This window comes from Microcoleus sp. T3_D1 (assembly GCF_036700405.1).
GTDB lineage: Bacteria > Cyanobacteriota > Cyanobacteriia > Cyanobacteriales > Microcoleaceae > Microcoleus.
In genome coordinates, this window is sequence record NZ_JAUBOV010000016.1 from 1 (window position 1) to 57,671 (window position 57,671).

Genomic DNA, 57,671 nt, shown 5'->3' on the forward strand with positions numbered 1-57,671 from the left:
AATTACCGTAGGGGCGGGTTCACCAACCATTTATGTCAGAAACCAACAATATAATAAACCCGCCCCCACCCAACGACTGAGAATAGGAACTAAACTTGGATTAACCCTATAAGCTGTTGCGGCAGATAAACATTGTGTGTCAAAAATCAATCAAACAATCAGTGGGGCGTTGCTCCCAGCAGCGCCCGAATATGCAATGTTTATTTGCCCAACAGCTTACACCCTGAAGCTGTTACTCCAACCGTGTAGATGCCTGAATGTCCATTTCGTCGAGAGGTTCTTCGATCGCATTCCTGAGCCAAGTTGGGTCAAATTCCTTAACTGTGTCTGCCTTAATGTCAATTTTAATTGACATATTATCTGCTTTGTCAGATAGTGTTTGCAGCACTTCAAACAACTGAAAAAGTTTAGATTTGTTAGTAATCGCGTTCAAAGTGTAGTGGTGGGCTTTTTGTTTCCCGTCTACTATGTCAGCCAAAACACAGCGCTTGATGCTGCTTGTTTCCGACTTATATTCAACGGTTTTTTTGTCTTCCCCTGTCGCTTTGGTTGTGCGGCTGACTTCACCCCAAACATCGTCACTGCTGGTATTGCTATCATTTTCCGAGTCAGAAACCAGAATTTGCTGATTTTCGTCTGCTGGTACGAGCGCCCGCAGCTTCATTACCAAGCTAGGAGACAACAAATAGCCCGACAAATCTAACTCATCGGCCGGAATTCCCTTAGCAAAGCTGATGAGGGCAGGATTTTCTACATTCGGAGGGCGATCGGCATTGATAGTCAAGCGCGGGACATAACCCAAAACGCCATTGGCGATCGCCTCCAGAATAGCTTTCTTAATCGGATCAACACCCAACAACTTCGGAAAATTGGGGAAGCGGAAAAAATAACCCACCAATTCCTCACCCTTGATAAATTCAGTTTCCGAATTTTCCAAACCCGAAAGCCGCACTAACTTAGTAGGCGTTATTGAATCAAAAACATAATTTTTCAGAGCATCCAATACCCGGTCTTGCAGGTTTTGACTCGTATTAAGCTGAGACTGCAAATCAATCATTTCCAAACGCAGAGGAGCATTGCTAGTTGTGTCAGGCACCGGTAGCAGAATATCTTCATAGAGACGGCGAATTGCCGCGCTGATTTCATTCGCAGATTCCTGACGTTTGCTAGTCAATTCCTCAGTATCTCCCGCAGTGAACTTGTATTTTTTCTTCTGTTCTAGCAGAGAAGAAATCGCCAACGCTGTCCGCGCCCCCTTTCGCGCCTTCTCCATCTGCACCACCTTCGGAATCACAAACGCCAAAGCATTTTTGTAATCCCGTTTATCATTACCACGATTTTCCAGCCATGTCAAGGCATCAGCTAATATTAATTCCTGGCTTTTTTCCGCCCAGCTTGGGTCAAGATAGACAACACTAAACTGAGAAACATTATCAGGAATTGCCGCAGAATCTTTCGGCCACAACACGACTTTGCCGCGAGGATTTTGTAAAGCCTTGCTCAAATCTGTGCGGATGCGTTCTAACACTTCTTCCCCACTAATATTGCTTTCCTCATCCGCCACTAACTTATTCAGATTCGCTTTAGTTTCAAAGCGATAGCGTTTACCGACATAGTGCAAATAAAGCAACTGTTCTCGCAAGTCACTTAGCGTCGCCGTGATTGTTGTGCGCTCCAATCCAGGGGCGAGACAAGCCGCGATAACATCTTGCTCCAAAATGCCTCGGTCTTCTCCACCTCTGGCACCAAAAGAATACATTAAAATAGCAGAAGTGAGGCGACTTCCTACTTTTAACAGTGCCAAAGCCGGGGAATCTTGACCAATGCGATTATCTACTATTTTGACCTTAGCTTTACGACCAATTAAGTCAGCATTCAAGACAGAACTGTAAGCTTCCCTTTCTCCGACTTGGGTAAAGAAAGCGCTGCGGGTGGCTTCATTATGGAACGGAATATTAGCGGGAGTAATTAGCCAAGAAGTATCATTTGCCTCTCGCAAACCGTAAACAGTAGAAGCCAGAAATTGTAGTGCGCCCCGCGTGCGCTGGTAACTCGGTAAACTTCCCCAGCGATGATACATTAAATCAAGTAAATCCGGGTGGAAAGGATAGCTAATTTCAATACGTTCTGCTAGTAATTCTACTTGTTGCTGTATTTGCTGTTTTTCCCGATTAGTTTCTGCGTAACTTTCCCGAAATTTGCGGTATAATTCAGCTTGTTGTCGCGCCACTTCTTTGATGATAGCTGGGTCGCCCACATCAGCAAATAAGCGGCGTTGAATGACGCGCATTACTTCATCGCCAGTCACAGGTTCTTTTTTCGCATCAATGCGACTGACTAATTTATCTAAAGTGTTTAATACCCCTTCATTCCCGAAAGCTTCTTGCACGCTAGCTTGTAGAGAATAAACTAAAACTGCGCGGGGCAATTCGCGGACAACTTCAGTAAGCTTCTGAATAAAAGTGAGGATTTGCCGACCAAAATTTGATTCCCCTACCGTTAAAGCCATTGCGCCTTCGACATAGATAATCACCTCATCCATTAGCAGCAAAACTGTTTTGTCAGCAAAGATTTGACGCAGCTTGTCATTACCAGGAGCAATGCGTTGTTTATCTTCTGTTTCCACCAGGGCATAAGCCTCATAACCGCCAATTTTCCAAGCTAAATAGCCCCAAGGTGTGAGAACAGTTGGGCCGTTTTCAATAGGAATGCCGGTGATATCAATATCTAAACCAATTAAGGTAATCACATTAACTTCGCCTGGGTTGGGTAATGTGTCTAATTGTGGAATTCCTTGCAGTTGGCTTCGGTGTTGGACAAGGTGATATAAACACAGTAAAGCGTGGGTTTTACCGCCGCCGAAGGGTGTACGCAATTGTAATACTCTGTCGCCAGCTTCCCCACACAATCCTTTGACAACACTTTCTAATAGTTTTCTCAATTCTGCTGTCAGATAAGTAGCATTAAAAAAATCACGGGCATCGCGGTAAACTTTGGGGCAGTTTGGGGAATTGCGGACAACTGAACTTAAGCTGGCCGCGTAGGTGGCGTTATCTAGTTTTCCCTCTAAAATATCGGCGTGGGGAGTAACAACTTGTGTCCAGGGTTTGATTTGGTAAGCGGTGTTCATAATTTTTGGTTTCTGTATTCATTGCTAGGGCTAAAGGTACGTTATATTGTAGGGTTTGGGTTAAAACTTAACTCCCTTTAGTAAATAAGTTTTCTTCTATAAGTCGCTTCCAAGATGCTAGTAAGGTGTCTATTGTTTGCTGTTCCTTGGTACGGTTCGTAGTGTGGCCTTCGATTCCTCCTGCCTCTGGTGTTAAAGCACGACCCGCTAAGGCTTGAGCTACTAACTGCAATTGGGTGGTGTCTGGCTGTGCTAAACTCAAAAATTCATAGATGCCTTGTGGTCTATTTTCTGATAGCCACAGCAAGCGGTGCAGGATGTCAATTAAGCTAGGGGCGTTGCCTATGGCTTGGGGTTTGACGTTGAAGGTTTGCTGTTTTTCGGTTTTTTGAAGGCCTAAGTCTTCTAATTCGCCGCGTTCTTGATAGTCTTTTAGTTGGATTTGATTTTTGGTTTTTTTGACTAGGGCAAGTTTGCCGTCAGTTAAACCGCTAGCGCCGTCTAATTCGACACCTATACCTCGCGCTAGGGTGTTGGCTTCGTCAAATTCGACAATGGCTTCGCCGTATTCGTAGCGTCCCAGAATGTAATATTGGGTGGGTTTATCGACGGCTGAGACTCCTTTTTGGTCGCATCCTAAGACTGTGCCCAAGATGGTTTCAGCTACTTCTTTTTGTACTTCATCTAGGAAAGAACTGGCATATAATTCGTCTCCGTTGGGGAGTTCTACGCGATCAAATTGGGTGTAGGCGCGGAGTCCGGCACCGATGCAAGCTATTACTAAGTCTGCGCCGGTAACTCCTTCTGACATCAGGGTTTTTACTCTGTCGCGCACGATTTCTGATAGGAATGGGCGGACTTCTGTAGCGTAGTCGCCTGTACCCCCTTCAGTTCCCCTTTGGTAAGGGGGGAAGTTAGATAATTCTTGTTCCCTCACCTTAGCAAGGGGAAGGTTAGGGTGGGGTTTTTCCCGTTTTCTGGCAACTAAAAAGATACTGGAAGCGAGAGAGGCCCTAAGACCGCGCAATCCTCCTTGCTGTTCAGTATCAAGCGGCCATGCTTCAGTAATGGTAAATTTAGCCCGCCTGAGAGAATCAATTAATGTTGACCAACCGGCGGTAGTTTTGTGGGCATAAACTACAACCATCATGCCCCCTGGTTTTAGCACTCTGCTGGCTTCACAAAATGCTTTGTGCATCAAGTCTTCATAAGCTTGGGCTGCTTTTTTCTTGTCTCCCCCATGTCGTGAAGGTTCCATAGTGGCTTCGTTTTTTTTGGGGGTAAGTGGACTAGAAAAATGTTCCGGGAAAAGATGTCCAATACTGCGTTTTAGCCATACATAGAAATAGTCTGATAAATCTGAATAGGGAACAGCATCAAAATAAGGAGGATCAGTAATAACTGCATCTAAGCTAGAATCGGATATATCTAATTTTTGGCAAGGCTGTCTTTTAGCAATTGCTACATTACTAATTTCTGCCAAGTTTCGCACGTTTTGAATAGTCCAGTCTAAACCGTCAGAATAGTTACCAGAACTCCCTCCTATTGGATTAGTTTCGGGAAAGTCCCAACACATCGGTAGCCTGCCGCTACCAATAGGGCTTTCTATAGTTTCGCGCCCTGTATGGTAAACCCCCAAGTTACTACCTCTATTAGCAACTTTTGTAACCCCAAGGCTGAGATAAGTTGCAACGGCTTTCCCAAATTCCTCCTCATACCCCTGAGACACCATATCCTGATGCGCCAACCTCACCCACTTCACAAAAGTCATCAGCGACAGCAATTGACGGGAGGTAAATAACTTTTCAAATGTATCTAAACCATATAGAGGCGCATTAAAAACACCAGACCACACTTTTACAGGTTCATCCGGGGTACTAATTCCTATTTCTTTAACCAAATTTTGTAACCTAGTTTTAATTTCTATTTCATTAGGGATATATTTTTCATAAGCTGTACCACTCAAATAAGTTTTACCTTTTTCTCCTGAAGTATTACAAACAATTGCCATCAATTGATGACTGATTCTACCAGCTTTTCCATGTTCTTGAATATAGGGTTTAGTAGGCACAGTTGTCCCACAATGACGACAAGTTGAAGTACCCCGCGAACTACCTGCCGCCGGGTCAAAACCTAACCCTTTTTCCGTTGCAGACTCGACAACTTCAAACTCAACCCGCTTTGTGTCGTGATTAGGAATCACCTTAAGTGCAACATACTTTTTAGGCTTCTTGCAAAGCCAAGTTTGCCGCACCAAAGGAACATCAGCGCCACAACCAGGGTTAGGACATTTAACCGTTCGCGTCCATAAATATGCAACTGGGGTGAGATTTTGTCCGAGAGTTAATTGCTTGACTTTTGGTGCAAATAACTCTAATTGCTCAGATTCCTGCGGCACAACTTCCCCCACCTTAATATCAGGGTATAAGTCACCAATTTCTCCCCGCACCTTTTCAATCACCCAATTGCCCCATTTTTCCACCTCATCAGCCAATTTTCTGCCGTACTTTTGGGGATAAACTAGCGTACAAAGCTCAATAATATGAGCCACCGGATTGAGTTCAACTGCGTAGGTTTCGCACCCCAAACGCAACGCTTCTAACGGAATAGCCCCGCCGCCAGAAAACATATCTAAAACCTTTGGTGGCGGCACTTGATTTAATGGTGTTTCTGGCGGTAAATTCAGGCGGAGTTTTTGCGCTTCTAGGATTTGCTTTCTCGCTTTATCAATAGTAGGTTGTCCAGCTTCCCATTTACACAAATCAATCATTGCTTGTTTCAATGCTGTGCGCTTCTGTGGTGTTTCTGGTGCCGCTATTAGGGATGCAAAAACCGCCGCTCTTGCTGCGACTAAAGGCCGTCTCGCCCACCATAAATGTAGGGTGGAAATGTGACCTTTGCGAATCGACTTCTCCCGTGCAGCTTCTACCGAGATTTCTTTGATAGGGATAAAGTCTTCAATTAAGCGGCGGTCATTTGTCATGGTTGGTAGTCTTTTTTGTTTGTCGTGTAAGAATGACGAAGCCATCTGTCATTGTCAGGTATAGCAATCGCCCGGATGGTTAGGACGATTTTGAATATAGTCGTGGGGTGGGGGCGGGTTTTTATCATTTGTCGATGAGTGTCACAGATTCGGGCGAACCCGCCCCTACTGCACTAATCGCTTTGGCGGTTGCTATACAAAGCCACCTCATATTATACACTATTTTTCTGCAACGCTTCAGCAGAAATAATATACCGAGTAACTTGCTTAATTTCTTTAGCATCCGTCGCTAAATTATTAGCAGGATTTTGAATAATTAATAACTGCGGATTTTCAACCTCGCAACCCCAAACAACATACAACCAATAAGAATCTTTTAACTGTTGTGCTTTGCGCCACTCATTTACAGTTAATGTTACTTCTTGATACAAATTAGCCCTTCCCTTCACCTCAATTCGACGCACCTCGGCAATTCCCGTTTCTGGATTTGTAGGCCCTAAACTGCGAATATCAAACCCACTACCATCGTGATTTTTACTAATATCTTCCGGTTGCCATCCCCGCTGTTTTTCGTAGTCAATCACGTACTGCATGGCAAATGCTTCGACTTCTGGGTCGTTCCGCATCCCCGGACTAGAGACCTCTACAGGTACAGGATACACCAAAGCGGTTCCCAAATAAGTCACTCTGCCCGATCGTACTATTTTGAGATAATCCAATTCTCCCTGCTTATTTTTATAACGTTCTTGCAAATCCCGCACCTTATTTTGAGCCGCATCTCTCGCCACCCGATAAGTTTCATCTCCCGCCGCCACTTTTGCCGCCAATTTCATCTGAGTAGATTGGGATTCTCTAATAGTATTTTCCATCGCTTGTTCTAAGTAATCTTGGCGAATTTGTAATTCTTTACTACAGCGCAATCGTTCCTCATTCATTAACCCTAGTTGTACCTTGACTTTCAACCAGTTTTCGGCTTGTTGCTGTTGTTTGGGTGTGGGAAATTGGCAATCAGGAATTGGTACAGGATGGGGTGCTAAATCATGCAAACAATCTGGCGAAGCTAGGGATAATTCCCCTGAAGCCTTTTCAACAACCGCACACAATTTAGCTCTAAGAACTCGATTCTCTCCCTTTTTGCCTTGCCCTTCAACCTGAACATTAAAAAAGTGAATGCGATAATATTCTTGAGCATCAGCATCGACAAAAACAGCACAATGATGAGCTATTTCCTCATTTAATTGAAGGTCTAAGCGTTCAGCAATCGCCGCAAATAGGGGATGTCCGGGTGAAAGCAAATCGGCATCTTGATGAGACGCGGCTGCTAATTGTTCTTTATAAAACGTGAGTTTGGGATAACTTTTCTCTGGTGTACCCAACCGCCGCACTGCTTCTAAATGATTTGAGCGAAATTCCTCTTTCACATAACTTACCCGCCACAAACCATCAGCCCGCACTTCTAAATTAATCCGCAAGAAATCACAAATTCGCTTAAAGAATTCTTCCACATAACGCGGCATTAACCGCTGTTCTTCCGAGACATAATCTTGAGTTTTGGTGTGTCGAATTTGAGATAAATCGACGTGAGAAGTAGCCAAGGCGACACCCGTTGCTTTTTCTAATTCTTCTAGGCGTTTGGGGTCAAGCCGTTCTAATTGTTCTAAAACTTCATCTTCGGAAACTTTGCTGTAAGTAGCTTCTCGCAAAAAATCCTCAAATCTCATGTCATTTAGTTGCAGCAATTGACCAATAACATCAAAAACGCGATCGCCCATTGCTTTGCGAATTTCTTCGAGTTTACTTAGCAACTTATCTAAAACGCGACCTTCAACTGTATTGATGGCAACAAAGTTAAAAATATAAACATTTTGGCTTTGGCCAATGCGGTGAATTCGCCCCATGCGCTGCTCTAAACGGTTAGGATTCCAGGGTAAATCGTAATTAATCATCAAGCGACAAAACTGTAAATTTATCCCTTCCCCTGCCGCTTCTGTTGCCAAACAAATCTGCTTATTAAATTGAAAATCTTTCTGGGCGGCTTTTCTGGCCAACACATTCATCCCACCGTGAATTTCACAAGTGCTGTAACCCCACTGTGTGAGATTCTGTTTAAGATACTCTAAAGTATCTCGGTGTTCTGTGAAAATCAGCAGCTTACCGCGTCCGTCTTTTAATTCTTCAAATTCTGCTCTTTTTACGCACTCTTTGAGTTTATTGAGTTTAGCTTCTGTGCCGATGTCAATGGTTTTTTGAGCTAGTTTAACTAATTTACCCAATTCCTGCAATTCTTCCCGCAGTTGGTCTAACTGTTCAGATACTGTTGACTCGATGGCTAATTCCTCTAATTGCTCCTCTTCGCAATCCTCACTTTCCTGTTCAGAGTCAGGAATTTTGCCTAATGTTAGCAATCGCTGGTGCTGTGCTTCTGGAGAAAGTTGACTGAGTTCTTCTAATAACTCAGCAAACCTGCGTTGTCGTCTTTTGAGGGAACTAAAAATTGCATTTAAACTGCTAGCCAATCGGCGCTGCAAAACAGTCCGCGCCAAAGCAACGGCAGCTTGCTTGCGGCCTTTGGTTTTGCCCAAATATTTGTTAATATATTTAGTAACTCGGTCATATAAATCTTTTTCAGCAGGCGACAAGTCAAAGGAGACGGTAATCGGAAAGCGTTCTTTGAAAAGCTTGTGTCCTTCAAAGTCTCTCAATTCTTCTTTGATTCGGCGCAGGAACCAAGGGCAATTGTTCAGCTTTAAAATTTCTGGGTTGAGTTGATTTGAAATAAATTGGTCAGCATCTAGCAATCGCAGAAAGTTGTGAAACTGATCGACATCGCCTTGGTGGGGAGTAGCGGTGAGGAGAAGCAGGCGATCGCTAATTTTTGATAATTCTTCAGCCAGTTTATACCGACCAGTGCGTCGCAAATCTTCCCCCTGAGTGCGAGCTGAACATTTGTGTGCTTCGTCAATAATCACTAAATCCCAATCAACTTGTAAAATACTGGGGAGGATGTCATCGCGTTTGGCAAAATCAATAGAGGCGATACATTGACGAAACCTATCCCACGGATTTCCTGCTAATTGACCTTTTACTAATACTGAGTTAATGACTTCAAAAGTTTCGGAAAATTTGCTGCGGAGTTCATCTTGCCATTGAATTGTTAAAGGGGCTGGTGCTAAGATTAAAATGCGCTCGATAATGCCCCGTAATTTGAGTTCTTTGAGTAAGAGTCCCGCCATAATAGTTTTGCCAGCCCCTGGGTCATCTGCTAATAGGAATCGCAGGCGAACTTGAGGTAATATGCGTTCGTAGACGGCTTCTAGTTGATGGGGAAGGGGACGCACACCGCTGAGACTAACTGCGAAGTGGGGGTCGTAGGCGAAGGCGGTTTTGATGCGGGCTGATTCGATAAATAGGAAGAAGGAATTGCTGTCAACGGGTGTAGTGATGGTGGGTTGTTGGTTCGCTAAAATTTCTGTGACTTCTGCGGCACTCAGCATGGCATCGCCCAATTCGCCGGCACTGGTGCGAACTTGTAACAGCACGGTATCATCGATGGCGGTGACTCTTTCGACGGTGACTGTTCCGGTGAACTGTTCGGGGATGGAAATGCGTTTGCCGATGAGTTGGTCTAGCATAGGTTATAGAATTTGAGATTTGAGACTTGAGATTTTATACCAATTATTAAAAGTTGCAGATATATAGCAATCCTCGCATCAGTTGTACAAATATGTAGGGGTAGTGCTAAGAGTGCCTACCCCCCACGGATTGGGGCAACCACGGGGGGTTTGCCCCTACAACAATTACACAATTCATTTAGAATCGCTATAGCGCGTCTCAATAGACTTTTTGCAAAAGTCCTTTCGATCAAATTTTCGGACGGGCTCTCCGGCCCATCCCACAAGAGAAAAAACTTTTTGTGGGACGGGCTCTCCGGCCCGTCCCAGCTATTTTTGCAAGAGGTCTACTGCCTAAAACCAACCATATCAAAAACCCTCCCCCACCCACGAACAATAGTTAGTTATCAGTTGTTAATTATTCTGTCATTGTTTCGCTGTACTGCATTTCTATTTTTAACGCCGTTTCCACTCTTCGATACTCCGCCTCAACCTCTTCTAAAAGCGCGCAGGCCGGATCGGGTAAAGACTGGTTAGCATTTGTGCCGATGCGGCCCATGATTTCGAGTTCCTCGCACAGCTCAAACAAGCGAAAAGCACCGAGAGTACCGCTGATCGACTTTAAAGAGTGAGCCGATCGCCGCAAAGCCAGCGGATCGGCGTTGCACAGAGCCATAGAGATGCCTCGCAGCAGTTCGGGAGCTGTTTCGAGGTAAATCTCGATCGCCTCGTCTAAAGCTTCCACTTCTCGCAGTCCCTCTATAATCTTGGCACTCAGGGACTCGTGGCTATGTGACAAAGCCCGATCGAGATTTGATGCACCCCACTCGACGACTGCCGGCGAATTGGGAATTGTCTGTTGTGGATTTCCCGCAACAGCCACATTCGATCGCACTTCTAATTCACTCGTTCCTTCGATCTGTTCCGTCGGCGCATCCAAACAAACGATCGGCTGCAGACGATCGAATGCAGAGTTCGATCGAGATTTACACGCGATCAAAGCTCGCACCAACTGCTCAATTGCGATCGGCTTGCTCAAATAGTCGTCCATCCCCGCAGCCATACACTCTTCGCGATCGCCCTGCATCGCATTTGCCGTCATCGCCACAATCCAAGGCCTTGTCGATTTTCGATTTTCGATTTTCGATTTTCGATTGTTAGATTCCTCAGTCGATTTTTGATTTTCGATTTTCGATTTTCGATTGTTAGATTCCTCAGTCGATTTTCGATTTTCGATTTTCGATTTTCGATTATTAGATTGCTCATCAGTTGCGGAAAGTTCTGATTCTCCCGTGTCATTTTCTAAAGTTAAATCTGCTGAAAATTGCTCGCGGATGTGGCGGGTAGTTTCCAGTCCGTCCATTTCCGGCATTTGCACATCCATCAGCACCACATCGTAAGGCTGGCGGCGCAAAGCTTCGAGCACTTCGATACCGTTTCCCGCCACATCCGCGCGATACCCCATCCGCTGTAAAATTTGCAAAGCCACCTTCTGATTCACCAAATGATCGTCAGCCAACAGAATCCGCAGGGGTAAGTCCTCTGCCAGCACGGGTATGGTTTGCAAGAAAGACCCGGTAGTGCGCTGCCCTTTAAATTCAGTTGTCTGTTCTCCAAAAATATTGATTAAAACATTGTAAAGCTGAGATTGTTTGATGGGTTTGTTCAAAAAAGCAGCAAAATCCATCTCCATAGAAGGGGGGTTAATTTCTGGCCTGCCGATCGAAGTTAGCATCACTAACGGCAACTTTTCGCAATCAGGATATCGGCGAATTTGCGCCGCTAAAGCTAACCCGTCCATTTCCGGCATTTGCATATCCAAAACTGCCAAGTCAAACATTTCTTTAGCAGCCAGCCAATCTAAAGCCAAACGAGCCGAAGCTGAAGCCCTAGCCACCATTCCCCAAGACTGAGCTTGGAGAGTCAAAATTCTGCGGTTGGTAGCATTGTCATCGACAATTAAGACTCGCTTGCCAGCTAATTCAGGTTGAGAATTGCTCAAGTTAAGTGGTAAGGAATTCTTGCAGCCAGAAACGATCGTACTAAAATAAAAAGTAGAGCCAACGGATTTCGTATTTTGGGCGATCGGCTGGTTGCTGAGTACAGATTTGGCATAGCCATATTTTTCGGCAATTTCGCAAGATTCTGCCCATCCCAAATCAATAACTGCCGACGATCTAAAATGGGCAGGAGGATTGCCCGCCACACTACCCATACTTTCCACCCACATCCGGCCGCCCATCATTTCGGCCAAACGCTTGCTAATTGCCAAACCCAATCCGGTACCGCCGTACTGCCGGCTCGTTGAAGAATCAACCTGGCTGAAAGATTTAAATAGCCGATCCATGCGATCGCTCGGAATGCCAATACCGGTATCTTTGACAGCAAAATGTATTTCGTATGCTGGGTTAATTACTACCGATTCGCCAGCAATTAATGGCGGTTCTTTAGCCTTAGCCGCCGGTACTGAAATCTTTTTGGCAGTCACCGAAACCACCACTTCTCCAGCGTCGGTAAATTTAACCGCATTACTGAGCAAGTTGATTAAAATTTGCCTCAAGCGGGTGCTGTCCCCGATCGCCGTTACCGGTACTGTACGATCGATCAAGTAACCCACTTCCAGTTTTTTTTCTGCCGCCTTAGCAGCTACCAAGTCTAGAGATTCCTCAATGCAAGTGCGGATGTCAAACGGATGTTCCTCCAAGTCCAATTTGCCCGACTCAATTTTCGAGAAATCTAGAATATCGTTGATCAGCGTCAGCAAGGCATCGCCGCTGCTGCGGATAGTTTCTACAAAATCGCGCTGTTCGCGAGTTAAGGGGGTATCCAGCAGCAAACCGGTCATGCCGATGACTCCATTCATCGGAGTGCGAATTTCGTGGCTCATGGTGGCTAAAAATTCGCTTTTGGCTCTAGTAGCCGCCAGTGCTTGATCGCGAGCTTTTGCCAAATCTACGTCTGTTTGCTGGCGTTCTAGTTCGCTTCCCACCCACTGAGCCATCAGTTTCACCAACTCTCTGTCTACAGCTCGGAACGGTTCTGTCACAGGATTCGGAGAAAAGAAGCACAGAGTGCCGTAAACTTCACCTCCCACCGTGACGGGAATGCCCATGTAAGCTTCAATGGGGAAAGCTCGATCGTGCGTGTTGAAGGAAAAACCCGAAAATCTCAGCGACTCAAAGTAGATCGGTTCTTTTGCCATTGACGTAGCGACGCAGAAAGTTTTTTCCAGATCGTAGATTTGGTCTTTGACGATCGACCCGTCGGGACACTCAACAGCCATTATTTGATAGTTGTCGCCTTGAATGCAGGACAAAATTCCCACGGACAGGCCTAAATGCCGACATCCCATTGCCAGCAGTTCTTGGAGGCGCAAATCAAAGGTAGAGAGGTGGTTGAGCGGGTCTGTACGGGGAGCCGAAGTCACTTGGTACAAAGCTTTGATTGCAGCTTCGCTTTCTCGCAGTTCTTGTTCTGTTTGCTTCCGCACGCTGATGTCGCGGGAAATGCCGATAATTTCTTGGACTTCGCCGGTTTGGGGATCGCTGATCGTGCGGCCGGTGGTTTCAAACCAAATGTATTTGCCGTCTTTGCGGCGGATGCGGTAGCTGACGGTGTAAGTAACTGGGAGTGCCAGGACTTTCCAGTGAGCTTTGGCGATGGTTTCTAAATCGTCGGGGTGAAAATAATCCTTGGGGACGCGGCCGATGAGTTCCGAAGGTTCGTATCCCAGCAAAGCGCGGCTGGCGGGCGAGACGTAAACAAACACGCCTTTGGGGTCGTGTCTGGTGATCATGTCGGTTGAGTTTTCTGCCATCAACCGATAGCGGTCTTCGCTTTCATTACGTTCGACTTGAGAATTGCCTAATGCTTCTAGCATTCGGTTGATGGCGTCGGCCAAGCTTGCGAGTTCATCTGCTCCGGCCATAGGAACTCTCAAGCTTGGGTCGCCGTTGGCTGCGATGTTGCTGACGCTGGTGCTCAAGGCCGCCAATCTCGCTAAGACTAATTTTTCTAGCAACAGCAGGGTGATGGCGCTAAATATTAAACCTACTGCCAGTATTGATAAGGTAAACAGCTCCAAGGTAGCCTGACCTTGACTGTAAATGATGCGATCGGTCTCTACTCGCAGCAGCAGCGCTAGGTTGCCGTGGATGTCCCGAATCAGGGCGTATCCTGCGACTAAGGTGTCGCTGAGTGGCTCGACTAAAATTTCTACTGATTTGAGGTTGGAAATTTTGAGTTTGACATTTTCCAACTCCTGCCTCGATCGAGCCAGCGCCTTGGCGCTGTGCCCAGAGTAGTTCGCGGCTCCAACTTTAAAATCTAAACTCGGCAATCTAAAATCCACTGACAGGTGAGTCAGTTCTGAAAGCAAACCGATTTCGCTGCTGTCTAGGTAGCGTCCCAAGATCAGCGTCCCCCGCGGCGGCCCTTGGGAGTTGCTGTTCAAGATGGGCTTGGAGGCAATCAGCAGTCTGGCTTCTGGCAGGGTGAGGACGCCTGTTTTGGCGGGGCGATCGCCATCGACTGTCGATGAGTCTAGTAGCGCCTCGGTCAAGTGCTGTTTTAAGCTTTCGGGAATCGGGATTTCGGTTTGCGATTTCAGGTCGAAACCTTTGCTGAAGATCGTCTTACCGTTGGAGTCAAGCAGCACCAATAAGTTTAGTCTCAAGTAAATAAATGTCGAATCGACGAAATTTGACTTGACAAAATTTTCGTTCCGTGTTTCGACGAAAGAGTAAGTATCGTCCCACTCGGCGTAATCTTGGGCGCTGGTGTCTAAATTCGACAAGTCATCATCTAATGCGTCCAAAGCCCGTGCGACATCCTGGCGGACGTACTGTGCCTCCAGGTTGTGAAAATCATGCAGCAAAATAGTTGATGCAGTGGCATAGAGAACCACAATCAGGCTGATCAGCGCTGCACCGATGATTAATAGTGTTTTTTTTCGGAGTTGCATGGCGTCGCCCTCCTCACGGTGCTACTAGGCAACTAGCCAGGAGAGGTTTGAGACGTAAGTTGTTTAGCATTGGCTCGCGCAGGGCCTGCGTGTTTGGACTTTTCTGGGCTGGCTTGGCAAAGCCCTTGGTATTTCCAAGGCATCCGGTATGTTGCCCCCCACAGTCAGTGTAGTATTTTCACAGCTTTAGTTCCCTATTATGCACAACCTATGACATACAAGTTATAACCTGACGATCGGCATCTTCAAAATTAACTGCCGATCGAACTCAAAACAGTTCGCGTTTGTTTGATACTGATGCAGCCAGGGAGGCGGGCGGTTGGGAGAACAGGCGTGCTGGGTTGAGAACCATAACTATATATTGTACCAAAAAAGTATTGAGGAGAGAGCGGACTGGTCGATCGAGTTTTGCGCGCAAAAAGGTTCTCATTCCAGCAGCTTTTTTGATTTTTGTCGTTTTATAGCAATCCTTGCAGGAGTGGTGGAATAGGCCTAAAAGCCTATCCAGCCGAGAAGGTTGAACCGCGTTCAAAAATTGTGATAGCAGAGGCAATGAATATCCGGCGACTTTTTATTTATGACATCTGCCAATAAAATATACACCAATCAAAAAAATAGGCTTTTCACTTTTATATTTTGAATGGATCAAAACTGCTAATTAAGATGTATAAATTCACGCTTTTTACCATCTTCAAAAAAACGATAGGAGCGGGCTTACCAATAACCTTAAACAATACCAAAAAATTAAATACACCCGTTCCTACTCCCCGATCAAATCCTTTACTAACAGTAGTGCCTGATATCAGTAGAAACTCATATCAGGCACTATCTGCAATCCGATCGCAACTTGAGTCTTTTTTATCGGATGACGGCTAAAGCACCGGCGCCAGCAGCAGCAGCGGCCGAGGAAAGAGCCGTGAAAAACAGCCACCAAGAGGCAACTTCTGCAGCTTTCCGGGTTTCTTCAGCTTGTTTTTCGGCTTGCAGTTTGATGCTTTCGAGGCGAAGCTGTGCCTCTTGCTGCAAGCGTTCTGCTCTTTGCAAGACGCTGTTGCGACTTCTTTCAATTTGGTCGATCAAGCGGTTGGCATCTGCTTCGGAAATGTCCTCGCGGGAGCTCATTAATGCTACTAAAGTATCGCGGTTGAAATGACCCAGCCGATCGCGCAAAGCATCAAATCCGGCTTGCGGATCGTCAAATAACTTCCGCACGTCCCGCGTAATGCCTTCGTAGTTGAGTTCAGGGCGATCGAGCGAATTGAGGTAATCCCGAATTTTTCCGAGAACCCCGTCAATTACCGACTGAATACCCTCCTGTATTTTCTGAATTTGCAGTGCGAACTCATCGCGCACCGACAAAATTCCATCGACAATGCGATTGGCTTCTGCTTCAGAAATATCCGGCCGCTGAGACAGCAGAGAAACAACTGTAGCTCGATCGATGTGTGACAAGCGCTCGCCCAAACTGTAAGCGCCGACTTTCGGGTCATGCAGCAGCAGTTGCAAGTCGCGCTTGATGGCTTCGGGATTTAATTCATCCTTGCCCGTATTACGCAAATAATCTTCTAAAACACTCTGAAAATCCTGTACTTGGCTTTGCACCCGTTTTGCCAAACGGCGCGGCGCTTTCACAATCGAGCCAAGGGTTTCCTGTACTTGGTCGATAATTTGATTGACTTGTTCCTCGCTCAAATCTTGTCTCTGAGAAAGCAGTTTTACCAAAGTATCGCGATCGACTTGAGACAGACGGCCGCGCAGCGCTAAAGCTCCTTCTTTGGGATTTTCCAGCAGTTTTGTCAAATCCCGCTTAATCCCTTCAGGATTGAGTTCTGATTTGCCAGTATTGCGAAGGTAATCTGCAAGGGCGGTTGTGGTTTGGTCGTACTGATCCTTAGCTTTTTCGGCCAACTTTTGCGGCGCATGCACCGCGCCGTGCCAATTTTCTTCGGCGCTGTCGATAAGCTGATTTACTTGGTCTTCGCTGAGGTCTTTCCGCTTAGATAGCAATTTTACCAAAGTTTCGCGATCGAACCTAGAAGCTCTAGCTCTCAAGGCCCACATTCCCGCTTCCGGGTTATCCAGCAGCGTTTTCAAATCGCGCTTGATGCCTTCGGGATTGAGTTCTTCTTTGCCCGTAGACTTCAAGTATTCTTGTACTCTTTGCCACTGGTTGTCTAGTCGCACTTGCGCTGCTTCTTGCAGACCTTTAGAATCTGCTAAAACTACATCTCGCGTCCTTTCCAACTCTTGAACAATCTGTTCTACTTCCTGGAATCCGAAGTTTTCGCGGCTGCGGAGAATTTGCACGAAACTGTCGCGCGTGTAAGGAGAAAGCCGATCGCGCAACTGTTCGTAACTAGCATCGGAATCCTCTAAGATTTTTTTGAAATCCCTCGCGATACCTGCTGCTGTCAGTTCCTCTTTCGGCGTCAGCTTCAAATAAGTTTCCAACCGCCACTGCAAATCGCGAGATTTTTCTTGCTCCTCGGCAAAGATCACGGTTTGTAAAACTCGCTGTCTAATTGCTTCTAATTCCTGGGAAATTTGTTTAATTTTGTCTTGGGTAAAAACACCTCTACTAGCCAAGATTTCGGCAAAATTAGACTGTTTTAGTTTTTCTAATTCGCGGCGCACAGTTCCCGGATCGGCTGTAGGATCGTAGAGAACGTCCCGAAATTCGCGCTCGATGGCTTGGGGGTTCATCTGCCACGAATAAGTGTTGAGTAGGTAGTTTTCTACGTCGGCACGAATTGGGCTGTAAGTTACGGGTTCGCCTTTGACTTGAGCGGTAATTTTATCAGTTTGCTGGGTAACTTTGTCTTTCGCTTCTTTGAGCTGACCGACTACTTTTTCAACATCCAAGTCAGAAATATCCGTGCGACCCAATACTATTCCCATTAAAGCATTGACTGCCATTGTGGTTGCTTGGGACATCATGTTCGGGCTTTGTCCAGAATTTTGACCGCCCAGACTGCTGAGGGCTTTTTCTACCCTACTTGCCAATTTATCTGAGACCAAATCTCCCGATTTGGCAGATTTGAGATAGTCTACTAATTGCGCGATGCCGTCTGATGGCTGCCCTTGTTTTCCTACTTGTTTCCAAGCATCTTGGAGTTGGTCTACAATCCGGTTTACGTCGCGTTTTGATAAGTCCGATCGCGAACTTACTAAATCTACGAGAGTTTGCCGATCGAGATTCGGCAAATTTTCGGCTGCAATGGTTTTTAGTTGCGGATCGTTGAGCAATTTTTCAAACTCGCTACGCATCCCTTTGATGTCTAATTCTGGCGGTTTGAGGCTTTGGATGTAGTCTTCGACGTTTTCGCGCAAGCTTGTGGGGTCGATCGCGCTACCAAGTTCATGGCCCACTGCTGCTGCTGCTGCTTTGGCTGTGGCGACTACTTGGTTGCTGGCTGCTTTGGCGCCGATGGCCGAGGCTGCGGTGCCGACAATGGCTTGAAAGCCTGCTGTGGCGCTGTTGACGACGGAACCGATCAAGGAACCGACGGTGGTGGAACTCACCCAGACGAGCATTGAGAAATAGGTGGCCCACACGACTAAACCGACGATCGCACCTAAACCGGGACTGCTAATCAAGCTGAGCTTTACTGCAAGCAAGCAAGCAAAGAATAGGGCGATGGTGACGGTAATCAGCGTCCAAGTGCCTACTTTTCTGCCGATGTGGCGGACTGGGGAACTGCCGCTATCCGACTGGTGGCCGTCGTCGTGGGATTGTCCCATGTACGAAAGACCCGCGGCTACTGATAAATTTGTTAGCAAGAGTTGGAAAGCGCAGGCGAGTACCACTCCAGCTATCAAGGCGATAAAAAATTGCGGCCCGGAATACAGGAGTGCTGCGTCTTCTGCTGTGTTTGTTGTAGTAGTCTGCTCTACTGGCACTTGAGCCAGCCAGAACCCGATGTTATACAGTTGTGGATTTATTGGCAAATTTTGATACATAGTATATTCCTCGTTAAGGAGTGGGTGCGCGCGCTCATTGGCGCAAGTTAACCAATGTATAGTTTTAGACTCATGCCCCCAATGGCAAGCATCGCCTTATTGTCGAGCTAAAGCATCCCCCTACAGTTGGAAGTGTAGAAATATGTCTGCGGCCGGCTGTCACTTTAGGAATAGTTGTGCTATGTAAATTGGCAGTTGTGAAGTTGTTAGTTCTCGGTTAGGAGTAAGGTGCGCGGCGGCATAGCCGAGATAGATGCTAGTAATGGTAAGTCTGAGTAAAATAATCGCAGAGGAAAATCTTGGGTCGATCGATATTAAGAGTCGGCACACAACCCCAGACAAATTGTTCACAATTCATCAACCAATGCCATAGCAAATTAGCTTTGAAGGGATTCGATCGTGCAGCGAGAAAGTCATGCAATTATTATTGGCGGCAGTTTAGCAGGACTGTTGGCTTCTAGAGTATTAGCAAAACACTTCGATCGAGTAAGTATAGTTGAACGAGATTTTTTTCCAGAAAAACCCGCACCTCGCCCCGGTATTCCTCAATCCCGTCACCTTCACGTCCTTTTAAATCGGGGAAAAATCATCCTAGAAGAGTTTTTTCCCGGCTTGGAAAACGAACTGGTAGCTGCTGGTGCTCCTAGTGTAGATCCGAGGTCGATCGGGTGGTTTAGTCCGGCAGGTTGGGCCCCGCACTTTAGCCCGGATCTAAATGATTTAATTTTGTTCAGTCGGGATTTACTTGATTGGCAAATTCGCCGCCGCTTGGCTGAAAATACGAACGTGCATTTCCTCGAAGGAGGCACAGTAACGGGGTTGCTGGCGAATGCCTCGCGCGCGGAAGTGGCTGGCGTATCGGTGCGTTTTCGCGATCGTCACAACCCGGCTAACATCCATGCAGAGAATTTGTATGCAGATTTAGTAGTCGATGCTGGCGGCAAAGTTTCCAAAACACCTAAATGGTTGAAAAGTTTGGGCTATGAACCTCCGCAAGAAACCGTTATCAATGCTTTTGTCGGCTATGCCAGCCGCATCTATGAAGGCAGCGGTAAATTGTCAGAGACTGCGCCAGTATTTGTGGCAACAGCACCGCCATTTCGCACCCGTGGCGGTGGAATTTTTCCGATCGAAGGCAATCGCTGGCTGGCAATTCTTGCTGGGGGCGATCGCGATTACCCCCCCGCAGACGAAGCAGGTTTTCTAGAATTTGCCCGCACTTTGCCAACCCCGACAATTTATGATGCGATTAAAGACGCAGAAGCCATCACACCAGTTTATAGCTATCGAGGTACAGAAAACCGTTTGCGCCACTACGAAAGCCTCTCCCGCTATCCTGAAAATTTGGCAGTTATCGGCCATGCAGTTTGCGCTTTCAACCCCGTTTATGGCCAGGGAATGACGGTTGCTGCACTGGATGCTCAGATGCTAGATGAATGCCTGCAAAAGCAGCGGCAGCGCTATCCTGAAGGCAATTTAACAGGCTTTGCGCGACAATTTCAACAAAAACTAGCAAAATTACATAAAATTCCTTGGACATTTGCCATCAGTCAGGACTCTCGCTATCCGGGAAGTGAAGGTGCAAAACTCAACCTCGCTACGCGGCTGACAATTGATTACATGGATTTGGTGTTAAAAGTGATGGTCTCAGATGCTAAAATTTGTCAAGCATTTTTGGAAGTTGTGCACATGATTGAGTCGCCGGCTGTACTTTTTTCTCCCAGTATTGCGGTTAAGGCGATCGGGCAATTAGTCAGCGTCCGGCAGAAGGCAGAATTAATATAAATAGTTTATAAGCTGTTGTGCATTTAACTTGTATGTTGAGGGCGGGTTCTCCTGCCCAACCCCCTACTCCCCACAAGAGGAAAAATTTATTTTAATATGCAATTTAAATGCGGATTAGCTTACAGAATCAGGTTAGTTTTGCTAATTCTCTTTTTTCACCGCCGATGAAGGAAGATAAACGCAGATGAACTCCTATTCATCTGCATTTATTTAAGCTGATATTATGTCCGCTTGAACCTGGATTATAAAAAACGTGACTTTTGCGACGGGGCTTTTCGGGTATTTCACGTAATTAAGATGGGTAAAATCCGATTTGGTACCGCAATTGTCGGTTTTTGAAATAAATCATTAGATTTATGGCAAAAAATTTTTGTAGTCACCACTTACCCACAAAATTCAAGAAACCGGGTTTTTTACCCATATCCCTCGCGCTTCACGCTATATAGTCGTAAAAAAAATCGGTTTCTGCAGCCTAGACTAATATAGACTTGTGCAATTCTCAATTCCCAGCCAAACAATCTAATTGTTCTTGCATTTGGGCGGTAACTCGCTCGAAACAAGCATCAACATAATCGCGATCGCGCGCCGCCTCCGAACCGTACCTCTCAAATACAATCGGTTCGCACACGCGCGTCCGAATTTGCACCGGTAAAGGCAGGTTCGGCAAAGGCCCAATACTCAATCCCCAAGGCAATCCCAAATACACCGGAAATACCACCGGATCGATGCCAAATAGCCACGGCATCCCCAATTCATGCAATTGCTTAAGTTGTTCGTACAAATCTGCCAAAACTATCAAAGTATCGTGTGCACCGTGCGATACAATCGGTACAATTGGCGCTTCTTCTCGCAATGCTAATTTGATAAATCCCTTGCGTCCCGCAAAGTAGATTCGATCGCGCAAATGGTGGGGGCGAAAAACATCTTGGGCGCCGCCCGGATAGACGAGAACTGCGGCATTTTTCCGCAAAGCTGCGATCGCCATTTTCGGATGTGCCTTGAGGGCTCCACACTGAACCGCCATGCTAGCAACATCAGGAGAAACTTGCCAAATCGTCGGGTGCATCAATCCGTAGGCTAAGCGTTCCGTGCCGTACCTGCTGAACCATTCGTATAGGAACATAAACATATCTGGAGCGGCTATTCCCCCGTTGTGAGAACCGACAACGAGCATTTTTCCGCTCGCGGGTACGTGGTGCCAGCCGTCGCTTTGTACGCGAAAATAGTAGCGGTACAGCCATTCCCAGATTGGCAACAAAAGCTGAATGAAGTCGGGATTGCGATCGTCTAAAGATAGACCGTCAAAGGGATAGTTAGAGGATTTTCCGTCTTTTTTGTTAGTAGTTTTTGTCACTGCACAAATATTTAACGCTTTGGTCATTATATAGCAGAAGGAAGAAAAGTTTAACTCTCGAATAGAGAAGGCTTTAGTTATTTCGGAAAGAAGGAAGAAGGGAGGAGATTAGTTGGGCTTTTCCTCTCCTTGTGCGTGCGCTAATCCCGATCGCCCTCCCAAAACAAGATTTTTCCTATCATTAATAGGCTCCCATTCCGAGGGAATATCCCGCATTAGTTTTAGCAAGTGAACACATCATAAACATCGAGTGCGGTTGCTATAGCAATATAATTAAATACGGTTCAGATAAGACTGATCCCCCCTAGCCAAGAGGGCGGGCACTCTTGGCACCGCCCCTACAAAGGGGGGGACAAGAAGTTGCTCTTGCGTCCCCCAACAATCAGGGGGATGCGAGGGGGATCTCCGGGGAATTAACAGTGTTAACTGAACTGTATTGCAATATAATTAAATCAGAATTGGCGCAAATATTTGGTTTCTGATTTGAGCAGGCTGCTTTTGTTCGGAGGTTTTGTGCTGGTTGTCTCCACAGGGGCAAAACCGTTTGGAAACAGCTACAGCAACTGTCGCTGATGGCGGGGCGACTTTAGCCACAAAAACACAACTGTGTCTCAAGCCGATAAGTTTCCGTTTTGGAAGATTTTATCAAATTGACGCCAGCCATCGGGTCAAGGCTAGCGATTGGCGCTGTTTGCCACAATTTTAAGTAAGGTACGATCGACAGTTGAGTTATGTCAGCGCGATCGAAGAACTGTATGCGGCTTGTGACACCTCACTACGACGATGGGGTCGATCGCGCCCATCGCCTGTCAATCTGAATATTGGAGCATCTCAACCACAATCTCGCTCTCGAAACTGCCAAGAATTCACATGAAATGTAGCCCCATATTACTCAACTGCAACAACTGACAGCTAAATGGTTTAACGAACACAACAAATGACTTGCAGTCCTAGTAAACTGTCCGGCATTTAAACACTTAACTGTTTACTTTTCCCGTTTACCATTCCCCGACTCGGACACTCTCGCCTTCTCCCTCCCCCACTGTGGCATAATGAGCCATTTATAGGCGTAGCAGCTTTATGTGTCTTCGCTCAACTCACCAAACATTAAATTATATAAATTAAACTTGACTTGCGGTCATAAAAAAGTTATATAAAGCTTTTTTGTGGAAGACAAATCGATTTTTTTGCTATATTGACCTGCAATTAAGATAATGATTGTGGTTAAGTGAGGAGTTGAACGGATGAAAAACTTGAATTGCTGGAATAAGCCCGCTGCATTGCTGGGCGCGATCGCGATCGTAGCCGGAAGTTTGCAGGCGAATGCCATCGGTGTTGCCGCCCCATCAACATCCACTGTCAGTCAAGATGCGGAAAATATTTCCTTTGAAGATAGCGCTACGTTTCAAATAGCCCAGGCTGGCAACCTTTGCCGTAAAGTCACTCCCAAAGAAGGTTTGACAGTTCGCCAGAACCCAGACCCCAAATCCCCTAGAGTGGGCGGGGTAGGACTTAACACTCAGGTAACGCTGTCCCAAGGCGCTACTTCTGTTAAAGCGTCCGACGGTCGCCTCTGGATTCAAATTACCGCTCCCGTCACAGGGTATGTAGCTAGCGGATATCCCAACGACGAAAGTAATTTAGGTTCGTGCACAATTAGTCAAACTCCTGCACCAGCACCAGCGCCCGCACCAGCACCAGCACCAGCGCCCGCACCAGCACCAGCGCCAGCACCAGCACCCGCACCTACGCCAGCACCAGCACCAGCACCAGCACCAGCACCAGCACCAGCACCGGCACCAGCACCAGCACCAGCACCAGCACCAGCACCAGCACCAGCACCGGCACCAGCACCAGCGCCCGCACCCGCACCAGCGCCCGCACCCGCACCAGCGCCCGCACCAGCACCAGCACCAGCACCAGCACCAGCACCAGCACCAGCACCAGCAACGGGCCCCGTAAGTCTGTGCCGGCAAGTAGAACCTCGCGTAGCGCCGAGGGGTCTAGCTATCCGCACTGAGCCTTCAAGGACTGCTGCGGTTAAAGGCGGTGTACCTGCTAACGGTCAAGTAACGCTTGTACCGAATTTCCAGTTAGTGAAAGATAAGAATGGAGAAAACCGCAATTGGGTTGAGATTTCAGCCCCTGTGGCCGGATTCATCTCCGCTGGAAATTTGATCATGTGCAAGTAAACTTGTGAGTTCGATCGCTCTTTTTGACTAAAAGAGCGATCGATACCGAAAATAGTTTTAAGAAATGAGAATTAAATAACTTCCACAAGTTTGTGGGATGGGCGTCCCGCCCGTCCAGAAAAGACGGGCGGGACGCCCATCCCACAATAGCAATTAAAATTGTAAGTTATTTAATTCGCGATCCTAAGTTATTGTCGCGCAGCCGGGGAACAACGCCGAGCCCAGATTGCTTCGATGACTTACCCAGGAATAACTTATTTCTGTCGCGAGTCAGCCGTAGCGAATTTTTCTTGGCCTCTGTTTTTCATCATCGGTTGCGTAAAGTCCTAGCTTCCTTCCTCGCAACGCATCCGGGGTGAAGAAATTTAAGCAAAAAGCCGATCGACCTTTCTACTGACAGCGGCCGCTTGCCCAATTTTGGTGTCCGCGATTTGGTTGACACTTCGATTGTCGGCCAATCCAGACAATTTCCCCCTTATTTTGCCTGAGTCTGAGTTCGATGCGGTGTTTAGCGTTAATTGCTTCGTAGTTCGATCGGGCGGCGGCCTGCCCCATTGCTGCGATGGGAATTTGGATGCAGGCGAAAACTGCGAGGAAAAAGAGCGATCGCTTCACAATTGATTGGTTCAGGAGGCTTCAGATTGTGCCAGAAACTTTTGTCTCCGAGATACGAAAGCCCCCAAATCTGCCTCGGTGAATTGAGTTTGCTGCCATGAGGGACGCGACATTAGTCGATCGCACCAAGCTTGAATTTTTGGATAACCGTCTATGGATACACCAACCCACGGCAGCAAGGGTACGACGGTGCCGGCAACGCACTCGGCAAACGTGACAGTGTTGCTAGCGAAATAAGGGCGATCGTCCAGTAAGCCTTCAAAGAATGCCAGCACAGTATTGACTTTTTCCTTAGCCTTTGCGATTTCCTGCGGTTGGGGAGTTCCCCATCCCATTTTTTCACTGCTGAGGGGGTAAAGTGCCGGCGCAAGTTCGTTAACCGTGACCAATTCTACCATTTTCACAACTGCCAAATCTTGCGGATCTTTCGGCAGCATTGCCGGTTCTGGATACTTCGTTTCTAGATAGTCAAGAATTGCTAGAGACTCGACGACAGTGAAGTCATCATCGACCAAAACAGGGATGCGGTGAAAAGGATTCATTGCCACAAATTCCGACTGCAAGTGATCGCCGTCCAAGTGGATTTCTATTAATTCAAAATCGAGGTTTTTTTCTAAAATGGCGACCCACACGCGGCGGGAGTTGGTGGAAATGGGAGTGTGATAAAGTTTCATGATGATTGTGGTGGTTGTTGAAACGTCTTAAAAACTAAATAAAAATTCCCTTAATTCCTTAACATCTGCAGAATTTCGCTGCTGCTAATTGTGATGGTGGCTGACATTTGCCTGATCTCTGCTCACTTTACGATTAATCAGTATATCTCCCACCAACTTCTAAAGCTCCTTTTATTGGCGGATTATTGGCTCATATTGACTTCCTGACGCACAGACGAGGTAATCGCCTCTACTAGAAATAATCGCTCACTAAGTGACAACTTCCTGGTTAATTCTACCAATTCTTGAAACGATATTTTTTTGGATATTTCTGAAAATTTATCATTCTGAGCTGGCGAAGAAACCTCACCATAACTTAAAGTTTTGACTGAAGTATTCTGAGCTAAAGTTGTCGTCATGTCTGCGTGGAGAAGCTCTAAAAATTTAATATCGTTCCCTAGATCGGCAGCCTCATCCTCATCTACATCTTCAATTACTTGCAAACGTTCTTTATAGGCATTGATTTGATGTTCAATGGCTTCTATAATAAACCTTAAATCTTTAAATGATAAATTCATGATACTTGCCTTGGTAAGAATAAATACTCATTGGCCGACTTGAGTTGAAAATACCCAAAAGATTATTTTTTCCGATGCAGGTAATTTGATATAAAAAACTAATCAAATATACTATTAATTATATTAGGAGGTTGGGTTTATCTACTTACACCCAACCTCCTCTTAACTTATTCTATTTTACAGAAAAATGTGCCTATGAGGTGAAGTGCCTCTTTGTATTTTTCTAGAGTCATCGGTCTACTGGGCTGGAATAACCAATGACCGGGACGGTCATTCACTAATTCCAGTTCTGGTGGAATGTCAGTGCCGAGGTCTAATTTATACCAATTTTTTCCTGAGCCTGGACTCTCAAAGGTTGATATTCCTTCTGACCGAGACATTCCTCCTGACAACCTTCCTTCTTCTAAAGTAGGCATAACCCATAATTCATCTTCCTGTTCATAAACGGTAATATCTTTATTGGGTCTGACATTATCCATTCTAGGTGAACTAGCATTCCCCTGTCGATACAGCGCAACGGGTGTTTTAGGCATCTTTAATCTCCATACTAACCAACTTAAACGCAGGGTTAGGTTTTTGGGTATAACCTGGCGCTGGCGTTTATGAGTATGAGGGAGGCACGGGGGCCTTATAGATTGAGCGTTTAGTTAATTTCGCTTCAGAGTTAAAGTTATGCCTATGCTAAAAACCGTTACCAAAATAACAGGGCAGACCCTAAAGCCCGCCCCATCAAACGATCGACTATCGATTAATTAGTAATCGAAGTCGCCGCCGCCCATGCCGCCGCCAGCGCCAGCAGCAGCGCCATCCTTCGGTTCAGGCTTGTCAACGACGATACACTCGGTTGTCAGCACCATACCAGCAATAGATGCGGCATTTTGCAGAGCAGAACGAGTCACCTTCGCAGGGTCAACGATACCAGCTTCAAACATATCGACAAACTCATTTGTCGCTGCGTTGAAACCAACGTTGAACGGCTTTTCTTTGACGCGCTCAGCAATCACAGCGCCATTCAAACCAGCATTTTCAGCAATCCGCTTCAGAGGAGCAGCCAGAGCCCGTGCCACAATCAAAGCACCGGTCAATTCTTCGCCCTTCAGGCTGCTGTTAGCCCACTCTTCCAATTGAGGAGTCAGGTGAGCCAAAGTTGTACCGCCACCAGGAACAATTCCTTCTTCTACTGCAGCTTTGGTTGCGTTGATCGCATCTTCAAGACGCAGTTTGCGATCCTTCATTTCTGTTTCGGTAGCCGCGCCCACTTTGATGACTGCGACGCCGCCAGCCAATTTGGCCAAACGTTCTTGCAGCTTTTCTTTGTCGTAGGAAGACTCGGTTTCGTCCATTTGACGGCGAATTTGTTCGCAGCGGGACTTGACGGCGGCTTCGTTACCTTCGGCAACAATTGTGGTGCTGTCTTTGGTGATGGTGATGCGGCGAGCTTTGCCGATCATGTCGAGCTTGGTATTTTCCAGTTTCAAACCGGCATCTTCGGTGATTAGTTGACCGCCGGTCAATACGGCGATATCTTCTAACATGGCTTTGCGTCGATCGCCAAAACCGGGTGCTTTAACAGCAGTCACGTTCAACACACCGCGCAGTTTGTTGACAACGAGGGTAGCTAGAGCTTCTTTCTCAATGTCTTCTGCAATGATCAACAGCGGGCGGCCGGAACGAGCTACTTGTTCGAGCACAGGTACTAAATCTTGTACCAGAGCGATTTTCTTGTCTGTCAGCAAGATGAAGGGTTCTTCGAGAATCGCTTCCATCCGTTCGGTGTCGGTGACGAAGTAGGGAGAAATGTAGCCTTTGTCGAAGCGCATCCCTTCGGTGATTTCCAATTCGGTGGTCATCGACTTCCCTTCTTCCAGGGAAATCACGCCTTCTTTGCCCACCTTGTCCATTGCGTTGGCAATCATTTGACCGACTTCATCGTCGTTACCAGCAGAGATGGAGCCGACTTGAGCGATGGCTTTGGAATCTTCTACTTGTTTGGCGTGTTCGGCAATTTTTTCTACCAAAAACGTGGTTGCTTTGTCAACACCGCGCTTGAGGGCGATCGCATTTGCGCCGGCTGCTACGTTACGCAAACCTTCTTTGACCATTGCGTGAGCCAAAACGGTAGCAGTTGTGGTGCCGTCGCCTGCTGCGTCGTTGGTTTTGGAAGCTGCTTGACGGATCAGGGCAACGCCTGTATTTTCTACGTGGTCTTCTAGTTCGATTTCTTTGGCGATGGTAACACCGTCATTGACGATCTGAGGAGCTCCGAATTTCTTTTCGAGAACCACGTTACGGCCTTTGGGGCCGAGGGTTACGGCCACTGCTTCGGCCAAAATGTCCATACCGCGTTCGAGGGCGCGACGTGCATTTTCGTTGTAGATGATACGCTTAGCCATAGTTTTTGGGGATTTGAGGGTTTGAGATTTTGGATTGGGGATGATGGATTTTAGTCATGTGCCCCGTGTCATTAGTTGTTTGGCGGCGTTCGCTTTAAACTAATGACTGATGACTAAGGACTGATGACTAATGATTAATTAGTTAACGATCGCCAGAATGTCTTTTTCTGCAAGCAAGACGTATTCGTCAGTGCCGAGTTTGATGTCGGTGCCGGCGTACTTCGAGTAGAGAACTTTGTCGCCGACTTTGACTTCCATTTCTGTGCGGCTGCCGTCGTCATTGCGCTTGCCGGGGCCCACGGCCGCGACTTCGCCTACTTGGGGCTTTTCCTTAGCTGTGTCGGGCAGAAGGATGCCGCCGGCGGTTTTTTCTTCGCTAGCGCTTACTTTCACGAACACGCGCTCGCCTAACGGTTTAACGGTAGAAACACTCAGTGATACTGCTGCCATAAATAAATCTCCAGATTACAGATTGTCGTGAGTCAGTCGTCAGGGGTCACGATGAAAGCAACAGCGGACTACTTACAACTGACATATTAGCACTCTCGGCTCCTGAGTGCTAATTTAGCTTTAGTCAGGGGCGATCGCAACTTAGTTGTCAGTACGGGTTCCCGAACCGAGAATGAGTTGGAGCGAAGGAGAGGGGGGAGTGCAGGGCGGTTTCATTCTCTGTAGGGGCTGCCCCCCGTGGCTGCCCCCATGTCCCAAACGCCTGTGCAGTCGTCTGTGGCGGGTAGGCACGGGGGGGTAGGCACGGGGGGGTAGGCACGGGGGGGTAGGCACGGGGGGGTAGGCACGGGGGGGTAGGCACGGGGGCACTACCCCTACAGAGTCAAAATTCATGTTTTTGGTGAGAATGAAACAGCCCTGGGAGTGGGGGCTGTGATGATGACTTTCGATCGCTAACCAATTACTGTTGACGAATGAATAAAATGCTTGAAAATAACGATGAATCTTGCAGCCAAGGCTTGAGCGCTTGCGTCCAAAGCCTGGGAATCCCTCAAATCGAGCGACATATTTTTATCTGTGCCGACCAAACCGTGCCCAAGTGCTGCGATCGGCAAACCAGTCTGGAGGCGTGGAATTACTTAAAAAAACGCTTGCAAGAATTGGGGCTCGACAAGCCAAGTGCCACTCGACCAACCTGCGTCTTTCGCACCAAAGCCAATTGCCTGCGAGTGTGCGCGTCTGGCCCGATTATGGTAGTCTATCCAGACGGAGTGTGGTATCGCGACGTTACTCCCCCCGTCATTGAGAGAATTATTCAGGAACATCTCCTAAACTCAAAGGTCGTTCAAGAATACGCTTTCTTAACTCATCCTTTGCCTGTGCCTCCTGATGCACAGCAAAACATTTAAGTATAGCGCTGTTTAAAGTACAGGGTTATAGGTAAAGTGTTAAATTTAAGGTTAAGGGTGAGAATTTGAGACAGTTTGGCGTCCGGGCGATCGCACCTGCTACAGCTCAATAAAACTGTAGTTAGGTTCTTGTCTTCCCTGTGCGCCTTCCCGTGTTCCTTGTGTTTCTCAAAAGGTACAGTAAAAAAAATCGATCGGATGAACTGTGAAATTTTGTGCAAAAATTTCTCAGTGGCCGACACTAAGCAGGTTGCCAAACTACACTAGAAACAGTTAAATACGTAAGTAGGGAGTCTGCTTAAATTTCTCTATATCAGAAGTATCATTTAAAACCGGGGCATTAACCTGAAATTGAACCGATCGAGATTAAAGATATTTAACTTGCGCTCTGTTAGGGAATCTCCAATCAAGGCTGATCTTGACAGGGCGATCGTCCATTACAGGTTTGGGCTGCATTCCAGGTCGTAAGACACTCACAAACAGCCGTCAATTATAGGTTGGAAAGCGGTAATACCCGCCCCGCTTTCCCTCACCGCCATCCCTTCAGTCGATCGTCGTCCTCCACTCCCAGCCTGGTGGCGGGGGACTGAAAGAAAAAACCGAAGTGAAAACAAGGAAGTGTGCGGGATACTTTAGCGGGAATAAACATGACAAAGGACAATAATTCAGGAGAGCAAAAACGGCTGATGCTGGTTGACGATGACCCGAACTTGATCTTGCTCGTCAAGGACTACTTGGAGTTTCGGGGTTACAACGTCATTACAGCAGAAAACGGCAGAGACGCTCTGGAAAAACTAGAACAAGAAGTTCCCGACTTGATTATCTGCGACGTGATGATGCCGGAAATGGACGGCTACACTTTAGTCAAACACATCAGAGAAGACCCTCGCACTAGCTGGATTCCGGTTCTGTTCTTGTCGGCAAAAGGTCAAAGTTCAGACCGAGTAAAAGGCTTGAGCACTGGGGCTGACGTTTATATAGTCAAGCCTTTTGAACCAGAAGAACTGGTAGCCCAAGTGGAATCTTCTCTGAAAGCTGCCTCCCGCTTGATTCGCCACTCAAATCCCGGTATAGAGAGTGGCACAAAAATTAAGGCGCGCCGCAATGTCGAATTGACTCCCACTGAGTTAAAGGTGGTACAGTTGCTAGCGCAGGGTATGGCAAACCGCCAGATCGCAGACGTGATGAATGTCAGCCAGCGGACTATCGAAAGCCACGTCAGCAATATGCTGGGCAAAACAGGTCTGCACAACCGGACAGAGTTAGCTCGCTGGGCTCTTGAAAGCAAAAAGGCTTAAGCGGAGGTAGTCTGCGCTATGAAATCAGGGAGCAAAATCTACTGCTATGCGCTGGGCGTATGCCTGAAGAGGCGGTAGGGCGGTGGGCGCGGTAGTTTGAAGGCGCCATTAACCTTGACACGGCAGCCGGTATTGAGTTACTAGGCGTATAGTTTGTGAGGGCCCCTCGCTCAAATGCAAGCAGGGTTAAAAGAACCCTCTGGCGGTAGAGCCGAAAATATGAAATACTGGGGAGATGGAGTTTTCTGAAGTCTAATCTATTGCCTCAGTTAGCTCCATGTTGCTAAAATGTGATATTTAGATTAACTTCTTTCTACAATTATTAGGTCTAAGTTTCTATGACAAACTTAATGAACCGCCTTTCTATTTTTGTGGACGGGAACAATATGTTCTACGCTCAACAAAAGAACGGTTGGTTTTTTGATCCTCGCAGGGTGCTCGAATATTTCAAAACTTCGCAGCCGAATGTCATCTTGATCAATGCTTTCTGGTATACGGGCCTGAAAGACCCCCAAGATCAAAGGGGATTTCGAGATGCTTTGATCAGTCTGGGTTACACGGTTCGCACTAAAATTCTTAAGGAATATTACGACGATGCTTCGGGCAGATATTCTCAAAAGGCTAATTTAGACATAGAGATTGTGGTTGATATGTTTAATACCGTGGATCAGTACGACCAAGTTGTGCTGTTTAGCGGCGATGGAGATTTTGAGCGGGCGATCGAGCTGCTGCGATCGAAAAATACTCATATTACTGTGGTATCCACCGAAGGAATGATTGCTAGAGAGTTACGAAATGCTACAGATAGGTATATAGACCTAAATGAAATTAGGGAACATATCGAGAAGATGGATTATTAGTCAGTAGTTATTAGTCATTAGTCAGTAGTCATTAGTCAGTAGTCATTAGTCAGTAGTTATTAGTCATTAGTCAGTAGTTATTAGTCATTAGTCAGTAGTTATGGGTTATGGGTTATTAATTATTCGTTATTGGCGCGAGACAGGGGACTGGTGACCCCGCCCAAAAACGCATACTTGCTTTCCGATAGGAGTCGCCAGTAGCCCAAAATTTTAGACTAAGGTTCAAGTTCCCAGATTCATCTGTGGAGTAAATCTAAAATCTAAAATCTAAAATCTAAAATCGACTGACTGGAGGCTAAAAATCTAGAAAAACGGACAAGTAAGAATCAGGAAAACACTTTTTTAGAGCTATGAAAACTCAACCAAGTCAAGACCGGATTATTATTTTCGATACGACTTTGCGGGACGGAGAACAATCTCCGGGTGCATCTCTGAATGTGGATGAAAAGCTGACTATTGCCCGCCAGTTAGCGAGATTGGGCGTGGATGTGATTGAAGCGGGTTTCCCTTTCACCAGCACGGGAGATTTTGAGGCAGTCCAAAAAATAGCCCGATCGGTTGGTACAGAAGATGGGCCGACAATTTGCGGTTTAGCACGGGCGAGAAAGGAGGATATAAAAACAGCAGCCGAGGCTCTGAAACCCGCCGTAAATTCGCGAATTCATACGTTTCTGGCTACGTCTGATATCCACTTGGAGCATAAGCTGAAAAAGACACGGGCTGAGGTTCTGGAAATTGTGCCGGAAATGGTAGCTTACGCTAAGTCTTTTGTGGATGATGTGGAGTTTTCGCCGGAAGATGCTTGTCGATCGGAACCGGAGTTTTTGTATCAGGTTCTAGAACGGGCGATCGCAGCCGGTGCCACTACTGTTAATATTCCCGATACTGTAGGCTACACGACTCCCAGCGAGTTTGGGGCTTTGATTCGGGGAATTAAGGAAAATGTGCCGAATATCGATCGCGCAATTATTTCGGTGCACGGTCACAATGACTTAGGATTGGCTGTGGCTAACTTTTTGGAAGCTGTGAAAAATGGCGCCAGACAGTTAGAATGCACGATTAACGGGATTGGCGAACGCGCGGGCAATGCGGCTCTGGAAGAGTTGGTAATGGCGCTTTACGTGCGGCGTCAATATTATAATCCGTTCTTGGGAAGGGCGGCGGATTCTGAGGAACCGCTGACAAATATTGACTCGCGCCAAATTTACAAAACTTCCCGCTTGGTTTCCACTTTGACGGGGATGTTGGTGCAGCCAAATAAGGCGATTGTCGGGGCAAATGCTTTCGCTCACGAGTCGGGAATTCACCAAGACGGAGTGCTGAAAAATAAGCGGACATACGAGATTATGGACGCTGAGTCGATCGGCTTAACTGAAAATCAAATCGTGTTGGGTAAATTATCCGGGCGCCACGCATTTCACACTCGCTTGAAAGAGTTGGGTTTTCAAATGGCCGACGATGAGCTAAATAAGGCTTTTGTCAAGTTTAAAGATTTGGCAGACAAGAAAAAAGAGATTACTGATTGGGATTTAGAGGCGATCGCCAACAACGAAGTGCACCAAGCACCGGAACTATTCCGCTTAGAATTGGTGCAAGTTTCCTGCGGCGACAAATCTCGCCCGACAGCAACTGTCACTGTACGGAATCCGGCGGGCGAAGAATTGACCGATGCTGCGATCGGCACTGGGCCTGTAGATGCAATTTACAGGGCAATTAACCGGGTGGTAAACGTACCGAACGAGTTGATCGAGTTTTCTGTACAATCGGTAACAGCGGGCATAGATGCGATCGGCGAAGTAACAATTCGCTTGCGCCACGAAGGCAAAGTATTTTCCGGTCACTCAGCAAATACCGACATTATCGTAGCCTCTGCAGAAGCATACATCAGCGCTTTAAATCGCCTGTATCAGGCATTGCAGCATACTACGGAAAAATCCTCGGAACAGCCAACTCCGATCGGAAATCAAGTTGTTGCAGAAGCACAGCGCTGATAAATTTATTGTCAGCCATTTTTCTTGAAACAAACCGCAGACGAACGCACATAACAGCAGATATATCTAAATAAATCTGCGTTAATCCCCGTTTATCTGCGGTTTAAAATTACTTTTTTTTACCAATAACCAACTCTTGAAAAATGCAAGACGAAACTTTAAAAAAAGAGCGGCAATTCCACGATGCTTGGGCATCCACAATCGATATTGACGGCATTCGAGTTAATGATTACTTTGAAGCTTGCACCGCCCCAGAAAATAGATTTATCGTCCAGCAAATGGGCGATATTACAGGCAAACGGCTGTTAGATTTAGGCTGCGGCGCGGGAGAAAACAGCGTTTATTTTGCTAAAAAAGGTGCAAATTGTGTGGCTGCCGACTATTCTCAGGGAATGGTAGAAGTTGCTCTGAAATTGGCAGAGAAAAACGGCGTCAAAATAGAGGGCTGCACGGTGAATGCAATGGCGCTAGATTTCCCGGACAATAGTTTTGATATTGTTTATGCTTCTAATTTGTTGCACCATTTGCCGGAACCGGAAAAGGCTATTCGCGAAATGCACCGGGTACTAAAACCGGGGGGAAAAGCTTGTTTCTGGGACCCGATGAAGCACAATCCGGTGATTAATGTTTACCGCAGGATGGCGACTGAGGTGCGGACAGAGGATGAAACTCCTTTGGATATTAATATTGTAAATTTTGTCAAGTCTTTGTTTTCGGAGACGGCTTATGATACGTTTTGGCTGACATCGCTTTGGATTTTTTTGCGCTTTTATTTGATAGAAAAAGTGCATCCCAATGAGGAGCGTTATTGGAAAAAGATTATCATTGAAGAAGAGAGATTGAAACCGGAATACTCTCGGTTGGAAGGGTGGGATGGATTTTTGAAGAAGTTGCCTTTGATGAAGCGCTTGGCTTGGAATTTGGCTGTGGTGGCAACCAAGTAAGACGATTTGAGATTTGAGATTTTGGATTTTCGATTAAAGAATCGGGAATGACTGATGATATCAGTGGTAGGGTGCGTCAGTTTTGAGATTTTAAATCAGCGCCGAAAGTATTATTCTGACGCACCATTTGTTGTCAGGTGCGTCAGTTCCGAGATTGTTTGTTTGGAGCAAAAATAATCACAACTGACGCACCCTACTGAAAACTCTAAAAGAAGTACAATAAGTGAAAGCATTTAATTAAGAGGCTAATTATGCCAGAAACTATTGCTGCTGTGTACGAAAACGGGGTTTTTCGTCCCTTGAGTCCTTTGTCATTGAATGATGGGGAAACTGTGCAAATCACAATTGTAGCGGAAGTGTCGCAGGAAGAACTCAAGGGCGATCGCGAAAAGGCGATTAAGTTGATGAATGTACGAAAATTGATGGGTTTGCCAACAAAACAGTTTAAGCTAGATGCAGCCGCAGAACAAAAGCGGCGCGAACTGTTTGAAAAACTCAAGGGAAGAGTGGGGAAACCTCTTTCTGAAATCGTTATTGAGGATCGTGGCCCGTGGTAAATGCCTATTTCTTAGACACCAGCGCTTTGGTTAAACGGTATGTGCCTGAATTGGGAAGTAATTGGATTCAATCAATTACTCTTCCTGCAGCAGGTAACTTTCTCGCGATTTCTCAGATTACTTGGGTGGAGGTATGCAGCGCTTTTTCACGCCGTCAACGAGAGGGTAGTCTATCTGTCGATGAGGTTGACCAACTTATGGGAGATTTTCGCACGGATTTTGACAACCAGTATGAAGTTCTTGAAGTCGATCGCACTTTGATAGAAACAGCGGGCGCACTGGTGATGCAAAACCCGCTGCGGGCTTATGATGCTTTGCAATTAGCGTCAGCTTTGCGCGTTCAATCTACTCTGGTTTCCGTGCCAGATACTCAACTGGTTTTTGTTTCGGCGGACAATCGATTGCTGAATATTGCTCATTCAGAAGGGTTGGCGATTGATAATCCTAATAATTATCCGTAATCAAGCTGTTTGTAGTGAGGAATGCCAGTCTCCATAAAAATCAGAGGACTAAAGTCATCACTACAAACTAATTTTAGTGCGATCGTTATCTAGAGGATTTCTTTCAAAGTTTTAACTAATATGTGATTCTGTTCCTCCGTACCTACACTAATCCGCAATTTGTCTTCTAATCGCGGCTGATTGAAATATCGAATCAATATTCCCCGTACTTTCAGTGTTTGATAAATTCTTTCTGCATCGCCGTTTGGTGGCCTAACTAACAAAAAGTTGGTTTGCGAGGGCCAAACTTCAAAGCCTAATTCCTGGAAGCTAACGGCTAGTTTTGCTCGCGAAGCCTTAATCTTTTCGGCGTTGGCTGTTTTGTGGTCTCGATCGGCGATCGCAGCCGCCCCCACTGCATAAGCTAAAGCATCCACATTATAGCTGTCTTTGATTTTATTTAATTCTGCCAGCAGCGCCGGATTTGCTATAGCAAAACCAAGCCTCAATCCTGCTAGGGAATAACCTTTTGAAAGCGTCCTCAATACTATAACATTACTGTACTTTTTTGTCAATTCCAAAGCATTATTTTGGGCGAAATCTACATAAGCCTCGTCGATGACAAGAATGCCCGATAACTCTTTAGCCAGTTTCTCCAAATCTGCAAGAGATATGGCTGTTCCCGATGGACTGTTTGGCGAAGCTATAAATGTCACTGCACCCTGGGCTGCTATTAGCAAATCGACTGGTAACTTGTAGTCGTCGGGATAAGGAACTTCAACAAATTCTGCATCTTGAATTTCTGCCAAAGTGCGGTACAATACATAGGTTGGCGCGGGACAAACAATTTGTTTCCCAGATTCGCCCACAGCGCGAACTATCAAGTTTAATAAATCATCGCTGCCGTTACCTACAATAATCCAATCGTCAGCAACTCCCAAAACTTGACTAGCAGCAATGCGGAAAACTTTGCCAGTTGGATCTGGATAGCGCCGCAAAATTTCTCCGTCTATTTCCTGAAGCACTTTTAAGGCTTTGGGAGAAGGCGGATAGGGATTTTCATTAGAATTTAGTTTAATAATTTTTGTGCCTAGTGGAGGCTGTTCTCCCGGCACATAGCCAGACATTTCGTGGATGCTTTGGCGAAAGTAATTCATCTATTAATTGAGTTTTGTGGAACGGGCATCTTGCCCGTTCTTGATAATGGTGCAAGATATATTGAGTTTTGTGGAACGGGCATCTTGCCCGTTCTTGATAATGGTGCAAGATATCAAGTTAAACAAATTATATCAAACAATTAGTGACTATCCGCGTTATACCCAAATCAATTAACTTTTGCATATCCGCTCGATCGTCCACCGTCCAGGCCACAATGTCAACTCCCTGACTCCGGCTTTCTCGAATTAGCGCCGGGTTTTCCAGCAACACGCGATACTGACTGCTAATCACATTATCCTGATGCGCCACAGCTTGAGCAAATTGAGTTTTGTATGCTTCTAGATTAGCAACAATGTGTCCGATCGCCAAATCGCCAGATAGCCGCCGCACTTGTTCCAGAAATCCATCGTTAAAGGAGGTAATAACGCATTTATGTTGGATTTCTTCGCCCTTCAAAGTGTTGACAAAATCCGTGACATCTGCATCCGACCACTCGCAGTGCGGCTTAACATCAAAGTAAAGAAATTTCTCAACATTTTTGAGGATAGCTAATGATTCTTTTAAGGTAGGAATTTTTTGTTGTGAAAATTCATCGCTAAACCATTTTCCCGCATTAAGTGTCTGCAATTGGGACAGGGTTGTTTCCCTAACTTTGCCAGAAACTCCAGTGATTCTATCTAATGTTGCGTCGTGAAAAATCACTGGTACGTTGTCGGCGGATAGCTGGATGTCAAATTCGATCGAATGAGCTCCACGGGCGATCGCCAGTTCAAAAGCTGCTAAAGTATTCTCCGGGGCGATCGCCGAAAATCCCCGATGTGCGATAATTTCTAAATTCACTGTCTTGTACCCTCTAAAAAATCTGCCACAGTTTGATTAAAAGTTTCTGGTTGAGTCAAAAAAGACCAGTGATTCCCCGGTACTTTTGCAACAGTAAGATTTTTCAAATATCTCTTGTATGGCTGCATTTGCCAAGCCATGCGATTTACGCCTTTTTCCGGCTGTACAAACAAAGTCTGTATCTCAATATTTTCAGTTAAACCGGCAACTTTCATCACTTCTGCAAATATCTGATTTCTGGCTGCAATCGCAAATTTACTGCCCCAACTTCCGTCCGATTTTTCTTCGATTTGCTGTTGGAATACCATTTGCTGCACATCACTCCAATCTGCGTATTCTCCCGATTGTTTTGCTGCTGCTTCTGCTTGGGATAAAGTCGCAAACGGGCCCACACATTTGAGACAGTCTAATTTTCGGTAAACAATTGGCAGGGTGAGTTTCATCGCGGCGGGCATTTTGGTGATGAAGATGGGATCTACTAAAATCATACTGCAAAAGCGATCGGGATTTTGCCTCGCCCAAATCGGTGCTAGTTTTCCCGTCCAAGAATGTCCTAAAATGTGGGCGTCTGGCCAGTTGAGATGTGCCATCAAAGCTTCTAAATCTGCGATCGCACTTTCAAAAGTATAGCCTGTTTTCGGTTTGCTACTCTCTCCGTGACCGCGCATATCGGGCGCTACAATATGATAGCGGTTGGACAAGTAATTGCCCAAGCTAGTCCAGACACACGCACTATCTGCTAAACCGTGCAGCAGCAGCAAACGGGGAGATTTTTCTTTCCCTGTGTCGGGCTGCCATTCTAGGTATGAAAGTTCGATTTCTGGTAAGTGCAAAGTCTTACGAGTTGGCATAATTAGGGTGTTTTATAGGTGGATAAATGTGATTTAACTTTTTTATGAACAGGCAAGATGCCTGTTCCACAAATAGTGAATTTTATTGTACTGTTTTGATCTACAGGCAAGATGCCTGTTTCACAAATAATAAATCTTATTGTGGGGTGGGGTGGGCTTCTAGCCCGCCCTTATTACCTAACCTTTGCCCTTCAAGCTAAATAAAAGAAACTGAGTTTTCTGCGCTTCATCAAAATTGTCATCGCTGACCAAAACGACACTCTGGCTGCCGTCTGGCAAGCGCGGTCCGAGGGTCATTCCCTCTAAATTATATAGCGGAATTCCGAGTTGGCTTAAGTCTAGCAGCAACTTTTTCTTAACAGGTTCGACGGCCACTCGCCCTTTAAAACTCTGGATTCTCGAAGTATCTGTAGCCGCCCCAACCGCTAGTTGATAAATCCTAGCGCTGTATCCCGACAGCCCAAAAGAACGTTCTAAACTCAGAATCTGACCGCCACCGACAGTTACTAATTCTGTTAAACCGTTCAAAATAGTCATGGGAACTTGGTCGAGATTGTAAAGATTTTCTGAGACTAATTGCGGCGTTTTATCGACGATGATATAATGTAAAAGACGCAGTTTGCTTGCCTGTTCGGGGTCTAAATCTTGCATTAACGGTGCTTCCGTAGCTGCGAACAAACGAAACGGATCGAGACCGCCCGGACTAAAGGTTTCTGGGTCGATGGTTAAAGATTCAAAACCTAAATTGTCCACCACTCCTTGCTGCTGTTTTTCATCGCTGGCATCGGGAATATAGCGCTTTGGTATCGGCAAATTTCCCCGCATTTGCCCTGTTTTGAGGTCAAATTCACCGAGAAAAGGAGGGATGCCAACATGAGTAACGCCTTCGCTGGCGACAAATACTGAATTGCGGGGAGAAAGGGCGATGCCTTCGGGATTGATGGAACCCCAAGAGAAGGTTTCACCGTCTGCTTTTTTGAGGGAGGTAACGCCGTCAACGGTAACTTTTTTCAGGCGAATATTGCCGGGGTCACTTGATGTGAGGTCGAGTCTGAGACTGTAAAATCTGGCTTCTCCGTTTTCGCTGGGGTCGTCGGAAAGAGCGTAAAAGCGATAAGCTTTGGAAGTGACTGCGCTAATACCTTTGGGATCGTAGGTAATTCCTGACAAACCGCCGACTGGTACTCCTTCAAAATTCATTTTTGGCAATTCGTACTCGCCCAAAAATTCGAGGGACATTTCTGGAAAAGAGCGGTCTTTTGCAACTGCGGGAGGGGGGGCGCAAGCTGTGCAAACAGTTAAGAGAATTAGGGCTAGACTAAATAAGCGTAAAATACGCTCGCCCAGCGTCTTTAAATGCCCATAATTGCTCAGCACGGTGACATTTATTTTGTTGCTCTTGTTGAACTGTTTGCTTTTGTGCCATCTTTGTGACATAATTTATACCGTTTTGTAGATATGCAAAACTTGATGTTTCGAGAAGGAATGCCGAATCGCGGCAACCAAATTTTGAGAATGAGAAGTTCTGTACCAATTGGGTGCTTGCTTTTCCTGTGGCTGTGTGCTGGTTCTATTGCTAGCGCCCAAACTAATCCGCCAGCCCTCGATCAATTTTCTCCTAATCCTCTAGAAATTACCACACCCGATCCCCTAAGTCCCGCCAGCGAATCTTTGAGCAGCACTCAGCGGGACGAACTGACAGCGGCTTTGGAAGAGTTAAACTTAGAAGCAGCCACTAAACTGCAAGCTGGAGACGGCGCGGGTGCTTTTGAAATTTGGTTCCGAGAATTGCGGCTGCGGAGGTATCTGGGCCCGGCGGCGGAAATTGCTGCTTTGAGTCGGGTGGGAAGTGTTGCTTGGAGTAATGGTAAAAACCTCGAACTACAGCTTATTACCAAACGGTTGCAAGCAATTCAAAAAGAAGTCAAATCCCAAGTACCACTTAATACTGAGTTGCTCCCCGCCTTCGCTGCGGCTTTTCAGCAGGTGCGCGCTAAAGGCCCGACTGTAGAAGTTTACCAAGAAATTCTCGAAAATGCGCGCCAAAACCAAGATATATTGGCTGAAGGTCAGATTTTGAAGGCGATCGGGCTTATTCACATCAATTGGTTGAGTTACGATAAAGCTGCTTCCGTGTATGAGGAATTGGCAACTTTAATTCAGGAAAACCGCGCTTTATTTGCTGCTAATTCTGCTGTGCAAAATTCTGCTGTTGTTGCGGGAAACGGTGCGCCGCCGCAGCCTGTAACTCCTCCAACTGAGGTAGATACTCTGAGACAGTTGGCTTATGTTTACCAGCAGTCGAAACAACCCCTAAAGGCGATCGCAGCCAGGGAAAAACTATCATCAGTGTATCTTAACTTACAAAATCCCAGCGCTATACCACCGCTAAAAATTGCGATCGCCAGCGATTACCAAACCATAGGTCAAATCAATTTAGCCGCTCAATACTATCAGGAAGCCTACAATTTAGCCGTCCCCATTCAACAGTATGCCCAAGCTAGCGAAGCTTTGGATAAATTAGCTTTACTTTATCGATCGCAAAAGCAGTGGGAGCCTACTTTGCGAATTTATCAAATGCAGTTGCTGTTAGAAGAGCGGGCTTACAATTTCTACGGATTGATGAATACTTATGACAATATCGGTCAAGTTTATCAAGAGATGAAGGCTTACGATAAAGCTTTGGAATCCTATCAAAAAGGGTTGGAGGTGGCTAAAAGATTGGGACACAGACAAGAGTATTTTGCTAAGAAAATTCAAAAAGTTAACAAGCAATTGCAAAGAACTTCGTAGTTTTCAGCAGGCCATAATGCCAATTTGCAGTGTGAGTAATTTAAATGCAGTAAGGTGTGCAACGCACACCCTACAAAACTACTTTTGACTCGTAGGTTTCTCGCGAGATAGAGTAATATAGTACATCAGTTTCGTAATAATGAGCGTTTTTTTCATATTTCATGCCCACTTTGTGTATGACCCGCTGGGAGGCGATATTTTCGCGTCGGGCGATCGCAACTATTCTCTCCAAGTTTAATATTTTAAATCCATAATTTAGACTAGCAAAAGATGCCTCTGTCACCAATCCTTGATTCCAATAAACTTTGTCTAGCGCATAGCCCAACTCAACTTCCGGTGTCTTGTCCAGAAAAACCAGTCCGCAGCGACCAATCATTTTACGCTCTATTTTATGTACTAAAGCCCACATTCCGAAGTTTTTTTCTTCCCAACTTTTGAGCATGGTATGAAGGGCGATTTCTGTTCCTTCTCTAGTTTTAACTCCTCTCAAGTATTTCATTATTTCTGCATCACTGTAGATGCGGTACAGCTCATCTAAGTCGTCTGGCGTAAATTGTCTCAGATACAATCGGGCTGTCTCTATTTCTTGCATGATGACAGTATAACCTTTAACATTAGATTATAGTACCACTTTGGCGGGCAACAAACATTTTAGTTGGGTTTCGTTCCTCAACCAAACCTACTGTTACAAGAAAACACTCTTTGTGAAACAGCCATCTTGCCTGTTACTGATATTAGTGTCAAATATTGATTCTATTTGTTACAATTATTACTTAGATATATTGTACAGTTTTTGCCATCAATGACAATTTCCTCACCAGTAGCAGACACCAAAAACAAATCCGGCCAGGAAACAGACTGGCGGTTATTCATGAGGTTGGCATCTTACGCAACCCGCAGCAAACGCTTGCTGATTATTGCGATCGTACTATTAGTACCGCTAGCAGTCTCAGGAGCAATTCAACCCATTCTCATCGGACAGGCAATTTCGGTAATTCGCGCGGAACCTACCTACGAATTCCTGCGGGGAGTGCCTTTATCTGCTGCATTGAATATTTTGGCTATTTTGCTCATGCTAACTATAACACTTAGATTAGCACTGCAATCACTTCAAGGCTATTTAGTCACGAAAGTAGGGCAAATAATTACTACAGATATTAGAAATGATTTGTTCGCCCACGTCACATCGCTAGCAGTGAGATTTTTCGATCGCACTCCTGTCGGTAAACTGATGACTCGCCTCACCAGCGATGTGGAAGCTTTGGGAGAGGTTTTCTCTTCAGGGGCGATCGGCATTGTCAGCGATTTATTTTCAATTTTAGTAATTGCCATTTTCATGTTTACCATGCAGTGGCAACTAGCTTTAATGTTGGTGCTGATGATGATACCAATTACCGCAGTCATAGTTTATTTCCAGTACCAATATCGCATAGCAAATTACAATACCAGAGAAGAACTTTCCGAGCTCAACGCCCAACTGCAAGAAAACTTGACTGGTATTGGCGTAGTGCAGCTATTCCGCCGCGAAAGATTCAACTCGGAATTGTTTCGCGTCACGAATAAACGCTACATTAAAGCAGTTGACAAAACTATATTTTACGACTCAGCCGTATCTGCGACATTAGAATGGATTGCTTTAGTGGCGATTGCAGCCGTTTTGTGGATGGGGGGTCAAAGGGTTTTAGCTGGTAATCTTAACTTCGGTACTCTCTCTGCATTCATTTTATTTGCTCAGCGTCTATTCGATCCGCTGCGGCAATTTGCTGAGAAATTCACTGCAATTCAAGCAGGATTTACCGCTGTCGAACGCATTAGCGATATTCTCAACGAACCGATCGAAATTAAAGATCCAACTAGCGGGAAGAAGGAAGGGCACAACACGGATTTTGACACGGATACACGGATGTTTGAAGCCAGAGGGAAGAAGCAAGAAGGAAGAGGGAAGAGGGAAGAGGGAAGAAGGGCAGGTTATTCACCGTTGTTGATAACTGGACATCCAGAGGCAACGGCTTACAACTTGTCTCCGTTCGATCGAGAATTGGCAGATAATCATCAAAATCCAGCAAGTTCCGAATATCGTTTAGTGCCTAACAATCCCCAATCACCCCCCGCCAATCCCACCTTGCTAAGGGAGGGAGAAAATGCCAAATCGCAGAATTCGGAATCGGGAGAAATCCAATTTGACAACGTGTGGTTTGCTTACAAAGAAGACGAATATGTCCTGCAAAACCTCAATTTCACTATCAAATCCGGCGAAAAAGTAGCATTAGTCGGCCCCACTGGTGCGGGCAAAAGTTCGATTATCCGTCTCCTGTGCCGCCTTTACGAGCCTAGCCGAGGACGGATTCTGGTTAATCATGTGGATATTCGGGATTTGCCTCAAGCAGAGTTACGCAGGCACATAGGCGTGATTATCCAAGATGGCTTTCTATTTGCTGGTGACGTGAAGAGCAATATCAGCCTGGGAGAAAGTTACTCGATTGAGGAAATTCAAGCAGCAGCCGAAAAGACAAATGTTGCCCGTTTAATCGAACAGTTGCCTCAAGGTTATGATACGCAATTGCGGGAACGGGGAACCAATCTTTCGGGGGGACAAAAGCAATTATTAGCGTTTGCTCGTGCCGCTATTCGCAATCCCAGTATTTTAGTTCTAGACGAGGCAACTGCTAGTTTGGATGTGGGGACGGAAGCTTTAATTCAAGAAGCTCTAGAGCGTTTGATGGTGGACAGAACGGCGATTATTATTGCCCACAGGCTCTCGACTATCCGAAATGTCGATCGTATTTTAGTGCTCAAACGCGGGCAGTTAGTAGAATCTGGCAGCCACGAAGAGTTGTTGCAGCAAGAAGGGTTGTATGCCAGTTTGTACAAGTTGCAAATGCTGGGCAGTTAATATCTGAAGGAAGGCACGACACGGATTTTGACACGGATACACGGATGAATTATCGATAATAGGGAAAATTATCCGAATACGCAGATACCCGACTTCTTGAAGAAGTCGGGTATCTAAAAGAATTTCAAACCTCAAATCTCAAATTTCAAATCTAAAATCGGATCATTTGCCTGAAATCATTTTCCCCAGGGTTTCCGGCAAGTGAATTATATGTTGGAAAAGCTGATTTGGGCCGATGCCAAACAATAACTGCATCGCCAGCACAATTGCTGCTAAACCAATCGCTGTCCCGATGCTGGCTTTCAATACTTTAAAAGCCCAATTAAAGACTAGCCAAGATACAAGTAAGGAAGCAATTAAGATAATTATTTCTATTGGCATATAACATTTTAACTCTATTTTAACTCTACATAAATTACGTATCAATACCAAAGAAAGCGGGTTTTTTCTCTGTGTTAAAAGCTCAATTTCAGTATTTCCGTAAAAAACCCGCTTTCTGCGTCCAGGACTGTACTTATTACTTTAAGCAATACTGCCGCGCTTCCGTGTTTCCTTATAAGAAATTCCGACATTCTTTAAGCCGGCTTTAATCATTTGCTGCTCTAACAAAGCGAAAAAGCGAGTTCGATCGCCCCCCGTGACTACCGCTTGATTGTGAGCTTCTGCTAGCGTCACCGGATACCCGCCCCCTTTGTGTACCTGAGCCAGCATCATTCCTAATGCTAAATCTAGCTGTGCTGTATCTTGTGCTACCCATTCCGGCACTTCTATTCTAGCAATTTCTGTGCCAACGTGAACGTAACAGAAATAGACGGAATTAAGACCGTACAAATCTAAAATTCGAGCTTGGGATTTCCACAAAGGGCTTCTTTGTCCCGGTGAGAGGATTGTTGCCCACAAGATGGCATCCCGCAAGGGTTCAAATTCTTGACAAGGTGCTTTTTCGGCGAAAGAAATTGTGGCGGCAAATCCGACGTTCGGGCAATTTGTCATGCAGTCTGGGACTTCGTGGGTGCAAGCTTCAAACCGTAAAAAAGATAAGCTTTCGCTGCTGCGAGAAGCGCTTAAGTATCCTAATAGCGGAATTCCTGCTAAACGCAACTTGTCCCAAGCTTCTAAAATTGGTAGCAAAATTTGATCGCGCGCTTCGCTGGGTAACTGTTCCAAAAACCAATAAATTAGGGAACCGTCTACCATTGCTAAAGCTGGCGCGGGCAATTTATTGTCGTTAACTTTTGCCCAATTGCAGCCCATTTCTGCTAAGGCAATTGCTTCGGAAACTGCTCGCCGGTATCCCATCCATTCTTCGGTTCTAATTCCCCACTGTCGCGAACCGTACAAGTCTTCGGGTTTGTAGAAAACCTCGGGTACGCTGTCTAAAACTGGATGGCGGCTTTGTCCGTAGTGCAGCATGACTGTGCCGACGTTTAGCAGGTAGCAGTAGGCTATTTCGTGATGGTTGGGGGAAATTTGCGATCCGTCTGTGGCAAAGACTGTGTGAGAGGCGGGGGGTGCGGTGATGTAGGTACGATCGGACAATGGCTCGATCGGCGTGGCAGCATTGAATAAAGTGCGATCGCGCCAATTCTCTTGCAATTCCACCAATTTTTCCTGTTCCGCTGCAGCCTTTACCAGCAAATTCTGAGCCACTTCCAAACGTTGGCGAGCGGCAGCCGCTTCCACATTCAAATGTTGGCTCATTCCCTGCATTGCCTTGGCTGCTTTAGTTAAATCGAGCATGGGTTTTAAGTCTCAATATTAGAAAGCTTTCAAGCTGAGAAATTATCAAAACACTTTTCAATTTTTTGGTTCCGAAGCTTGTTTTTTTGTCATAGACGCGGTTTGATAAACTAAAATACTTCGTACCCGCCCGCAGAAATAGTAAAAAAACCAGGTTTTTGAGGTCAAGAGTACCTGAAAAAAAAACCTTTTTTTTTTTGTCGAGATCCTTGCTTTTTTGAGGAATTTCTGTTATATTTATCTTATAATGGGATGGTTGCAAAAATATTATTTTTGCAACCATCCCATTATATTAATATACCATGTCTGCGCCGCAAAAGTCAACAAAAAAGATGTAAAATTTTGTGATTTTTTTTAACTCTGAAAAGCGAAAAAAATCACAACTGTCAACAAATCTAACATCAACAGTCGATCGGCAGCCAATCGGCAAAATCTCCGGCAAACTGGGACAGAGAAAGCAATTGAACTGGTGGATTTTGAGCCACAGATTCCCGTTCTGGCAAAGTATTGTAACCCCAATCAGCCAAAAATAACCTCACCTGAGATAAATCCGGCTGCTGCTTCACCGACAGCAAAGTTTTTAACCGATCTTCCACAAACCAAATAGTCGAATCTTTGCCAGACGCGGCCAAAAATTCCCGCAAAATTTGGTGTTTCGGCTTGTTGTATTCCTTACCAAAAATCAACTCCGGCGGCATTTGTACGCCTGCTAGCTGCAAAAGTTCCCGCACAAAACGGCCTTCCTTTGTAGTGACGATCGCGACTTTCACCGAACTCTCCTGCAACGAGTGCAAGCGCTCGGCAACCCCTGGATAAAAGCGGTGCAAAGACAGCCACCCAGCTAAATCCTCAGCAATCCAATTATCGCGCAATCCGTCTAACATAGCGCCGACAGACTGCGCTTTCAAATTATTTTCGGTCAACAAATACGGTACTATAGTGGGCCACTCTAGCAAAATTTGCTCTGGGGAAATTCCTGTCAGTAGTGCGCGGATCAGCAGCGGCATTTCCCAACCAGTTTCGATGGCGGGCCGCACTCGGTAAAAACTCACAGCTAAATCTGGATCGGGCACTGTTTCGACTGGTTTCCAGATTTGACAGTAGGTACGCCAAGCGGTTTGGAAATATTCGATTAGTCCGTCACAAATCACACCGTCAAAATCAAGAGCTAGAATTGTCGGAAAGTTATTAGCCATCAATCGATTTTAGATTTTAGATTTTAGATTTTGGATTGAAGAATTGGAGAATTGAAGAAAGCGAACTCACTGATGAATCCTGGGACTTGTTATGGGAGCATCTCAGTTTTGTAAAAAGCATTTTTTTTATTGTAGTGCGAGCGTCCCGCTCGCGTATTGTACAATACGCGAGCGGGGACGCTCGCACTGTAAATGCAAAACTGAGATGCTCCGCTTGTTATCGGATACTATTTTTTGGTTGTACCAGGATAAAGACGGGGGCTTGTACCCTGGCTGCTTTCGGTCACTGGATTGAAGCATTGAAGAATTGACTGTGCAAACACTCAGCAATGATTGGTGAAGAGTGCGTATTAAAAAGACTGAACTAGCGGTTGAGCGGCAATCGATTCTAGTCCTTGGGACTTCAACAATTGCGTCCACTCGGTCGTCAGCCGCGAATCATCGGGTGCGAGGCGCCGCATTTCGGCTAGAGTAGCAATAGTCTCGTACCAAATCCCATTTTTAGCATAAGCAATCACCTTAGCCATAGGGTCGGGATTTGCCAAATCGTTCTTGAGATTTGCCGGGGGTTCAATTCGCTGCATCCATCCTTTAACAATATAATCTCCAGAACGCTCCAGAGGAGCGCAGGCTAGTGCAAACGACCACACATATCGCTTACCAACCTCAATATTTTTTGTCTTGTCTTTCTGAGAAAGGCTAACTCCAACAATTCCGGCTTTGTCATTTTTTAAAGTAGTTTCGTAAACTACTTCGGATTCATCTGCGTTTAGCAAAATAAACTCTACTTGAGCTGCCGGTTGAGAAACATATACAAAAAATGTTGGCGACTCTGTTAGCGTTAAACCAATATTGCTTTCAGGTACTAAGGGAGTAATGAATAAGCCATCCCGTAACTTACAGCCTCGATGCGTCCCCCCTTGCCGGTTGTCGGGGGCTGTGACATCAGGAGGTTTGAAATTAACATTCTGACTCAGGAGAATGGGTGCAGGTACAGCCTGCATCGGTGTAAGCAAACTGGGGAGAGTAACGGCGATCGCCAATACAGTCATCACCAGTGAAGTAAAATGTATAAAACGTTTCATTTTTCCACCCACTTGTAAAAATATTTATAGAGCGCATTTCTAATGTTAACCCGGAGTTTTAGCTCCGGGCGCGATCGAGTAAATGGGTCAATTTTCACATCGCCATCGGCAGATCGACCAAACTTCAAGAAATAGCGAGATTTAAAGAGGCGCAACCAGTGGTTGAGCTGCAACAGATTCCAGTCCTTGGGACTGCAATAATTGCGTCCACTTGGCTGTCAGCTTCACATCCCCCGGTGTCTGGCGCCGCATTTGGGCTAAAGTAGCGAGAGTTTCGTACCAAATCCCATTTTGAGCATAAACGTTGAGCCTAGTCATGGGGTCGGGATTTGCCAAATCGCTCTTGAGAGTTGCCTGCGGTTCAATGCGCTGCACGAAGCCTTTAACAACTAAATCTGCCGATCGGTCTTCCGGGTCGCAAACCATCGAAAATGACCATACGTATCGCTTGCCAACTTCCAGGGATTTGTTGTTGTCCACTGTAGCAGGAATACTAACTCCAACAATCCCGGATTTGTCAAGTTTAAAGGTTTTTTCGTAGACTACTTTGTCTTCCTTTTCGTTGAGCAAAGTAAACTCTATTTCGGGCGCGGTGTTAGGAATATAGACAAAAATTGTGGGAGAATCTGTTAGGGTTAAACCGATATTAGTTGGAGGCACTAAAGGAGTAATAGATAAACCCGCTGGGCAAAGCTTGTTGCCACGATGTGTCCCTCCTTGTCTGTTGGCGGGGGCTGTTACGTCTGGAGGCTGGAAATCAAAATTTTGACTCAGCAGAAGCGGCTGGGATTGTGCGCGCATCGGTGCAAGTGAAGTGGGTACGGTAGCTGCGATCGCAGATACGGCGACAGCAAGTGTAGCCCGATGTAGAAAACGTTTCATTTTGTTGTACCTTTCAGTATAATTGCAAACACAGGCATTCGCTGATGGCGACAAATATTTTTGAGATGCTAGTCGAGGGCGCAGATACACAATTTAAACCTTTACATATCATCAATAACATTAATTAATTCGATCGGCAAGTGGATTCTCCGTCCGAAAAATCAGATTGCCTCGGTCGCAAGTATCATTGGATACAGTTGCTCGCCACGTACTGTAAATTTTTGTAACAAAGCGGTCGGATTTTCCGAGTGTTCTAAGATGGAGGAAGTCTCTAGCAGGGGGAAATGTGAAACAACTGCTGTTCCAGAAACGAGTCAAACTTTTATGCGGGGATAATGAGTAAAATATCTAACAAAATTCGATCGGCAGCGACTCAATTGAGTCAAAGGTATAAACCATCACTAGCATTGGCTAAGTCTGTATTAATTGCCAGCGCGGCAGTAACATTATCCTTGATGGGGGCCAGACAGCTAGGAATACTCGAATCAGTAGAATTAAGCGCTTACGACCAAATGGTGAGGTGGCGTCCCGATGAACAGCCAGACTCGCGTTTGCTAGTTGTGGGGATTACCGAAGCAGACATTCAGAAACTGAATCAGTGGCCAATATCCGATCGCACAATAGCTGAAATCTTACAAAAACTCGACAAAATGCAGCCGGCAGTCATCGGTTTAGATGTACTGCGAGACGTACCTTTAGGAGAGGGGCGCGAGGAATTAACCAAAGTTTTACAAAAAAGCGATCGAATTATCGGGGTATGTTTAGTCACCGACGGAAGCCCGGACAATCCCGGTTCTCCGCCTGCGCCGGGGCTGCCACAAAACCGGGTGGGATTTGCAGATTTCGGAGTCGATCCGGGTGGCATACTCCGCAGGGCTTTATTATTTATGAAACCGCCGAAAATTGAGGGCAACTCCTCGGCCCAAAAACATCTTTGCAATGACAATTCTCAAGTTTTAGCTTCCTTCAACATCCAGCTAGCACTCCGCTACCTGCAAGGGCAAAAAATCTATCCCAAACTGGCACCAGATCAATCTTTATGGCTGGGAAACACCCAATTAAAACAACTAGCAAGCAATGACGGAGGATACAAAAATGCCGATGTCAGGGGATATCAAATATTAATTAACTATCGTTCCCGGCAGCAAGTCGCAAACCAAGTCAGAATTACCGATGTTTTAGAAGGAAAAGTTGACCCAAATTTAGTTAAAGATAAAATAGTTCTCATCGGTTACACCACAGAAACCGTTAAAGATTTATTTTATACTCCTTACAGTGGGCGACAGCAAAGCAACCAATTCATGCCTGGTATCGTGGCACACGCACAAGTAGTCAGCCAAATTTTGAGTACAGTTTTAGACAACAGACCGATGTTTTGGTTTTGGCCGGAATGGGCAGAAATCTTGTGGATTTCGGCATGGTCAATTGTGGGAGGAACCTTGGCATCGCGGATGGCTCACCCAGCGAAGTTGACAGTGACATTCGGAGCGCTGCTGTCGGGGTGCTGCGCGCTCAGCTTTGGGATTTTTCTGTTGGGAGGGTGGGTGCCTGTGGCAGCGCCAGCCTTAGCATTAATCTTAACTGGCGGTAGCATAGTATCAGCAGAGAGATTTAATAAAGCCGGATACGGGAAAGCAATTAGCGATCGAGTAAAACAAGTCTTCAAAATCGAAATAGACCAAGCCAAAAAAGAACAGCAAGTGGCAGAAATCACAGAATCTGATTTCTTTAAAGAATTGCAGCAAAAGAAAGATAAACTGAGGATTAGCAAACAAGAAACCTCTGAAAAAACACCTTCCGAACCCCAAGAAATAACTGCAAGTACCCCAGAGCTTCCCAAGGCCGAAAGTCAGACAGACGACTACCTAGCTCAGTTGCAGGAAAAAGCCAAACAGCAGAAGCAGCGCGCCGCCGTGACTGAATCGGAAAGCGACTCTCAAACGGGTGTCCCGATCGATACCCGTGGTGGTGCTGCTAGTTCAGCCGAAACTAAACCTGATGACGAGTTCAGCGATTTGCAAGCCAAAGCCAAACAGATGCGGCAGCGCAGGGGCGCAGAAAAGAGGATAAAAGATGAAAAAAGTGATAGTTTAACTGACAAGGAGGATTTGGGGGCAAAGGAAGAATGACAGGCAACTCGACTGCATCGAGAATTGCATCATAATTAATTCTCGCCGTTTCTTACGCTCATACGCAGATCATGTCCAAAATCATCTCTGTCCACTCTTACCGGGGCGGAACTGGCAAATCGAACACGACAGCAAACCTGGCATCTATTATCGCTCGCGGCGGAAATCGGGTCGCCATTGTGGACACAGACATTCAATCACCGGGGATTCACGTGCTGTTCGGTTTCAGCGAGAGCAACATGGATCGCTGCCTGAACGATTACCTGTGGGGCCGCTGTCCGATCGCCGATACGGCCTACAATGTGAGTTCGCTACTGCCAAAATTAGCCAGTAACGGCACCCTCTACCTGATTCCTTCGAGCATTAAAGCAGGGGAGATAGCGCGAGTTTTGCGGGAAGGCTACGATGTGGGACTGCTTACCGACGGCTTTCAAGAACTGATCGAGGTTTTGAACTTAGACTACCTATTTATAGACACGCACCCGGGGCTCAACGAAGAAACCCTCCTCAGCATCACCATTTCCGACATCCTGCTGCTGATTCTGCGTCCGGATCAGCAAGATTTTCAGGGAACGGCTGTCACGGTAGATGTAGCCCGCAAATTAGAAGTTCCCAAGATTTTGATGACGATCAATAAAGCCCCTGAATCCCTAGATTTCGAGGATTTGAAGCAACAAGTAGAGAGTATTTACAACATCCCAGTGGCAGGGGTACTGCCCCACAGCGACCAGATGATGCTGCTCGCCAGCAAGGGAGTGTTTGCGCTGCACTTCCCTAACGACCCTCTAACTAAGGTTGTGGAAGGGATTGCCAAACAGATTGTGGGATAATTGGTGCAGCGAATGCCGATCGCCCGCCCAGGAGTTTCGCTTTCGCTCTCCATTCCTGCGGAGCGATGTCCTCCTGCGTAGCCCGAATATTTGGTTAAAGAGTCAAGAGAATCGCGACAAAATGAGATACAAATAGATTATGAGAATTTGTTAAAAAACTTTAGGAGGAGAACTCATGGAATTTGACTTCCGCATACTAATAGTATTGATGCCCGTATTGTTGGCGGGCGGCTGGGCTGCTTACAACATCGGCAGTATAGCTCTCAAACAAGTGCAGAAAATGTTGAACAAGCAAGCTTAAACTCAGCCTCTTTTCAGGTAATTCCGCAGCCGACTGTTTTTTGAGATACAAAACAGTCGGCTGATTTGTGCATGGGCTCTGCTTAAGTGATGGCTGATTTTTGGCGGGCAATTTACGACTGCAGACAGATAGGGCGAAAATAACAGAAAAGTTATATTGAAAGATTAGGTAGAAACCGGGTACGCTCAAGCAAAATACTTTGTTGCAGCAAACGAGCCTGGGTAAAAAAACCTAGCTGTGAAAGCAGGGCGATCGTGTAAGTTCGGATTTTGATTTTTTGAACTCTACTCAGGATTTATGAGTAGAGTTCCATAAAAATATTTGGTAAGCACGTTATCGCAGAAAATATGAGACAATCACAAAAGTATTTGCCCTAACAATCGCCCTAAAAACTACGAAGTTTAACTCGTAGGGAAGATAGGTCAAATTGTCAATGTTAAATTCCTATATCTTTAGATAGATTATGCTTTTTCCCCGATCGAGCGGCATGCTAGTCCACCCCACATCCTTTCCCAGTCGATTTGGCATTGGGGACTTGGGAATAGAAGCATATCGCTTTATTGACTTTTTAGTTGAGAGCGACCAGCAATACTGGCAGGTATTGCCGCTGGGCCCGACAGGATACGGAAATTCTCCTTATTCGTGCTATTCAGCAATGGCGGGAAATCCGCTGCTGATCAACCCAGAAATGCTGCGGGACGCTCAATGGCTCGCCGATGAAGACTTCGCTAATTTACCAGAATTTCCGCTCGATTATGTAGACTTCGAGCGGGCGATCGCCCTGAAAGTGCCTTTGCTAAAAAAAGCTTGCGAAAACTTCAAAGCCAAAGCATCCCCGCTCCAGCAAAAAGAATTCTCAGGTTTTTGCGAAAGCAAAGAGAATTGGCTGGAAGATTACGCCTTATTTATGGCACTAAAAGATCACTTTGGCGGTGTTAGCTGGAACAATTGGGAACCAGAAATTGCCCGTAGAGAGCCAGAGTCGCTAGAGAAGTGGCGCCAGCAGCTAAATGCTGAGATTTATTACTACAAATACGTCCAGTTTGAGTTTTTTCGCCAGTGGACCGAGTTGAAAGGCTATGCTAACATGCGGGACATTAAAATTATTGGCGATATTCCGATTTATGTAGCTCACGATAGCGCGGATGTATGGTCTAATCCAGAAATATTTTGCTTGGATGAAGCCACCGGAGAAGCAGCTTTAATGGCCGGAGTTCCCCCTGATTACTTCAGCAATACAGGTCAATTGTGGGGCAACCCCGTATACAATTGGGAGAAGTTGCAAGCAACTAATTTCGAGTGGTGGGTGCAGCGTTTTGAAGCGATTTTCGCTTATGTAGACGTGACTCGGATCGACCACTTTCGAGGATTTGAGGCTTACTGGGCGGTGAAGCGCGGGCAAGAAACTGCTATGTACGGAGAGTGGATTAAAGCGCCGGGAACAGCTTTGTTGGATCTAATTAATGAAAAGTTTGGCAACTTGCCAATTATCGCGGAGGATTTAGGGGTAATTACTCCAGAAGTGGAAGCTTTGCGAGATCGGTTCGAGTTTCCGGGAATGAAGATTTTGCAGTTTGCTTTTAACTCAGGCCCGGGCGAGCCTTTTTTGCCTTTCAATTACGATCGCAACTGCGTAGTTTACACCGGCACTCACGACAACGACACGACTGTCGGATGGTTCAATCAACTGCAACACTACGAAAGAGATGACGTTTATCGTTATTTGGGCTGCATCGATCCCCAAGGAATTCACTGGTCTTTAATCCGCATGGGTTGGATGTCTGTTGCTAATTTGGCAATTGTGCCGTTTCAAGACTTGTTGGGTTTGGCTACAGACGCGCGGATGAATTTTCCGGGGAAAGCAGAGGGAAATTGGGGCTGGCGGTATCGACCTGAAGCTTTGAATTGGGAAGTGCGCGATCGGCTCAAAACTATGACTTACATCTCCGGGCGCGCTCCTAATAAACATTGATTGTCGGTAAGGGGTAGTTGGTAGTCGGTAATTGCTAATTGTTAATGGGTAATATCAAATCTGTTAGCATCGGAATTATTCCTATCTCTATTCTCTTCATCGGCGTGAATCTGCGTCAATCCCTTGTCCGGGGCGGTTCAGAAATTCTATTTTTTTCACCGCAGATGAGGGCAGATGCAACACAAATTAACGCAGATGAGTTAGAGCTATTCCGGTTGCACCCTCCCTGATTCTTGATTGGTGACTGGATGGATTTGACTATTCCGAGGCAACCGGATTTGATCTAATGGGTAATTGGTAATTGGTAATGAGTGAATCAAGACGGACATTCTAATTAAACTCTGTGGACTGCCCCCTATTACCTATTACCCATTAACCATTACCAATTAACACTCAACCTTCATTCTTGGGCGGTGCTGAAGGATTGAGTTCGTTGGCTTTAAACACAACTTCTTTGGCGACTCCAGGGGCTCCGAGTGGTTCGGCTTGTCCGTTATTAACAGCAACCATTACCCCGCCGGCGTTACCTGCTACCACTACTAATTGCTTTTGAGCCCCCCAAGTGCGAACAGTCCCGGTCGGCAAAGTTCCCTCAAACTCTGTTTTACCATCGACTTCAACCTGCATCCACGATTCTGCTTTAAAAGTGACGTTAACCATCACTGGTTTATTGCCAGATTTATTTGAATTTTGACCGGTTCTTACTGCTTCGACAGCCTCGTAACTATCGGGTTTCTGATTTTGTGAGGCTCTCGATGCCTCAGCAGCGGCGCGAGCTTGTTCTTGCTGACCAAGCGCTAGTTCTTCGGCTCCCGCACCGTTTTTTGCGGTAATAGAACCGCTCATCAACTGAGATAAGACATTGACCGAACAGATAATTAGAAATGTGTAAAAGAGGTAGAGGTGCATCGGCCGCAACTGAGGCCCATCTTGCCAGGATAGCTTGGTTCTCGATCGGGGCGGCGGTTCGATCGGGAAAAATTCGGCAAACTGATTTGGGTCCAAACCCATTGCTTCAGCGTAGCGCTTGATCAAACCCTGAGTGTAGACGGGTTCGGGAAGTTGGTCGAGTTGACCGTCCTCGATTGCTTGTAGCAGATTCCGCCGAATCATTGTTACCACGGCTACTTTGTCCAAACAAATCGACTGCTGTTCGCGGTACTGACGGAGTTGAGTTCCAATTTCCGCTAGCTTCTTCTGAGCTGTTTCTGGCTCTTGGGAGTGCAGTTTCTGCTTAGTTGTTTTGAAGAATAAAAACAATAAATTCTTTGTCATATGCTGTGCTCCGGGGAATTTACTGGCACGCTTATTGATGTTAGGTTGACTAGATTCCATAAATAAATAATTTCCGCATCTTCTAGGGGTCGGCAGCAGCCTGGTGGCAATATTGGCGCACCGGGCCGCTGCAATTGAATCGGGCCAATGGCTGTGCGGTGCAGGCGCACCACGGGATATCCCAACAGCTCGGCTGTTCGCCGAATCTGTCGGTTTCTGCCTTCTGATAGAATTACTTCTAACAGAGTTTGGTCTTGCGCGCGATCGATAACTTTAACTTTCGCGGGCAAAGTTTTTCGGCCGGACAAGATGATGCCCTGACGCCACGTTTGTAGTATGGGTTCCGGGGGATCGCCGCTCACCCAAACCTGATAAGTTTTGGCGATCGAGTGACGCGGATGGGTCAAACAAAATGTCAGCTTACCATCATTGGTGAGCAAGAGGGCGCCGGTGGAATCTGCATCTAAGCGTCCTACGGGGTGGATGCCTTGACCGGATCGCAGTTGTGGTGGCAGCAAGTCAAGAACTTTCGATCGGGCCCTTGGATCGCTGCAAGTAGAAACTACGCCTGCAGGTTTGTTGAGCAACAGATAGACCTGTGCGGGTCGATCCGTTGGTTTCACCGGGACTCCATCGACTTGGATGAGATCGCGATCGGGATTCGCTTTTTCTCCTAACCGAACAATATTGCCATTAACTCGGACTCGTCCAGCTACAATCATCTGTTCTGCAAGACGACGAGAGGCAATGCCCCACTGGGCGAGGATTTTTTGCAGCCTTTCATCAGACATGACGGGAGTGTGGAAATCCCCAACGAACCAGCGGTGGGGAGGAAACACGACACGGTTAATTGATTAACCGTACTAGCAATGCTCAATTCCTGATTGGGAATAAATTATAATGCTGACCAATTATTACAGGACGGCCAGCCTGGCACAGATTGTCCTTGTGCCCGGTGCAGATTGTCCTGATGGCATTACCCTGAATGCTGTGCAAAAACTACGAAAAGACTCGCGGCAGGCACAGGTTTGCACCGTTGGTTTGCGGCTGGTGTGAGAGGTGTGGGTCTGACCCGACCATAAACCAACACTACCATAAATCCCGTACTGCTGGTTAAATTTATACGCTCGATCGCGAATTTTTCATCGGGATCGCACAACTCGTGAACTACCCAAAGAGCCCAAGGCGACAAAGCTGAGAATTTTTCTGCTTCTGGCATGGCTGATGCCAGATTTCTGCTTGATTTTGGAGTTAATCGGACTTGTGTTCATCAACCCGGTTTCTCAGGAAAATCAGAGGTTGACGGCGATATATCTGTGCAGAAACCGGGTTTTTGAGATTGGATGTGCAAGCTCTAGTTAAATTTCTGTGCTTGAATATTAAGGTTTATATTCTGAAATTGTTTATGACTGTCGATCGAAACTCTCTTCAATTTGACAATAGAGATGGCGCTGCTGGCTCTGGTGGGACTGTTAATCTCGGCCTTGAGCCGGGGAGACCGTCGCCGAGTCAAGGCAGCCGGATCGCGAGCGCGGTGCTGTCTCCGGCGGTGCAGTTGTGGCTGCGATCGCAAGTTCAGCAGGTGGACGAGTTGAAGGTGAAAATTGAGGGGAGCGATCGACAAATCTTCAGCGGTGCGATCCCCAAAGTCACGGCTGCCGCGATCGGTGCTGTGTATAAAGGACTACACCTAACAGAAGTTGCCATAGAGGGCTGCGGCATTCGCATCAACCTCGGTCAAGCTCTCAAAGGCCAACCCCTGCGCCTCCTGGAATCCGTTCCCGTGGCAGGCGTTTTGAGGCTCAGCCAAGCGGATTTGAATGCGTCGCTGAAAGCGCCTTTGCTGGCTGATGCTTTGAGCGAATTTTTGCGGACGATGCTGCCACTAACAGATAGGGAAAAGTCGCTGAAGTTGCAAAATTCGCAGATTGCAATTGAGGCGGGTTTGTTGACGCTTTCGGCTGCAATTTTGCGCGCTGGCGGTAGGCAAATTCCTTTTGTATTGCGGACTGGTTTGCGGATAGCCAGCGGTCGCGAATTGATGTTTGAATCACCCGAAAT

General features: G+C 46.2%; 41 protein-coding genes (1 of these 41 running past the window's edge). 16 read left to right on the top strand and 25 right to left on the bottom strand.

Annotated features, from left to right (window positions below; genetic code table 11):
- Positions 1-232 precede the first annotated feature (232 nt).
- The 5 genes from QT992_RS09680 to QT992_RS09700 all read right to left on the bottom strand — a co-directional run bounded on the left by QT992_RS09680 (position 233) and on the right by QT992_RS09700 (position 18,647).
- Positions 233-3,130: a DUF499 domain-containing protein gene (locus QT992_RS09680; RefSeq protein ID WP_333376907.1), complete on the bottom strand. Its 2,898-nt coding sequence runs from the start codon at positions 3,128-3,130 to the stop codon at positions 233-235.
- A gap of 67 nt (positions 3,131-3,197) precedes the next feature.
- Positions 3,198-6,113 (bottom strand): DUF1156 domain-containing protein, encoded by a 2,916-nt coding sequence (locus tag QT992_RS09685; protein WP_333376909.1) that lies wholly within the window; start codon positions 6,111-6,113, stop codon positions 3,198-3,200.
- Positions 6,114-6,325: 212 nt separating this feature from the next.
- Positions 6,326-9,745: a helicase-related protein gene (locus tag QT992_RS09690; RefSeq protein ID WP_333376911.1), complete on the bottom strand. Its 3,420-nt coding sequence runs from the start codon at positions 9,743-9,745 to the stop codon at positions 6,326-6,328.
- A 397-nt stretch (positions 9,746-10,142) separates the two neighbouring features.
- Positions 10,143-14,687, bottom strand: a complete 4,545-nt coding sequence (locus QT992_RS09695) for a response regulator (protein WP_333376913.1) — start codon at positions 14,685-14,687, stop codon at positions 10,143-10,145.
- An 858-nt stretch (positions 14,688-15,545) separates the two neighbouring features.
- Positions 15,546-18,647, bottom strand: a complete 3,102-nt coding sequence (locus QT992_RS09700) for an MFS transporter (protein ID WP_333319287.1) — start codon at positions 18,645-18,647, stop codon at positions 15,546-15,548.
- 399 nt (positions 18,648-19,046) lie between these two features.
- Between QT992_RS09700 and QT992_RS09705 the strand changes: the two genes are divergently transcribed.
- Positions 19,047-20,432 (top strand): 2-polyprenyl-6-methoxyphenol hydroxylase-like oxidoreductase, encoded by a 1,386-nt coding sequence (locus QT992_RS09705; RefSeq protein WP_333319285.1) that lies wholly within the window; start codon positions 19,047-19,049, stop codon positions 20,430-20,432.
- Between the two features lie 499 nt (positions 20,433-20,931).
- On the opposite strand, the gene QT992_RS09710 is transcribed toward QT992_RS09705, so the two are convergent.
- Entirely contained in the window at positions 20,932-21,813 is an 882-nt protein-coding gene (locus QT992_RS09710) for a lysophospholipid acyltransferase family protein (protein WP_333319283.1), read from the bottom strand.
- 1,217 nt (positions 21,814-23,030) lie between these two features.
- On the opposite strand from QT992_RS09710, the gene QT992_RS09715 reads away from it, so the two are divergent.
- Complete coding sequence (locus QT992_RS09715) at positions 23,031-23,978, top strand: SH3 domain-containing protein (protein WP_333376916.1); 948 nt, start codon at positions 23,031-23,033, stop codon at positions 23,976-23,978.
- Between the two features lie 390 nt (positions 23,979-24,368).
- Here QT992_RS09715 and QT992_RS09720 read toward each other — a convergent pair whose 3' ends face one another.
- The 6 genes from QT992_RS09720 to groES all read right to left on the bottom strand — a co-directional run bounded on the left by QT992_RS09720 (position 24,369) and on the right by groES (position 28,667).
- Complete coding sequence (locus QT992_RS09720; protein ID WP_333376918.1) at positions 24,369-24,593, bottom strand: hypothetical protein; 225 nt, start codon at positions 24,591-24,593, stop codon at positions 24,369-24,371.
- 11 nt (positions 24,594-24,604) lie between these two features.
- Positions 24,605-25,267: a glutathione S-transferase family protein gene (locus tag QT992_RS09725; protein ID WP_333376920.1), complete on the bottom strand. Its 663-nt coding sequence runs from the start codon at positions 25,265-25,267 to the stop codon at positions 24,605-24,607.
- Positions 25,268-25,449: 182 nt separating this feature from the next.
- The gene (locus QT992_RS09730; RefSeq protein ID WP_333376922.1) at positions 25,450-25,824 is read right to left on the bottom strand and encodes a hypothetical protein; all 375 of its coding nucleotides are present in this window, start codon (positions 25,822-25,824) and stop codon (positions 25,450-25,452) included.
- Positions 25,825-25,991: 167 nt separating this feature from the next.
- Positions 25,992-26,357: a Tse2 family ADP-ribosyltransferase toxin gene (locus QT992_RS09735; protein ID WP_333376924.1), complete on the bottom strand. Its 366-nt coding sequence runs from the start codon at positions 26,355-26,357 to the stop codon at positions 25,992-25,994.
- Between the two features lie 219 nt (positions 26,358-26,576).
- Complete coding sequence (groL, locus tag QT992_RS09740) at positions 26,577-28,217, bottom strand: chaperonin GroEL (RefSeq protein WP_333046934.1); 1,641 nt, start codon at positions 28,215-28,217, stop codon at positions 26,577-26,579.
- 138 nt (positions 28,218-28,355) lie between these two features.
- Positions 28,356-28,667: a co-chaperone GroES gene (gene groES, locus QT992_RS09745; protein ID WP_006633072.1), complete on the bottom strand. Its 312-nt coding sequence runs from the start codon at positions 28,665-28,667 to the stop codon at positions 28,356-28,358.
- A gap of 482 nt (positions 28,668-29,149) precedes the next feature.
- On the opposite strand from groES, the gene QT992_RS09750 reads away from it, so the two are divergent.
- The 7 genes from QT992_RS09750 (at position 29,150) to QT992_RS09780 (ending at position 35,686) form a co-directional block, all read left to right on the top strand.
- A complete protein-coding gene (locus tag QT992_RS09750) occupies positions 29,150-29,575 on the top strand; it encodes a ferredoxin (RefSeq protein ID WP_333156650.1) in 426 nt (141 codons plus the stop codon).
- Positions 29,576-30,222: 647 nt separating this feature from the next.
- Entirely contained in the window at positions 30,223-30,873 is a 651-nt protein-coding gene (locus QT992_RS09755) for a response regulator transcription factor (protein ID WP_333105463.1), read from the top strand.
- A gap of 338 nt (positions 30,874-31,211) precedes the next feature.
- Complete coding sequence (locus QT992_RS09760; protein ID WP_006633075.1) at positions 31,212-31,733, top strand: LabA-like NYN domain-containing protein; 522 nt, start codon at positions 31,212-31,214, stop codon at positions 31,731-31,733.
- Positions 31,734-32,083: 350 nt separating this feature from the next.
- Positions 32,084-33,724 (top strand): 2-isopropylmalate synthase, encoded by a 1,641-nt coding sequence (locus QT992_RS09765; RefSeq protein ID WP_333335838.1) that lies wholly within the window; start codon positions 32,084-32,086, stop codon positions 33,722-33,724.
- Positions 33,725-33,867: 143 nt separating this feature from the next.
- Complete coding sequence (locus QT992_RS09770; RefSeq protein ID WP_333335835.1) at positions 33,868-34,668, top strand: class I SAM-dependent methyltransferase; 801 nt, start codon at positions 33,868-33,870, stop codon at positions 34,666-34,668.
- Positions 34,669-34,919: 251 nt separating this feature from the next.
- On the top strand, positions 34,920-35,225 hold the full coding sequence (locus QT992_RS09775; protein ID WP_333335832.1) for an antitoxin family protein: 306 nt from the start codon (positions 34,920-34,922) through the stop codon (positions 35,223-35,225).
- Complete coding sequence (locus tag QT992_RS09780; RefSeq protein WP_333335829.1) at positions 35,219-35,686, top strand: type II toxin-antitoxin system VapC family toxin; 468 nt, start codon at positions 35,219-35,221, stop codon at positions 35,684-35,686. Before QT992_RS09775 ends, QT992_RS09780 begins: the two co-directional genes overlap by 7 nt.
- A gap of 89 nt (positions 35,687-35,775) precedes the next feature.
- Here the strand turns inward: QT992_RS09780 and hisC are convergent, their stop codons facing one another.
- From hisC to QT992_RS09800, 4 genes are all read right to left on the bottom strand, one after another.
- On the bottom strand, positions 35,776-36,822 hold the full coding sequence (gene hisC / locus QT992_RS09785; protein ID WP_333335826.1) for a histidinol-phosphate transaminase: 1,047 nt from the start codon (positions 36,820-36,822) through the stop codon (positions 35,776-35,778).
- A gap of 127 nt (positions 36,823-36,949) precedes the next feature.
- Positions 36,950-37,663 (bottom strand): glycerophosphodiester phosphodiesterase family protein, encoded by a 714-nt coding sequence (locus QT992_RS09790; protein WP_333335823.1) that lies wholly within the window; start codon positions 37,661-37,663, stop codon positions 36,950-36,952.
- Complete coding sequence (locus QT992_RS09795; RefSeq protein WP_333335820.1) at positions 37,660-38,514, bottom strand: alpha/beta hydrolase; 855 nt, start codon at positions 38,512-38,514, stop codon at positions 37,660-37,662. The genes QT992_RS09790 and QT992_RS09795 overlap by 4 nt, the downstream gene beginning before the upstream one ends.
- A gap of 177 nt (positions 38,515-38,691) precedes the next feature.
- On the bottom strand, positions 38,692-39,951 hold the full coding sequence (locus QT992_RS09800; protein WP_333335817.1) for an esterase-like activity of phytase family protein: 1,260 nt from the start codon (positions 39,949-39,951) through the stop codon (positions 38,692-38,694).
- A gap of 21 nt (positions 39,952-39,972) precedes the next feature.
- Here QT992_RS09800 and QT992_RS09805 point away from each other — a divergent pair, with 21 nt between their 5' ends.
- Entirely contained in the window at positions 39,973-41,307 is a 1,335-nt protein-coding gene (locus QT992_RS09805; RefSeq protein ID WP_333376926.1) for a tetratricopeptide repeat protein, read from the top strand.
- Positions 41,308-41,377: 70 nt separating this feature from the next.
- Here the strand turns inward: QT992_RS09805 and QT992_RS09810 are convergent, their stop codons facing one another.
- Positions 41,378-41,899 (bottom strand): GNAT family N-acetyltransferase, encoded by a 522-nt coding sequence (locus tag QT992_RS09810; protein ID WP_333319253.1) that lies wholly within the window; start codon positions 41,897-41,899, stop codon positions 41,378-41,380.
- Positions 41,900-42,109: 210 nt separating this feature from the next.
- Here QT992_RS09810 and QT992_RS09815 point away from each other — a divergent pair, with 210 nt between their 5' ends.
- Positions 42,110-44,200, top strand: a complete 2,091-nt coding sequence (locus QT992_RS09815) for an ABC transporter ATP-binding protein (protein ID WP_333335807.1) — start codon at positions 42,110-42,112, stop codon at positions 44,198-44,200.
- 162 nt (positions 44,201-44,362) lie between these two features.
- Here QT992_RS09815 and QT992_RS09820 read toward each other — a convergent pair whose 3' ends face one another.
- The 5 genes from QT992_RS09820 to QT992_RS09840 form a co-directional block, all read right to left on the bottom strand.
- On the bottom strand, positions 44,363-44,581 hold the full coding sequence (locus QT992_RS09820; RefSeq protein WP_333318207.1) for a hypothetical protein: 219 nt from the start codon (positions 44,579-44,581) through the stop codon (positions 44,363-44,365).
- Positions 44,582-44,722: 141 nt separating this feature from the next.
- Entirely contained in the window at positions 44,723-45,940 is a 1,218-nt protein-coding gene (locus QT992_RS09825; protein ID WP_333318209.1) for a DNA double-strand break repair nuclease NurA, read from the bottom strand.
- A 401-nt stretch (positions 45,941-46,341) separates the two neighbouring features.
- Complete coding sequence (locus QT992_RS09830; RefSeq protein ID WP_333335803.1) at positions 46,342-47,136, bottom strand: HAD hydrolase-like protein; 795 nt, start codon at positions 47,134-47,136, stop codon at positions 46,342-46,344.
- 350 nt (positions 47,137-47,486) lie between these two features.
- Positions 47,487-48,221 carry a DUF928 domain-containing protein gene (locus QT992_RS09835; protein ID WP_333318212.1) on the bottom strand — a complete coding sequence of 245 codons (735 nt, stop codon included), beginning with the start codon at positions 48,219-48,221 and terminating at the stop codon, positions 47,487-47,489.
- A 141-nt stretch (positions 48,222-48,362) separates the two neighbouring features.
- Positions 48,363-49,103, bottom strand: coding sequence for a DUF928 domain-containing protein (locus QT992_RS09840; RefSeq protein WP_333335799.1), 741 nt, complete (start codon positions 49,101-49,103; stop codon positions 48,363-48,365).
- A gap of 335 nt (positions 49,104-49,438) precedes the next feature.
- Between QT992_RS09840 and QT992_RS09845 the strand changes: the two genes are divergently transcribed.
- The 4 genes from QT992_RS09845 (at position 49,439) to malQ (ending at position 54,335) form a co-directional block, all read left to right on the top strand.
- Entirely contained in the window at positions 49,439-51,232 is a 1,794-nt protein-coding gene (locus QT992_RS09845) for a CHASE2 domain-containing protein (RefSeq protein WP_333335796.1), read from the top strand.
- A gap of 71 nt (positions 51,233-51,303) precedes the next feature.
- The gene (locus tag QT992_RS09850) at positions 51,304-52,062 is read left to right on the top strand and encodes a MinD/ParA family protein (RefSeq protein WP_333318218.1); all 759 of its coding nucleotides are present in this window, start codon (positions 51,304-51,306) and stop codon (positions 52,060-52,062) included.
- Positions 52,063-52,237: 175 nt separating this feature from the next.
- The gene (locus tag QT992_RS09855) at positions 52,238-52,363 is read left to right on the top strand and encodes a photosystem II protein Y (RefSeq protein ID WP_333157538.1); all 126 of its coding nucleotides are present in this window, start codon (positions 52,238-52,240) and stop codon (positions 52,361-52,363) included.
- Between the two features lie 463 nt (positions 52,364-52,826).
- Positions 52,827-54,335, top strand: coding sequence for a 4-alpha-glucanotransferase (gene malQ, locus QT992_RS09860; RefSeq protein ID WP_333318219.1), 1,509 nt, complete (start codon positions 52,827-52,829; stop codon positions 54,333-54,335).
- 393 nt (positions 54,336-54,728) lie between these two features.
- Here the strand turns inward: malQ and QT992_RS09865 are convergent, their stop codons facing one another.
- From QT992_RS09865 to QT992_RS09875, 3 genes are all read right to left on the bottom strand, one after another.
- Complete coding sequence (locus tag QT992_RS09865) at positions 54,729-55,610, bottom strand: RodZ domain-containing protein (protein ID WP_333318221.1); 882 nt, start codon at positions 55,608-55,610, stop codon at positions 54,729-54,731.
- Positions 55,607-56,401: a pseudouridine synthase gene (locus QT992_RS09870; RefSeq protein WP_333318277.1), complete on the bottom strand. Its 795-nt coding sequence runs from the start codon at positions 56,399-56,401 to the stop codon at positions 55,607-55,609. The genes QT992_RS09865 and QT992_RS09870 overlap by 4 nt, the downstream gene beginning before the upstream one ends.
- 185 nt (positions 56,402-56,586) lie before the next feature.
- The gene (locus tag QT992_RS09875; protein WP_333318223.1) at positions 56,587-56,829 is read right to left on the bottom strand and encodes a hypothetical protein; all 243 of its coding nucleotides are present in this window, start codon (positions 56,827-56,829) and stop codon (positions 56,587-56,589) included.
- A 126-nt stretch (positions 56,830-56,955) separates the two neighbouring features.
- Between QT992_RS09875 and QT992_RS09880 the strand changes: the two genes are divergently transcribed.
- Positions 56,956-57,671: the 5' portion of a DUF2993 domain-containing protein gene (locus QT992_RS09880; RefSeq protein ID WP_333335792.1), read on the top strand. 136 nt of this gene lie beyond the right edge of the window; 716 of the gene's 852 nt are visible here — the first part of the coding sequence; it begins with the start codon at positions 56,956-56,958; its stop codon lies beyond the right edge, outside the window.

Coding starts and splice junctions, on each gene's coding strand:
- QT992_RS09680 (WP_333376907.1), bottom strand. CDS start 3,130: ATGAACACCGCTTACCAAATCAAACCCTGGACACAAGTTGTTACTCCC.
- QT992_RS09685 (WP_333376909.1), bottom strand. CDS start 6,113: ATGACAAATGACCGCCGCTTAATTGAAGACTTTATCCCTATCAAAGAA.
- QT992_RS09690 (WP_333376911.1), bottom strand. CDS start 9,745: ATGCTAGACCAACTCATCGGCAAACGCATTTCCATCCCCGAACAGTTC.
- QT992_RS09695 (WP_333376913.1), bottom strand. CDS start 14,687: ATGCAACTCCGAAAAAAAACACTATTAATCATCGGTGCAGCGCTGATC.
- QT992_RS09700 (WP_333319287.1), bottom strand. CDS start 18,647: ATGTATCAAAATTTGCCAATAAATCCACAACTGTATAACATCGGGTTC.
- QT992_RS09710 (WP_333319283.1), bottom strand. CDS start 21,813: ATGACCAAAGCGTTAAATATTTGTGCAGTGACAAAAACTACTAACAAA.
- QT992_RS09715 (WP_333376916.1), top strand. CDS start 23,031: ATGAAAAACTTGAATTGCTGGAATAAGCCCGCTGCATTGCTGGGCGCG.
- QT992_RS09725 (WP_333376920.1), bottom strand. CDS start 25,267: ATGAAACTTTATCACACTCCCATTTCCACCAACTCCCGCCGCGTGTGG.
- QT992_RS09730 (WP_333376922.1), bottom strand. CDS start 25,824: ATGAATTTATCATTTAAAGATTTAAGGTTTATTATAGAAGCCATTGAA.
- QT992_RS09735 (WP_333376924.1), bottom strand. CDS start 26,357: ATGCCTAAAACACCCGTTGCGCTGTATCGACAGGGGAATGCTAGTTCA.
- groL (WP_333046934.1), bottom strand. CDS start 28,217: ATGGCTAAGCGTATCATCTACAACGAAAATGCACGTCGCGCCCTCGAA.
- groES (WP_006633072.1), bottom strand. CDS start 28,667: ATGGCAGCAGTATCACTGAGTGTTTCTACCGTTAAACCGTTAGGCGAG.
- QT992_RS09750 (WP_333156650.1), top strand. CDS start 29,150: ATGCTTGAAAATAACGATGAATCTTGCAGCCAAGGCTTGAGCGCTTGC.
- QT992_RS09755 (WP_333105463.1), top strand. CDS start 30,223: ATGACAAAGGACAATAATTCAGGAGAGCAAAAACGGCTGATGCTGGTT.
- QT992_RS09760 (WP_006633075.1), top strand. CDS start 31,212: ATGACAAACTTAATGAACCGCCTTTCTATTTTTGTGGACGGGAACAAT.
- QT992_RS09765 (WP_333335838.1), top strand. CDS start 32,084: ATGAAAACTCAACCAAGTCAAGACCGGATTATTATTTTCGATACGACT.
- QT992_RS09770 (WP_333335835.1), top strand. CDS start 33,868: ATGCAAGACGAAACTTTAAAAAAAGAGCGGCAATTCCACGATGCTTGG.
- QT992_RS09775 (WP_333335832.1), top strand. CDS start 34,920: ATGCCAGAAACTATTGCTGCTGTGTACGAAAACGGGGTTTTTCGTCCC.
- hisC (WP_333335826.1), bottom strand. CDS start 36,822: ATGAATTACTTTCGCCAAAGCATCCACGAAATGTCTGGCTATGTGCCG.
- QT992_RS09795 (WP_333335820.1), bottom strand. CDS start 38,514: ATGCCAACTCGTAAGACTTTGCACTTACCAGAAATCGAACTTTCATAC.
- QT992_RS09800 (WP_333335817.1), bottom strand. CDS start 39,951: ATGTCACAAAGATGGCACAAAAGCAAACAGTTCAACAAGAGCAACAAA.
- QT992_RS09805 (WP_333376926.1), top strand. CDS start 39,973: ATGCAAAACTTGATGTTTCGAGAAGGAATGCCGAATCGCGGCAACCAA.
- QT992_RS09810 (WP_333319253.1), bottom strand. CDS start 41,899: ATGCAAGAAATAGAGACAGCCCGATTGTATCTGAGACAATTTACGCCA.
- QT992_RS09815 (WP_333335807.1), top strand. CDS start 42,110: ATGACAATTTCCTCACCAGTAGCAGACACCAAAAACAAATCCGGCCAG.
- QT992_RS09820 (WP_333318207.1), bottom strand. CDS start 44,581: ATGCCAATAGAAATAATTATCTTAATTGCTTCCTTACTTGTATCTTGG.
- QT992_RS09825 (WP_333318209.1), bottom strand. CDS start 45,940: ATGCTCGATTTAACTAAAGCAGCCAAGGCAATGCAGGGAATGAGCCAA.
- QT992_RS09830 (WP_333335803.1), bottom strand. CDS start 47,136: ATGGCTAATAACTTTCCGACAATTCTAGCTCTTGATTTTGACGGTGTG.
- QT992_RS09835 (WP_333318212.1), bottom strand. CDS start 48,221: ATGAAACGTTTTATACATTTTACTTCACTGGTGATGACTGTATTGGCG.
- QT992_RS09840 (WP_333335799.1), bottom strand. CDS start 49,103: ATGAAACGTTTTCTACATCGGGCTACACTTGCTGTCGCCGTATCTGCG.
- QT992_RS09845 (WP_333335796.1), top strand. CDS start 49,439: ATGAGTAAAATATCTAACAAAATTCGATCGGCAGCGACTCAATTGAGT.
- QT992_RS09850 (WP_333318218.1), top strand. CDS start 51,304: ATGTCCAAAATCATCTCTGTCCACTCTTACCGGGGCGGAACTGGCAAA.
- QT992_RS09855 (WP_333157538.1), top strand. CDS start 52,238: ATGGAATTTGACTTCCGCATACTAATAGTATTGATGCCCGTATTGTTG.
- malQ (WP_333318219.1), top strand. CDS start 52,827: ATGCTTTTTCCCCGATCGAGCGGCATGCTAGTCCACCCCACATCCTTT.
- QT992_RS09865 (WP_333318221.1), bottom strand. CDS start 55,610: ATGACAAAGAATTTATTGTTTTTATTCTTCAAAACAACTAAGCAGAAA.
- QT992_RS09870 (WP_333318277.1), bottom strand. CDS start 56,401: ATGTCTGATGAAAGGCTGCAAAAAATCCTCGCCCAGTGGGGCATTGCC.
- QT992_RS09875 (WP_333318223.1), bottom strand. CDS start 56,829: ATGCCAGAAGCAGAAAAATTCTCAGCTTTGTCGCCTTGGGCTCTTTGG.